The sequence below is a fragment of the Streptomyces sp. NPDC032126 genome (assembly GCF_055580085.1).
Map to the genome: position 1 here is coordinate 56,855 of NZ_JBVIMA010000009.1, position 56,139 is coordinate 112,993.

The window sequence follows — 56,139 nt, forward strand, 5'->3', positions numbered from 1 at the left end:
GGCTAGTAGAGACACGTAACCGACACGGCCGGCTTTGGAGGCGCCGCACACCGCAGTGCACGTACCGGCTTCGGCAGCCTTATGCCGAGAACGATGGAGGACATCATGTCACCGCGGCTCGACGCATCGCACACCAGCAGCGCGACGTCGACACCCTCTCCGGAACATCTGGATCCCATCGAGAGCGATGCCCCAGACGACGTGGACGCCCTTGCCGGGCTCCCGGAGATCCCCCCGTACGACGAGGTCGGACCCGTCGACGCGCGGGCTCTGTCCAAGACCCTCTTCGCGCGGCTGGAATCCCTCGAGGAAGGCACGCACGAGTACTCGTACGTCCGCAACACGCTCGTCGAACTGAACCTGGCCCTGGTCAAGTTCGCCGCCTCCCGCTTCCGCTCCCGCAGCGAGCCGATGGAGGACATCATCCAGGTCGGCACGATCGGCCTGATCAAGGCGATCGACCGCTTCGAGCTCTCCCGTGGCGTGGAGTTCCCCACCTTCGCGATGCCGACCATCGTCGGCGAGATCAAGCGCTTCTTCCGGGACACGTCCTGGTCGGTCCGGGTGCCGCGGCGGCTCCAGGAGCTCCGGCTCGACCTGGCCAAGGCCGGTGACGAACTCGCCCAGAAGCTCGACCGGGCGCCCACCGTCGCGGAACTCGCGGAACGGCTGGGGATCAGCAACGACGAGGTCGTCGAGGGGATGGTCGCGTCCAACGCGTACACCGCGTCCTCGCTGGACGCGCAGCCCGAGGAGGACGACACCGAGGGTGCGCTGGCCGACCGGATCGGATACGAGGACCACGGCCTCGAAGGCATCGAGTACGTCGAGTCGTTGAAGCCGCTCATCGCCGAACTCCCGCCCCGGGACCGGCGGATCCTGTCCCTGCGGTTCGTGGCGGGCATGACCCAGTCGGAGATCGGGGAGGAACTCGGCATCTCGCAGATGCATGTGTCGCGGCTGCTGTCGCGGACGCTGGTGCGGCTCCGCAAGGGGCTGATGGCCGAGGAATAGGCCTCGCGGGGGCGGTTTCCCGGTTTCCCGTCTTCCGGGTTACCCCGGGAAACCTCCCCAGGCGTCCCTCCCGCCACTATGGTCACCCCCACCCCAGACTGACGAGTAGGTCAGCGCCCGGTGAGGAGATCAGTCATGCCCCGTGCCGACGGGAGGGACGGGAGCGGCTGGGCTCCCGACCCCGCCGGTGTCCCCGACACCCGCCTCGCCGAACTGCTCGGCGCGGCCCCCGCGCGCGCGTATCCGGCGCTGCGCGAGCTGCGCGTCCGGCACGAGGCGTCGGCGCTCGCCTACGCGCGCCTGTGCGCGGCGGACGAGCCGGCCGCGCAGCGGCTCGCGGCCCAGGCGTTCTCGCGCGCGGCCCGGGAGGCGGCCCGCGGCAGCGACCCGGGGCTGCCGTGGCGCCATCAACTCCTCCTCCTGATCGGCCGGTTGACCGAGGAGTGGTCCCGGGACGAGCGGGCCGCCACGCTGCACCCGCAGCTGCTGCGGGGACTCCCGTCCGCCGAACCGCCCCTCCTCCCCGCCTTCCGCTCCCTGTCCTCGCGCGCGCAGGGACTGCTCTGGTACGGCGTGGTCGAGCGCGAGCCCGAGGCGCGGACGGCGTCGCTGCTGGGGGTGACCGACGAGGACGTCACCTACGGCACCGGACCGGCCCTGCGGGTCCTGAGCCGCGCGAGCCTGCGGCTGCGCCTCGCCGCCTCGGACGATCCCCGGTGTACGGACTTCCAGCGGCTGATCGAGGAATCGGTTCGCCCGGACACTCCACGCCACAGCCCCGACCTCACCGCCCACACGCGCGCGTGCGCCCACTGCGCCGCGGCCGTGGAGGAACAACAGGCCCTGCGCGACACCCCGCGCGAGGCACTGGCGGAGGGGCTGCTGCCGTGGGCGGGGGCTTCGTACGCGGGCGTGGCGGGCCGGGCGGTGGACCGGGCGGTGGGCGGTGCGGGTGCGGACACGGGTGCGGGTGGGGGTGCGGCGGGGGCTTCGTACGGGGGTGAGGTCGGCCGGGTGATCGGCCGTGCCGGGGACGTGGGGCTGAACGTTTCTCCGTACGGCGGGGGCGAGCCCGAGGTGAGCGACTCCGGCGACGGCGGGCCGGGGATGGGCCGCTTCCACGTCGTCGGTGGCGCCGAGGTCTGGCCTCCCGCTCGGCGGTCCGTGCTGGTGTCCATGGCCCTCGGGGTTGCTCTGGTGCCGCTGCTCGTGGTGCTGCTCGCGCCGGGTGGCGGGACGGATCAGCGGGCGGCCGGTGCGGCGGTCAGCGTTCCGGCGAGCGTGCCCGTGGTGACGGTGACGACCACGGTGTCCGTGACGCCGTCGGTGTCGGCTTCCCCCTCGCCCTCGCCCTCCCCGACCAGCGCCTCCCCGACCCCCAAGCGCAGCACGCGCCCCTCGCCCACCGCGCGCCCGGCACCGGCGCCGAAGCCGGCCCCGAGGCCCACCCCCGCCCCGACGCGCCCGCCCGGTGGGTCGTACGCGCAGGTGGTGAACCTGGGCACCGGCCTCTGCCTGGACGTGGCGGGGTGGTTCGACAACGGCACGGACGTGATCGCGGCACCGTGCTCGTCCGCCCCGACCCAGCGCTGGCGCTACGACGCGGCGCTCGGCGTGCTCCAGTCGTCCGCCGACCCGGAGTACTGCCTGGACAGCAGGGGCTCGGTGGACCGGGGCGTGGGTGTGTGGACCTGCTCGTCGGTGTACGGCCGCAACGGCCGCAATCTGACGTTCATGATCGACTCCGACGGCACGATCCGCCCGGCCATCGCCATCGAAACGGCCCTGACCGACGAGGGCTACGACGACCTGTGGCTCGACCCCCTGGACGGCGACCCGACCCAGCGCTGGCGGGCCGGCGCGGCCTGAACCCGGCCCGTCCGCTCCTCCCCTCCCCTCCTCCCCCGCTCACCTGGTGGAACTCGGCGGACACCGGCGTCTGCCACGGCTACAGTGACCGGCTCCGTGCCGTCCCGCTCGCTCCGAGGAGTTCGATGCCCGTCGCCCGTGCCAGCCGCCTGGCCGATCTCCCCGTCCTGCTCGTGGCCGCCGTCTGGGGCTCCAGCTACCTGGCCGCGAAGGGGGTGACGACCGGGAACACGGTGCTCGCCGTGCTGGTGCTGCGGTTCGCCGTCGCGCTGCCGGTGCTGGTGGTGGCCGGATGGCGGCGGCTGCGCGCGCTGAGCGCCGTACAACTGCGCGGAGCCGGCGTGCTCGGGCTGATCCTCGCCGGGATCTTCCTGCTGGAGACGTACGGCGTCGTCCACACGTCGGCGACGAACGCGGGCCTGATCATCAGCCTGACCATGGTGTTCACCCCGCTCGCGGAGAGCCGGGCGCGCGGGGTGCGGCTGCCCGGCGCCTTCCTGGCGGCGGCCGGTCTCTCGGTGCTCGGGGTGGCGCTGCTGACGCAGGGCACGGGGTTCACCGCGCCGACCACCGGCGATCTGCTCATGCTGGGCGCGGCCGTCGCCCGTACCGTGCACGTGCTCGCCATGGCCCGGATGGAGTCGGCGCGCGGCGCGGACGCGCTGTCGCTGACGACGGTTCAACTGGGCGGCGCCGTGGCCGTGTTCGCGGTGCTGGCGGCGCTGCCGGGGACGGGCGCGGCACCGTGGGCGGCGGCCGCACGCTTCGGCGCCGGGGACTGGCTCGGGCTGTTGTATCTCTCGTTCTTCTGCACGCTGTTCGCGTTCTTCGTGCAGATGTGGGCGGTCCGCCGCACCTCGCCGTCCCGGGTCAGTCTGCTGCTGGGCACCGAGCCGGTGTGGGCGGCGGCCGTCGGGATCGCGCTGGCCGGGGACCGGCCGGGCCCGCTGGGGTACGGGGGCGCGGTGCTGGTGCTCGTCGGCACGGCGTGGGGCCGGTCGGTGGCCGACCGGGAGCGCCGGCCCCACGCGGCGGAGGCGCCTCAGACCACGCGGACGCCCGCGCGCCACACCCCGGACACCAGCGGCACGCCCGGCCGGTAGGCCAGGTGGACGTGGCTGGGGGCGTCGAGGAGAGTGAGGTCGGCGCGGGCGCCGGGGGTGAGCCGGCCGATGTCGGTGCGGCGCAGGGCCGCCGCGCCGCCCGCCGTGGCCGACCAGACCGCCTCGTCGGGGGTCATGCGCATGTCCCGTACGGCGAGGGCGATGCAGAACGGCACCGACGAGGTGAACGACGAGCCCGGGTTGCAGTCCGTGGAGAGGGCCACGGTGACGCCCGCGTCGAGCAGGCGGCGGGCGTCGGGCCACTGGGCGCGGGTGGAGAACTCCGCGCCGGGGAGCAGGGTCGCGACGGTGTCGCCGCTCGCCAGGGCGTCCACGTCGGCGTCGGTGAGGTGGGTGCAGTGGTCGGCGCTGGCCGCGTCCAGTTCGACGGCGAGCTGGACGCCGGGGCCGTAGGAGAGCTGGTTGGCGTGGACGCGGGGGTGCAGGCCCTTCGCCCGGCCGGCGGTGAGGATCGCGCGGGCCTGGTCGCCGTCGAAGGCGCCCTTCTCGCAGAACACGTCGATCCAGCGGGCGTGGGGCGCGCAGGCGTCGAGCATCTCGCCGGTGACCAGGGCGACGTACGCGGCCGGGTCGTCGGCGTAGTCGGGGGACACGATGTGGGCGCCGAGGTAGGTCACCTCGTCGGTGTGGCGGGCGGCGATGCGCAGGGCGCGGGCCTCGTCCTCGACCGTCAGGCCGTAACCGGACTTCGTCTCGAACGTCGTCGTGCCCTGACGCAGGGCCTCGTCCAGGAAACGGGTGAGGTTGCGCTCCAGTTCCGCGTCGGTCGCGGCCCGCGTCGCCGCCACCGTCGTCCGGATGCCGCCCGCGCTGTAGGCCCGGCCCGACATGCGGGCGTTGAACTCCTGGGTGCGGTCGCCCGCGAAGACGAGGTGGGAGTGGGAGTCGACGAAGCCGGGCAGGACCGCGCGGCCGCCCGCGTCGACCCGATTGTCAGTGGCGGGTGCTTTGCTTGATTCACCGGTCCACGCGATGCGGTCGCCGTCGATGACGACGGCCGCGTCCTGGATCAGTCCGAGGGGGGAAGAGTCACCGAGGGAGGGGTCGTTGGTGACCAGGGCGGCGATGTTGGTGATGAGCGTGCTGGCGGTGCTCGCGGAGGTGGCGGGGCTGACGTTCGTCGCGTTGCTCATGGCGTCCTTGCTGGCCTGGTCGGCGGTGGGGTCGGGTTCTCGTGCGGGGGGCGGCCGTGCCGGGGTCAGTCGCGCAGTGCCGCGACGGCGTCCGCGAGAGCGCGCGGCACATCCGGTACGAGGGTGTGCGCCCCGTCCCGTACGACGTGCCGGCCTGCCACGACCGTATGCGACACGTCCGCTGCCGACGCGGCGAATACGGCCGTCTCGGCCCCGAGCCGCGGAAGCGGCCCTGCCGTCCTGACCGAGTCCAGCGCGATCGTCGTGAAGTCGGCGAGCGCGCCGGCCTCCAGGACGCCCGCGCCGTCCCAGCCGAGGGCCGCGTGGCCGTCGGCCGTGGCCGCCCGCAGCAGGGCCGCCGCCGTCCAGTGACCGCGCGTGCGCGTGCGCAGCCGCTCGTTCAGCTCCATCGCGCGGGCCTCTTCGAGCAGGTCGATCACGGCGTGGCTGTCGGAGCCGAGGGAGAGCGGTGAGCCCTCGTTCTGCAGGGCGACGGCCGGTCCGATGCCGTCCGCGAGGTCCCGCTCGGTCGTCGGGCACATGCAGGTGCCGGTGCCGCTGCCGCCGATGAGGGAGATGTCCTCGGCGGTGAGGTGGGTGTTGTGGACGCCGGTGGTGCGCGGCCCGAGGACACCGTGCAGGGCGAGGAGCTGGGTCGGGGTGCAGCCGTGGATCTCCCGGCAGGCGTCGTTCTCGGCGGTCTGCTCGGACAGGTGCACATGGAGCGGGGCCCGCCGCTCCTCGGCCCAGCGGGCCACGGTCGCCAACTGGTCGGCGGGCACGGCCCGTACGGAGTGGATGGCGGCGCCGATCCGCGCGTGATCCCGTTCCTTGAGAAGTGAACAGCGTTCGGCCCAGGTCTCCGCGTCCCCGTCGGAGAAGCGGAGCTGGTGGCGGTTGGGCGCCTGGCCGAAGCCGGAGGAGAGATAGGCGGTGTCGAGGAGGGTGATGCGGATGCCGGCGTCGGCCGCGGCGGCGACGAGCGCCTCGCCCATGGCGTTGGGGTCGGCGTAGGGGGTGCCGCCGGGGGCGTGGTGGACGTAGTGGAACTCGCCTACGGAGGTGATGCCGGCCAGGGCCATCTCGGCGTACACGGCGCGGGCGAGGGCGTGGTAGGTCTCGGGGGTCAGCCGGTCGGCGACGCCGTACATGACCTCTCGCCACGTCCAGAAAGTGCCCGAGCCGACCTGGACGGTGCCGCGCAGGGCGCGGTGGAAGGCGTGGCTGTGGGCGTTCGCCAGGCCCGGCAGGGTCAGTCCGCGCAGGACCTCCGCGCCGGGCGGCGGGGTGTCGACGCCGGTGCGGACGGCGGTGATGCGGCCGTCCCGCACGTCGAGGGCCACGCCCGGCTCGACGTGGGTGTCGAGCCAGGCGTGCTCCAGCCAGTACGTCCGAGTCACGCGCGGACCAGCCCTTCCAGTACGTCGGCGAGTGCGTGCACCCCGGCGAGGCAGTCGTCCTCGGCCGCGAACTCGGCCGGGGAGTGCGAGACGCCGGTGGGGTTGCGTACGAACAGCATGGCGGTCGGGATGCGTCCGGAGAGGATCCCGGCGTCGTGTCCCGCGCCGGTGCCCAGGACGGGGACCGTGAGGGCGGGGTCCTTGTCCTTGCCGAGGATGCGGGCGAGTTCGTCGCGCAGGGCGTGGTCGAACTCGACGACGGGCGTGAAGGACTCGCGGACGACGTCCAGGTCGACGCCGTGGGCGGCCGCGTGCTCCCGGGCCGCCTTCTCGATGCCGGTGACCACGGTGTCGAGAGCCGTCTGGTCGGCGGCGCGGGAGTCGAGCCAGCCGCGCACCAGGGAGGGGACGGCGTTGACGCCGTTCGGTTCGACGCCGATCTTGCCGAAGGTGGCGACGGCGCCCGCGAGCTCGGCCTCGCGGCGGGCGGCGAGCACGGTCTGGGCGTACGGCAGCATCGGGTCCCGGCGGTCCACGAGCCGGGTGGTGCCGGCGTGGTTGGCCTCACCGCGGAAGTCGAACCGCCAGCGGCCGTGCGGCCAGATGGCACTGGCGATGCCGACGGCGTCGCCGGACAGGTCCAGGGCGCGGCCCTGCTCGACGTGGAGTTCGACGAAGGCGCCGATGCGGGCGAGGCGCTCCGGGTCGGGGCCGATGGCGTCGGGGTCGTAGCCGGCGGCTTCCATGGCCTGCGGGAGGGTGATGCCGTCGCCGTCGGTGAGGCGGTGGGCCTGCTCGACGGTGAGCTGTCCGGCGGTGAGCCGGGAGCCGACGCAGGCGAGCCCGAACCGCGCGCCCTCCTCGTCGCCGAAGTTGACGAGGGCGAGGGGCCGCGCGAACGCGGTGCCGCGGGCGCGCAGTTCGTCGAGGGCGGCGAAGGAGGACACGACGCCGAGGGGACCGTCGAAGGCGCCGCCGTCGGGCACGGAGTCGAGGTGCGAGCCGGTGACGACGGCGTCCCCGGCGTGGGGATCTCCGAGCCAGGCCCACTGGTTGCCGTTGCGGTCGACCTCGTAGGTCAGTTCCCGGTCCTCGGCCTGCTGGCGGAACCAGGCCCGGCAGTCGGCGTCGGCGCCGGTCCAGGCGTAGCGGCGGTAGCCGCCGGAGGCGGAGTCACGGCCGATCGGCAGCAACTCCGCCCACATGCTGTGGAAGCTCAACGCTCGTCACCCTCGCGCATGGGCACGCGCACGCCCCGCTCCGCGGCGACCGACTCGGCGATGTCGTACCCGGCGTCGACGTGCCGGATGACGCCCATGCCGGGGTCGTTGGTGAGGACGCGGCGGATCTTCTCGCCGGCGAGCGCGGTGCCGTCGGCGACGGTGACCTGGCCGGCGTGGATGGACCGGCCCATGCCGACGCCACCGCCGTGGTGGAGGGAGACCCAGGAGGCGCCGGAGGCCACGTTGACCATGGCGTTCAGCAGCGGCCAGTCGGCGATGGCGTCGGAGCCGTCGAGCATGGCCTCGGTCTCGCGGTAGGGGGAGGCGACGGAGCCGCAGTCGAGGTGGTCGCGGCCGATGACGATGGGCGCGGCCAGCTCACCGCTCGCGACCATGTCGTTGAACCGCTCGCCGGCCTTGTCGCGCTCGCCGTAGCCCAGCCAGCAGATGCGGGCGGGCAGGCCCTGGAAGTGGACCCGCTCGCCGGCCATCTTGATCCAACGGGCGAGGGACTCGTTCTCCGGGAAGAGGTCGAGGATCGCCTTGTCGGTCTTGGCGATGTCGGCGGGGTCGCCGGAGAGGGCGGCCCAGCGGAAGGGGCCCTTGCCCTCGCAGAAGAGGGGGCGGATGTAGGCGGGGACGAAGCCGGGGAAGGCGAACGCGCGGTCGTAGCCGGCGAGCTGGGCCTCGCCGCGGATGGAGTTGCCGTAGTCGAAGACCTCGGCGCCGGCGTCCATGAAGCCGACCATCGCCTCGACGTGCCGGGCCATGGACTCGCGGGCGCGGGTGGTGAAGCCGGCCGGGTCCTTGGCGGCCGCGTCGGCCATGTCCTCGAAGGCGATGCCGACGGGCAGGTACGCCAGCGGGTCGTGGGCGGAGGTCTGGTCCGTCACGATGTCGATCGGGGCGCCCTCGGCGAGCATCTGCGGGACGAGTTCGGCGGCGTTGCCGAGCAGGCCGATGGAGAGCGGCCGGCGGGCGTCGCGGGCCTCGACGGCGAGCTGGAGGGCGTGGGCGAGGCTGTCGGCCCGCACGTCCAGGTAGCGGTGCTCGATGCGGCGCTCGATGGCGCGCGGGTCGACGTCGATACAGATGGCGACGCCGTCGTTCATCGTCACGGCGAGCGGCTGGGCGCCGCCCATGCCGCCGAGGCCGGCGGTGAGGGTGATGGTCCCGGCGAGGGTGCCGCCGAACTTCTTCGCGGCGACGGCGGCGAAGGTCTCGTAGGTGCCCTGGAGGATGCCCTGGGTGCCGATGTAGATCCAGGAGCCGGCGGTCATCTGGCCGTACATGGTGAGGCCGAGGGCCTCCAGGCGGCGGAACTCCTCCCAGTTGGCCCAGTCGCCGACGAGGTTGGAGTTGGCGATGAGGACGCGCGGGGCCCACTCGTGGGTCTGCATGACGCCGACCGGGCGGCCGGACTGGACCAGCATGGTCTCGTCCTGCTTCAGCCCCTGGAGGGTGCGGACCATGGCGTCGAAGGAGCGCCAGTCGCGGGCCGCCTTGCCGGTGCCGCCGTAGACGACGAGCTTGTCGGGGTGTTCGGCGACCTCGGGGTCGAGGTTGTTCTGCAGCATCCGCAGGGCGGCTTCCTGCTGCCATCCCAGGGCGCTCAGTTCCGTGCCGCGCGGCGATCGGACGGGGCGGGGTCCTGACATGGGGTGCCTCCCAGGGTCTGTTACTGCGGATATTCACATCCTGCGGTTCTGAATAGAACTAGTCAATAGGGCGCGGGGGCGGACACCCGCCCGCACGGGTGTTTGGCTGGATCCATGGGCGCGGGCTCCGACCGGACGGGGAATGCTGTGGTGGGCAACGGCGACCACACGGGGGATCACGTGAACTACCTGCACGAGGGCGACGCCGAGCGTGCGGCGCGGCGGCACGACGCGGTGCGGGCCGCCGTCGAGCAGGGTCTGCTGGGCCCGGACACCCCCCTCGTCGCGCTGCTCGACGTGACCGGCATCCGGCAGGCCGCGGCACAGCTGCGGTCGGCGTTCGACGCGGTCGTCGCACCCGGCACGCCCGTGCTGCACGCCTTCGCGGTGAAGGCGACCCCGCTGGTGCCGGTGCTGCGGCTGCTGCGCGAGGCGGGCCTGGGCGCGGAGGTGGCGAGCCCCGGCGAGCTGGCGCTGGCCCGCGCGGCCGGACTGGAGCCCTCGGCCACGGTCCTCGACTCGCCCGCGAAGACCCCGGTGGAGCTGCGCCAGGCCCTCGCGCTGGGCATCGCCGTCAACGCCGACAACCCGCAGGAGCTGGCCCGCATCGACGCGCTCATGCCGTCCGGCCCGGTCGCCGCCCCGGTGGGCATCCGGGTGAACCCGCAGGTCGGGGCCGGTTCCATCGAGGCGCTGTCGACGGCGCGGGCGACGTCGAAGTTCGGGGTGGCGCTGCGCGACGAGGGGGCGCGCGCCTGGGTGACCCGGGCGTACGCCGAGCGGCCGTGGCTGACCCGGCTGCACGCGCACTCGGGCTCGCAGGGCGTGCCGCTGTCGCTGATGGTGCGAGGGGTGGCGGAGGTCTACGCGCTGGCCGAGGAGATCAACGAGCGCCTCGGTCGCCGGCAGATCGACACCATCGACATCGGCGGCGGGCTGCCGGTGAACTTCGCGTCCGAGGCGACGACACCGACGCACGCGCAGTACGCCCGGCTGCTGGCCGAGGCGGTGCCGGGCCTGATGGACGGACGGTACGGGCTGGTCACCGAGTTCGGGCGGTCGCTGCTGGCCAAGCAGGGCACGGTGGTGGCCCGGGTGGAGTACACCAAGAGCGCCGGCGGGCGGCCGGTGGCGGTCACGCACGCGGGCGTGCAGGTGGCGACCCGGACGGTGTACGCGCCGGGGGCGTGGCCGCTGCGGATCGCCGCCTACGACGGGAAGGGCCGCCCGAAGGAGGGCGCGCCGGTGATCCAGGACGTGGCCGGTCCCGCGTGCTTCGCGGGCGACCTGCTGGCGGAGGGGCGGGCGCTGCCGCCGCTGGAGCCGGGGGACTACGCGGCGGCGCTGGACACGGGCGCGTACTACTTCGCGCACCACTACGGCTACAACTCCCTGCCGCGCCCGGCCATCCACGGCTTCACGCCGGACGGGCGGGGCGGCGTCGCCTTCGCCACGGTGCGCGCGGCGCAGACGCCCGACGAGATCGTGGCCGAGTCCGGAGGGGCGCACGCCGAGGCGCTCACCACCCTGCCGGAGCCCGGGCGCGGTTGACGCACGCCGATGGACCGGGTGTTCAACAGGGGTGTGGACAGGGCCGGTTGAGGCACCTTAGCGGTTCCGCGCATGTTCCACCGGAAAATGCCAGAACACTCACTCGTCGAACACACTCTGCGTAGCGTCCTCCTCACTCAGCAGCGTCTCGGTGGGAGGGGAGCCACGGTGCCCGGAATCGACGAGTGCCTTCTGGAGGCCATGCGGCTGCCCGGCGCCCGGGGAGCCGCCCTGGTCGACTGGACCAGCGGACTGGCCCTCGGCACGGTCGGGGAGTTCCCCGGCGGCGACCACGAGGCGGCCGCCGCCGAGGCCGCCGAACTGGCCCGGCTGGCCGCCGAGCAGCGGTCCCTCGCCCCGGACGACGGCGCCGACGCGGCCGACCCGCCGCTGGAGGACCTGATCATCAGCAACCGGGACAGCTACCACCTGCTGCGGTTCGTGCCCACCTCCTTCGACAGCAGCGTGTTCCTGCACGTGTTCCTGGGCCGGGCAGAGGGCAATCTCGCGCTGGCCCGGATCCGGCTGGGCGAGATGGCCGGACGGCTGGTGCTGGGATGACCGTGACGAGGGCGGCCCCGGCACCCCGGCTGCCGGTACGCGACCGGGCCGCGGCTCGCGGGCGCGCGGACAGCGGGGTCTCCCCCATGCTGACCCGGCTGGCCGCCGAGCGGGCCACCGGCGTCCTGGAGCGCGAGCACGGCACGCTCCACCTCGCCGACGGCCGCGTGGTGCACGCCGAGAGCCCGTTCGCGCCCGGCCTCGACACCCTCCTGCTCGCCCACGGCACGCTGGACGCCGGCACCTGGCGGCATGCGCTGACGGAGGCGGACGGGGGGCCGTACACCGACCCGCACGGGGATCCGTACCCGAACCCGCGCGGGGACACCGGCGAGGAGGGCGGCCCGGGGGACCAGCCGCACCCCGCGACCCGCCGACTGCTCGGCACCGGCCGTATCGCACCCGGCGCCCTGGAGCTGTGCCACCTCGGCGCGCTCTACGACGCCGGGTACTTCGCCCTCGCCCCGAGCAGCACCCCGGGCCGCTTCCGCTACGGCGCCCCGCACCCGCTCGGTGTCCCGCACCCGGTCGCCGTGGCCGACCTGGAGCGCGAGACCCTGCGCCGCCGGGCGCTGCTGCACCGCCTCTGGCCGCAGGCGCTCACCGACACCGCGCCGCTGCTGCGGACCGGGGCGGCCACGGCGCCGGTGCCCACCGCCGGGCGCCGGGCGGTGCTGGCCCTGGTGGACGGCGAGCGCACCGCGTCGGACATCGCCCGGGCGCTGGGCCGGCGGGCCTTCCCCACGCTGGCGGACGTCCGGCGTCTGGCGGCCGCCGGCCTGGTCTCCCCCAAACCCCCGCCGCCCGGCCCCGTCCCCGATCCCGGCCCCGACTCCGGTTCCGTCCCCGACTCCGGTTCCCGTTCCGTACCCGATCCCGGGCGGGACCCGGCCCCGCCCCGGCCGGGCCTGGTCCTGCCCCACGTCAACGACCCCGACATCACCCTGCTGAAGAGGCTCAGGGATGCGCTGGAGGCCCTTTGAGCGGCGACGACCGTACGCCGAGAGGAGAGATCTGATGGCGGACGAGACCGGGATACTCGACGAGCTCCGGCGGCTGCGCGCCCGCGTGCCCCACCTGACCGGAGCGCTCGCGGCGAGCGTGGACGGTCTCGTCCTCGCCCACGACACGCCGGGCGTCGAACCGGAGGGACTGGCCGCGCTCACCGCCGCCGCGCTCGGCGTGGCGGTGCGCACCACCGACGCCACCGGCCAGGGCGAGTTGCGCGAACTGCTGCTGCGCGGCCAGTACGGCTACGTCGCCACCTACGCCGCCGGCGAGCACGCCGTACTGACACTGCTCGCCCAGGACCGCGTCAACGTCGGCCGGCTCCACCTGGAGGGCCGCAGGGCGAGCACGCGCATCGGCGACCTCGTGGAGATCGCCGCACCCGCCCCGACCCCCGCCCCCGCCCCATCCGCGACCCGGCCGGCCGCCAAGCCGCCCTCCCGGGCCAGAGCGGCGAGCCGTACCACCGCACCTACGACCAACACCCGTACCACTACCGATAGTTGAGAGGAAACGCCGTCATGGCCAACACCGAAACCGCGCTCAAGGAAGCACTCGCCTCCATCGAGGGCGCGACCGGAGCCGCGCTCGTCGACTACACCAGCGGCATGGCGCTGGGCACGATCGGCGGCAGCAAGAGCTTCGACCTGACCGTCGCCGCCGCCGGCAACACCGATGTCGTCCGCGCCAAGATGCGCACCATGGAGCACCTGGGGCTCAAGGCCGAGATCGAGGACATCCTGATCACCCTGAGCGACCAGTACCACCTGATCCGGCTGGTCGGCGGCCGCGGCGGCAGCGGGCTCTTCCTGTACCTGGTGCTGGACGCCAAGCGGGCCAACCTGGCCATGGCCCGCCACCAGCTGAAGCGGATCGAGGAGACCCTGGAGGTCTAGAAGAGGGAGACCCTGGAGGTCTAGCACCCGAAAGCCGGCCGCGACGAGATCGAGGCCGGAGCGTCACACCAGCGCGGCGGTGCGGCGGCGGGACCCGCCCGGGGCCGCGTCGCCCGCCGCGAGACCGGTGCCGCGATACGCCTTGACGGCCTTGCCGGCGGGGCGTCCGCCGCGCCGGTCCAGCCAGTCCACCCGCACCCACAACAGGGTGTCGGCGTCCCGTTCGCGCCGCCCGAGCCAGGCGGCCTTCAGCCGCAGCCCGGCCCCGCAGCCGGCGAGCAGCAGGCCCCCGGCCGCGGGCACGGCGAGGGAGGAACCCAGGGCGGCAGCGGCCGCGAGGAGCAGCCACCAGCGGTGGCCGCGCCGCCAGGTGCGGACGGTCACCCGCCGGTCCTGGAGCACGTCGTACTTGCCCGCCCGCGCGGCGCCCCGGGCGAGGGCCGCGAACCTGCGGCGCCCGCGCACCGCCACCACGGCGGCGGCCACGATGAACAGGGCAGCGCCCGCCGGCACCCCGATCCGCCGGCCGGTGACGCCGGGCACCAGCAGCCCGACGCCGGCCGCGAACAGCCCGCTCCACCACAGCGGGGCGGCCCCCGCGCGTACGACGACGGCCACCCGGGCCAGTCCCAGACCTCCGCGTGCCACGTTTCCGCCTCCTTGTCCGGCACACCTTGTCGGGCGGGCAGGTTAGCGGGGAAACGTGAGACGAGTCTGAGAGTTCCGACGGCTCGGAGAAGGCCCGAGACCCGAGGCTCACTCCACGAACAGTCCGCGGGCCGCCGCCCGGGTGTCGAACTCCTCCAGGCGGGCCTGGGCGTCCGGCAGGTCGTCGCACATCGCTTCCAGCAGCACCCGGCCGAGCAGCATCGGGGCGCACGCCGTGTCGAAGGCGAGCCCGGTGCCGACGGCGGCCGGCAGCAGCAGGTCGGACACCTTGGCGACGGGCGCGAACGCGGAGTCGGCGACGGTGACGACGGTCAGCCCGGCCTCCTTGGCGTAGCCGAGGGTGTCCAGCACCTCGCGCGGATGCCGGGGCAGCGCGAAGCAGAGCAGTGCGGTGGCTCCGGCGCGGACGGCCGCGTCGAGGCGGTCGTGGACCATCGAGCCGCCCTCGTGCAGCAGCCGCACGTCCGGGTGGACCTTGGCGGCGAAGTACGCGAAGCCGTAGGCCTGCGAGGCGGCGGCGCGCAGGCCGAGCACCGGCAGCGGGCGGGACGCGGCGAGGACCCGGCCGGCCTGCCGCACCGGGCGCGGGTCGGCGAGGATGTCGGCGAGGTGGCGCAGGTTCTCGATCTCGGCCTCGACGGCCTGCTGGTACTCGTTGAGCGAGCCGGCCTCCGCGGCCTGGTCGGCGGGCGCGACCTCGCGCAGATGACGGCGCAGCGCCGGGTAGCCGTCGAAGCCGAGGGCGACGGCGAAGCGGGTGACGGAGGGCTGGCTGACGCCGGCGAGTTCGGCGAGCTCGACGCTGGACAGGAAGGGCACGTCGGCGGCCCGGCGGACCATGCTGTGCGCGATCCGCCGCTGGGTCGGTGTCAGCCGGTGCCCTTCGAAGAGCGTCTGCAGCCGCGCGGCCGGGCTGTCGGTCATGACCTGCTCCCCCTCTGTTTATTCAGACACCTAGAACTCTGCATGACCTCATGCAGGGCGGGCAAGGGATCGCCGCGGTGTCACCCGCGAGAGGGGGGCTAACCCCAGTGCGGCGGCCGCCCCGGCTCCGTAGCGTGGAGGGCATGACGGGATGGGAGACGACCATGGACGCCGCGCGCGACGCCGACCTGAAGAAGGAACTCGACGCCACCCTGCACGCCCGCAGGGAACTGGGTGAGGAGTACGACTCGGCGCTGGTCGAATCCTTCCTGGAGAAGGTCGACCAGCGCATCGACGGGGCGGTGGAGCGGCGGGTGCGGCGGCAGCTGGCCGAGCAGCAGATGGTGGTGGCCCGCGACTCCCGCTCCCCGAAGGCCACCGATTCCTGGGGCGAGCGCTTCGGCTTCGGCATCGTGTCGCTGGTGCTGGCGATCCCGCTCTCCGCGATCGGCGCGGGCACCGCGCATCTGCCGGGACTGCTGGTCTCCTGGGTCGGCATCGTCGGCGTGAACGCGGTCCAGGCGGTCCGGACGAACCCGGGCGTGTTCCGCCGCCGGGGGAAGCCGTCGAAGGACGGCGACTGGGAGGGCTGACCGGGAAGGGTCCGCACGCGGAGAGGTTGCGCGGGAAGGGTCCGCACGCGAAGAGGTTGCGCGGGGACCGCCGCACCCCCGTTACCGGGGGGCGGGACGACGGCGGTCCCCGCGAGGGACGCGGGCCGGGTCAGGCCGGGCCTCGCGTCCATGGCGTCCTTGGAGGTCCGGGAGCCGCTCCGGAGGTCCTTGGCGCCGTTCGGTGCCGGCTGGGGCGGGGAGCCGCTCCCGCCCTGCCGACATCCACCAATGTGCCGGACCCGTGTTAAGCGTGTGCTGCGTGAACGTGACACCCTCGTACCACTTCCGCGACGCGCCGATCGGTTCAGGTCACCGCACGTTCGCCGCGTTCAGGCCCCGTTCACCGCGGATTCGCCGCTACTTCCCGCTCTTGGCGAGGAAGGACAGCAGGTCCTGACGGCTGACGACGCCCGTCGGCTTGCCCTCGACCAGGACGATCGCCGCGTCGGCCGTGCCGAGCACGGACATCAGGTCGCCGACCGGCTCGCCGGAGCCGACCTGCGGCAGCGGGGCCGACATGTGCTTCTCCAGCGGGTCGTCGAGCGACGCCTTCTTGTTGAAGAGGGCGTCCAGCAGCTCGCGTTCGACGACCGACCCGACGACCTCGGCGGCCATCACGTCGGGGTGACCGGCGCCCGGCTTGACGACGGGCATCTGGGAGACGCCGTACTCGCGCAGCACCTCGATGGCCTGGCCGACGGTCTCCTCGGGGTGCATGTGGACGAGGGACGGGATGGCGCCGTGCTCCTTGTCGTTGAGGACGTCGGCGACGCGCGCGCTCGGGCCCTCGTCCTCCAGGAAGCCGTAGTCCGCCATCCACTCGTCGTTGAAGATCTTCGAGAGGTAGCCGCGGCCGCTGTCGGGCAGCAGGACCACCACGACGTCGTCCGGGCCGAGGCGCTCGGCGACGCGCAGGGCGGCGACGACGGCCATGCCGCAGGAGCCGCCGACGAGCAGGCCCTCCTCCTTGGCGAGGCGGCGCGTCATCTGGAAGGAGTCCTTGTCGGACACGGGGACGATCTCGTCGGCGACCGTACGGTCGTAGGCCGTGGGCCAGAAGTCCTCGCCGACACCCTCGACGAGGTACGGACGCCCGGAGCCGCCGGAGTACACCGAGCCCTCGGGGTCGGCGCCGATGACCTTGACCGCGCCGTCGCTGGCGTCCTTCAGATAGCGGCCGGTGCCGGAGATGGTGCCGCCGGTGCCGACGCCGGCGACGAAGTGGGTGATCTTCCCCTCGGTCTGCTCCCACAGCTCGGGGCCGGTGGAGTGGTAGTGGGAGAGGGGGTTGTTCGGGTTGGAGTACTGGTCCGGCTTCCAGGCGCCCGGGGTCTCACGGACGAGCCGGTCGGAGACGTTGTAGTAGGAGTCCGGGTGCTCCGGGTCCACCGCCGTGGGGCAGACGACGACCTCGGCGCCGTAGGCGCGCAGCACATTGATCTTGTCGGTGCTCACCTTGTCGGGGCACACGAAGATGCACTTGTAGCCCTTCTGCTGGGCCACGATCGCCAGCCCGACGCCGGTGTTGCCGCTGGTCGGCTCGACGATGGTGCCGCCCGGCTTGAGCTCCCCGCTCTGCTCGGCGGCCTCGATCATGCGCAGGGCGATGCGGTCCTTCACGGAGCCGCCCGGGTTGAAGTACTCCACCTTGGCGAGGACGGTCGCCTGGATGCCCTGGGTCACGCTGTTGAGCCTCACCAGCGGGGTGTTGCCGACGAGGCTGATCATCGAGTCGTGGAATCGCACCGTTGTCTCCGGTTGCTTGCAAAAACAGTGGTCGTAGTGGTGCAGCCAGCCTAAGCCGTGGGCGGGGCGTTCACTCCCCGTCGCGATTGGGCGGCGGTGCGTACGGGGCAAGGAGTGGGTGTACGGCTGAGAGGAGGTGGCGACGAGGCATGACGAGCACGTCGAGGGCGAGAGTGGCCCGGCGCATCGCGGCCGGCGCGGCGTACGGCGGCGGCGGTATCGGCCTGGCCGGGGCGGCGGTCGTCGGACTGCTGCTGGCGGAGGCGCGATTGGCCCGGCGCCAGGTGAACGGACACGGGGCGCAGGCGCACGTCCCGCACGCGGACGGGCTGTACGGCAGGGCGTATCGCGCGCCGGGCGCCGAGCCGCTGCGGCTGGTGCTGCTGGGCGACTCGACGGCCGCGGGGCAGGGGGTGCACCGGGCGGCGCAGACCCCGGGGGCGCTGCTGGCCTCGGGGCTGTCGGCGGTGGCGGAGCGCCCGGTGGAGCTGCGCAATGTGGCGCTGCCCGGCGCCCGCTCCGACGACCTGGACCGCCAGGTCGCCCTCGTCGTCGGGGACTCCGATCGGGTGCCCGACATCTGCGTGATCATGATCGGCGCGAACGACGTGACCCACCGGATGCCACCGACCCGCTCGGTGCGCCATCTGGCGTCGGCGGTACGACGGCTGCGCACCGCCGGTGCGGAGGTGGTCGTGGGCACCTGTCCCGACCTGGGGACGATCGAGCCGGTGCAGCAGCCGCTGCGGTGGCTGGCCCGGCGGGCGTCGCGGCAGCTGGCGGCGGCGCAGACGATCGGGGTGGTGGAGCAGGGCGGGCGGACGGTGTCGCTGGGGGACCTGCTGGGCCCGGAGTTCGAGGAGAACCCGCGGGAGCTGTTCGGGCCGGACCAGTACCACCCCTCGGCGGAGGGGTACGCGACGGCCGCGATGGCGGTGCTGCCGACGGTGTGCGCGGCGCTGGGCCTGTGGCCGGCGGAGGAGGAGCGGCCGGACACGAGTCGGCGCGAGGGCTTCCTGCCGGTGGCGCGGGCGGCCGCGGAGGCGGCGGCGGAGGCCGGTACGGAGGTCGCGGCGGCGATGCCGACCGGGCCGCGCGGTCCCTGGGCGCTGCTGAAGAGGCGCCGCAGGAGGCGGGTACCCGAACCGGACGAGGCACCCGTGACGTGACCCGCGACCGGGAAAAGCAAGCGCTTAGAAAGATGCGGCCAGGGTCACACCCCAACCCCCGTGACCTGAACCATACGTACAGGTAACTTCCCAACCAGCCGTGCCCGGAAGACCCCCTATGCCAATGGAGCCGTGATGCCCGAAGCCGTGATCGTCTCGACCGCCCGCTCCCCGATCGGCCGCGCTTTCAAGGGCTCCCTGAAGGACCTGCGCCCGGACGACCTCACCGCCACGATCATCCAGGCCGCCCTGGCCAAGGTCCCCGAGCTGGACCCGAGGGACATCGACGACCTGATGCTCGGCTGCGGTCTGCCCGGCGGCGAGCAGGGCAACAACCTCGGTCGGATCGTCGCCGTACAGATGGGCATGGACCACCTGCCCGGCTGCACGATCACCCGGTACTGCTCCTCGTCCCTCCAGACCAGCCGCATGGCCCTGCACGCCATCAAGGCCGGCGAGGGCGACGTCTTCATCTCGGCCGGCGTCGAGACCGTCTCCCGCTTCACCAAGGGCAACTCCGACAGCCTCCCGGACACCCACAACCCGCTCTTCGCCGAGGCCGAGGCCCGCACCGCCGCCGTCGCCGAGTCGACCGGCTCCACCTGGCACGACCCGCGCGAGGACGGGCTCGTCCCGGACGCCTACATCTCGATGGGGCAGACCGCCGAGAACCTCGCCCGCCTCAAGGGCGTCACCCGCCAGGACATGGACGAGTTCGGCGTCCGCTCCCAGAACCTCGCCGAGGAAGCCATCAAGAACGGCTTCTGGGAGCGCGAGATCACCCCGGTCACCCTCCCCGACGGCACGGTCGTCAGCAAGGACGACGGCCCGCGCGCCGGCGTCACCCTGGAGGGCGTCTCCGGCCTCAAGCCGGTCTTCCGCCCCGACGGTCTGGTCACCGCCGGCAACTGCTGCCCGCTCAACGACGGCGCCGCCGCGCTCGTGATCATGTCGGACACCAAGGCCCGCGAGCTCGGTCTCACCCCGCTCGCCCGCATCGTGTCGACCGGCGTCTCCGGCCTCTCCCCCGAGATCATGGGCCTCGGCCCGGTCGAGGCGTCCCGGCAGGCCCTGCGCCGCGCCGGTCTCACCATCGACGACATCGACCTGGTCGAGATCAACGAGGCGTTCGCCGCCCAGGTGATCCCCTCCTACCGCGAGCTGGGCATCGACCTCGACAAGCTGAACGTCAACGGCGGCGCCATCGCCGTGGGCCACCCCTTCGGCATGACGGGCGCCCGCATCACCGGCACGCTGATCAACTCCCTCCAGTGGCACGACAAGCAGTTCGGCCTGGAGACGATGTGCGTGGGCGGCGGTCAGGGCATGGCGATGGTCATCGAGCGCCTGAGCTGAGTCTCTCCGTAATCGGCGGGCCACTTGTGGTCACGTATTGGCCCGGAATTCGGAATACCCCCGAACTCCGGGCCGATTTGTGATCCAATTTCGCCCAGAGTGTGACCTATCTCGCTCGCGATGGGGAACGCGCAGATCAGAGCGGTTTCATCACCCAACCCCAGGCCCAAAGTCCTGTCCGTTTCGTGACGTTACGCACTGACAGCTGGATAGTCCACCCTTCAAGCTGATGTAGGAAGTCGGGGGTCGACTTTGAACCGGGAGTGAGTCAGTGAGCGCCATGCCGATCGCCCTGCTGGTCACCACGGCCGCCACCGGCGCCGTGGGCGTCGCCGTTCTGCGCACCCTTCTGCAGCTGCGCCGACAGGTCGCCGCCCTGCACGCCGAGTTCGCGGGCGGCCACGCCGCGACGGCCCATGGTCTGGTGCCCGCCGCCCGTACGACCGCGGACGCCGACGAGATACGCGCCGCCGTCGCCGAGGCCCTCGCCGAGGAGCGGGAGCGGGAGCTGGCCGAGGCGCGGGCGTTCTGGGCCGCTCAGGAGGCGCGTGACGCCTCCGACGCGCCCTCCCTGCTGGGTCTGTCCGACAGTGAGCTGTTCCTGCCCCGGCAGGCCGATTTCGTCGGCCTGGAGCCCCTGGAGCCGGTGACGGAGCCGACCTCCGACGCCGACGAGTTCGCCGGGGACTCCCCCGAACTCGCCGCGGCCCGTCGCCGCCACCCCTCCCACCCGGACTTCGTCCCGGTCCAGTCGCCGATCGTGAACGACCACGAACGCACGGTGGCGGCCCTGGAGGAACTCGCCGCGTCCCGCACGGAACTCACCGACGTCCGCCCGGGCCCCCTGGGCACCCTCGACGTCTATGTCTTCGCCGACGGCACGACGCTGTGCATGACCCCGGGCCACCGCGAGACCGCGGAACGCCTCGCGGCCTCCCTCACGGCGGGCGAACCCCCCGTCCTCCTGGGCGGCTCCGGCATCTCGGGCGCCTACACCCTGACCTTCGCGTGCGGCGAGGAGAACGTGTACATCCTGGCGGACCGCGTCATCGCGAGCCTGTAGCGCGAGGCTGCGGACCGGCCACACCGCACCCGCATCCGCCGGCGCCCCTCAGACCCCCGCCCGCTTCTGCGCCTCCTCCACCAACCGCACGGCTTCGGCCACCTGGCCCTCGTCCGACAGCACGAGGGCCAAGTCGTGGACGGCGACGGTGATTTGATCGGCGGCCGCGAACATCCCCGCGTCGGGCATCTCGCGCGGCTCGCACCCCGGCGCCTCGACAACCTGCGCCCACCGGGCCAACTGCCTGGCCAGCGCCAGCGCCTCCGCGGCGGCCCCCCGTTGAAGACGGGACTGCGGCGCCGCCCGCAGCCGATCGGCGAAGTGATCAACGGCGCGGGTGAGAGGAGTCGTATCAACCACGCGGCGAGCGTACCCGCACTGTTGCCAACAGCCGAACGCTCAGGCACGGTGACCTGAAGAACCGGCTTACACCATGCGTTCGGAGGCGCCGGATGTCCCAAGTCTTCTCCGAGGAGACCCACCGCAACCTGCTCGCCCGCATCCCCCACTGCACCGGTCGTGAAGTCTCCGACTGGCTGCGCACCGTCGAAGAAGGCCCCTCTCTCTTCCGCTTCGAGGAGAAGGTCAGCTGGCTGCGCCACGAGTACGACCTCGCGTACGGCCACGCGAAGGCGATCGTCCACGAGTACGACCTGAGGAGGGCGGCGCGCAAACTGCTGTGAGCGCGCGGGGCAAGGACACCCACGGAGAAGGGCCCCGGAACGAACTCCGGGGCCCTTGTGCCGACCCTCACCGGGAGGGGCGGACCGATCAGTCGTCGCCGCTGAAGATGGCGACCAGCCGCAGCATCTCGACGTAGATCCACACCAGGGTCATGGTCAGGCCGAACGCGGCCAGCCAGGACTCCTCGCGCGGGGCGCCGTAGGCGATGCCGTCCTCGATCTGCTTGAAGTCGAGGGTCAGGAAGAACGCGCCGAGCACGATGGCGATGATGCCGACGATCGCGCCGAGCGGGCCGAAGCTGCGCAGTCCGCCGTCGTCGGCGACGCCGAAGGCGACCAGCAGCAGGTTGACCGCCATGACCAGGATGAAGGCCAGGGCGATGGCCATGCCGATGCGGGCGTAGCGCGCGGTGACGCGGACCCAGCCGGCCTTGTAGACGAACAGCGTGGCGGCCGAGACGGCCATGGTGCCGAGCACGGCCTGGAAGGGCGCGCCGGACCAGCGGCTGTTGTACATCTCGCTGATCACGCCGAGGAAGACGCCCTCGAAGGCGGCGTACGAAAGGATCAGCGCCGGCGAGGGCGTGCGCTTGAAGGACTGCACCATCGCCAGGACGAACGCGATGAGCGCGGCGCCGACGGCGAGGCCGTAGCTCGTGGTCGACACCGGGAGCAGGGCCCACGCGAGGACCGCGCCGACGGCGACGGTGCCGAGCGTCATGGCCGAGCGCATGACGACGTCGTCCATCGTCATCCGGCCGGTGGTGACCGGGGCCTGCGGCGGTGCGCCGTGCTGCACGCCCTGCTGGGCGTAGGGGTTCTGCGCGTACGGGTTCTGGGCGTACGGGTTGCCCGCGGGCGCGCCGTACGGGTTGCCCTGGGTGCCGACAGACCCGGCCTGCGGCGCGGTGTTGAAGCCCGCGTAGCCGTTGTCGCGGCTGAAGCCCCGTCGCGAGAAGACCGGGTTGCTGCTCCTCATTTCACTCCTCCATGGCCGCACGTCGCGGACCTTGGCTCAAGAGTAATGGAAAGGCAAAGGATCGGCCCTACTACCTGCGGAGGATCTTTCCCTCACCGTGCTGCGCAACACGCTACGCGTCCGCGTGATTCCCCAGCACCGGAGGGCCTCCTTCCCGGTTCGTCAGAAGGCGAACCCGGTGTATCCCTCCGCCAGATCGGTCTCGGCCGCGCGGGAGGAGGCGATCCGCTCCAGCCGGGCGAGCTGCAGCCGGTCCTCGAAGCCGGTCGCCCCGGGAGCGCGGTGCAGCAGCGTCGTCATGTCGTACGAGAACCGCTCGGCCTGCCAGACGCGGCCCAGGCAGGTCTGCGAGTAGGCGTCGAGCAGCTCGGGCGAGCCCGTCTCCCTCTCGTACGCCAGCGCCCTCGCGAAGGTCACCACGTCCCCGACGGCCAGGTTCAGGCCCTTCGCGCCGGTCGGCGGGACGATGTGCGCGGCGTCGCCGGCGAGGAAGAGGCGGCCGTGGCGCATGGGCTCGTGGACGTACGACCGCATCGGGGTCACCGACTTCTGGGTGATCGGGCCGCGTTCCAGGCGCCAGCCGTCGGCCGTCTCGAAGCGGCGCTCCAGCTCGTCCCAGATCTCCTCGTCGCCCCACGCCTCGGCGTCCGTGCCCTCGGGGACCTGGAGATAGAGGCGGGAGACGGAGGGCGAGCGCATCGACAGGAGGGCGAAGCCGCGGTCGTGGCGGGCGTAGACCAGCTCGTCGTGGGAGGGCGGGACGTCGGCGAGGACCCCGAGCCAGCCGAAGGGGTACGCGCGCTCGAAGACCCGGCTCAGCCCCTCGGGGACGGCCTTGCGGGACACGCCCCAGAAGCCGTCGCAGCCGACGACGTAGTCGCACTCCAGGACGTCCTCGACGCCCTCGTGCCGGAACCGCACCCGGGGGCTGTCGGTCTCCGCGCCCTCGACAGCCAGCGCCTGCGCCCCGAACAGCAGCGGTCCGCCCTCCTTCAGCCGGAGGGCGATGAGGTCCTTGCACACCTCGGTCTGCGCGTACACCATCACGGACCGTCCGCCGGTGAGGGCGGGGAAGTCGACGCGGTGGCGCTTCCTGTCGTAGCGCAGCTCGATGCCGTCGTGGCGCAGGCCCTCGCGGTCCATGCGCTCGCCGGCGCCGGCCGCGCGCAGCACGTCCACGGTGCCCTGCTCCAGGATCCCGGCGCGCTGGCGCCGCTCGACGTAGGCGCGGTCGCGGCTCTCCAGGACGACGGAGTCGATGCCGGCCCGGTCGAGGAGGCGGGCCAGGAGGAGGCCGGCCGGGCCGGCGCCGATGATGCCGACGGTGGTGCGCATCGGGCGATCCCTTCTCGCGTTCGCACAGTGAAGTTTCTTTCACCAAGAGGTGGCGAGTCTCCGCCCGTCGGAGTCGGCTGTCAATGGGTGCGGCGCACTGCCCATAGGTGCGGCGCCCCGTCACTGGGTGTGGCGCATCGGAAAGTGCCCAGAGCCGGACTTGAACCGGCACGCCCACGAAGGGGCAGCGAGGTTTAAGCTCGCCGTGTCTGCATTCCACCATCTGGGCAGGCCAAGGGCTCCGCGTCGCGGTTCAGAGCCTATCGGGACACATCCCTCGAACAGCGGGGGGAGAGCCCGATGTTGTCTTATTTTATTGGCGTCTGAGGGAGCATCAGCCCCGGGAACGCGCCATCCGCACTTGCCAACAGCCTTCCTTGCGGGGGTCGCTCGTGTATACGGAATGACGGAATTTCACCGCCCGAACGAGGGTGCTCCACCGGTTCTTGACACTTTTCGCCCCACGGCGCGGTAGGGGCGCCTGTCATCCCCAGGTATGACACGGCCCCCTCCCGTCCGACCGAAGTCGCCCCCCGGAACCAGAACTGCGGCTGACTCCCCGCCACGCGACGGCCGGGACGATGGTGAGCGAACCCCCGAGAACACGCCGTCGTCCCGACAGGAGCATGCCCCCGTGACCACCAGCCCCCTCGCCGCCGCCCGGACCACCTCGGTGGCCGCCCGCGCCACGGAGCTGTCGAAGATCTATGGACAGGGCGAGACCCAGGTGGTCGCCCTGGACCGGGTCTCCGTCGAGTTCCAGCAGGCCGAGTTCACCGCGATCATGGGGCCCTCGGGCTCCGGCAAGTCGACCCTGATGCACTGCGTGGCCGGGCTCGACACCTTCTCCTCCGGCTCCGTGCGCATCGGCGACACCGAGCTGGGCTCCCTGAAGGACAAGCAGCTCACCAAGTTGCGCCGGGACAAGATCGGCTTCATCTTCCAGGCGTTCAATCTGCTGCCGACGCTGACCGCGCTGGAGAACATCACCCTCCCGATGGACATCGCCGGCCGCAAACCGGACCAGGAGTGGCTGGAATCCGTCATCGGGATGATCGGACTGAAAGACCGGCTCGGCCACCGCCCCTCGCAGCTCTCCGGCGGTCAGCAGCAGCGCGTCGCCGTGGCCCGCGCGCTCGCCTCCCGGCCCGACATCATCTTCGGCGACGAGCCCACCGGAAACCTCGACTCGCGCTCGGGCGCGGAGGTCCTGGGCTTTCTGCGCAACTCCGTGCGGGAGCTGGGGCAGACCGTGGTGATGGTGACCCACGACCCCGTCGCCGCCGCCTACGCGGACCGCGTGATCTTCCTCGCGGACGGACGGATCGTCGACGAGATGTACCGCCCCACGGCCGACAACGTCCTCGACTTCATGCGGCATCTTCCTGGGGGGAACCCCCAGACCCCCGAGTTCGACGCGAAGGGCCGCACCAGCTGATGTTCCGCACCGCCCTGCGCAACGTCCTCGCGCACAAGGCCCGGCTGCTGATGACCGTGCTCGCCGTCATGCTCGGCGTCGCCTTCGTCTCCGGGACCCTGGTGTTCACCAACACCATCTCCGACGCCTACCAGAACAGCTCCGCCAAGGGCTTCGACCAGGTCGACGTCGCCGTACGGCCCAAGTCCCAGGAGGACCGGGGCGACCGCATCGGCAAGACGCCCGAGCTCACCCAGGCCCTGCTCGACCGGAGCGGCAAGGTGCCGGGCGCCGCCTCCACGATCGGGGTCGTCCACGGCTTCACCGCGATCGCCGACAAGGACGGCAAGCTCATCGGCGGCGGCTGGCAGTCCGAGGGCGGCAACTACTGGGGCACCGACGACCCCCGCTACCCGCTGAAGCAGGGCACGGCCCCGCACGGCGCCGGCCAGGTCGCCATCGACTCCGAGACCGCGCGCCGCGCCGGCTACCGGGTCGGCGACACCGTGCGCCTCTCGGTCGACGGGCCCGTCCTGTCCCCCGAGATCACCGGGATCTTCACCACGGACGACGGCAATGTCGCCGCCGGCGGCAGCCTCGCCCTGTTCGACACGGCGACCGCGCAGACGCTGTTCGGCAAGCCCGGCACCTACGACGAGATCGATGTGCGGGCCGCCTCCGGTACCTCCCAGACCGCGCTGAAGTCCGCCCTCGACCGGGCGCTGCCCGGCGGCCTCGTGGAGACCACAACCGGCAAGAAGCTCGCCGACGACCAGGCCGAGGCGATCTCCTCGTCGATGAGCGGTCTGAAGCAGGGCCTGCTGGTCTTCGCGGGCATCGCGCTCTTCGTCGGCACCTTCATCATCGCCAACACCTTCACCATGCTGGTCGCCCAGCGCACCAAGGAGCTGGCCCTGCTGCGCGCGGTCGGCGCCTCCCGCCGCCAGATCACCCGGTCGGTGCTGGTCGAGGCGTTCTTCGTCGGCGCGGTCGCGGGCGTGACCGGGCTGGTCGCGGGCATCGGCATCGGCGCCGGGCTGCGGTCCCTGATGGGCACGCTCGGCGCGACCGTCCCCGACGGCCCGCTGGTCATCTCGCCCGGCACGGTCGTCGCCGCGCTCGCCGTCGGCATCGTCATCACCATGCTGGCCGCCTGGCTGCCCGGCCGGCGCGCCGCGAAGATCCCGCCGGTCGCGGCGATGAGCAGCGTGCACGCGAAGGCGACCACCAAGTCGCTGGTGCTGCGCAACACGCTGGGCGCGCTGTTCTCGGCGGCGGGCATCGCCGTCGTCCTCGCGGCGACGTCGATGTCCGGCTCGGACGGCCAGGCCCCCATGGGGATCGGCGCGGTCCTCCTCATCGTCGGCGTCTTCATCCTCACCCCGCTGCTGTCCCGCCCGCTGATCGCGGCCGCCGCGCCGGTCCTGCGGATCTTCGGCATCTCCGGAAAGCTGGCCCGCCAGAACTCGGTGCGCAACCCGCGCCGCACGGCCGCCACCGCCTCCGCGCTGATGATCGGCCTCACCCTCATCACCGGCATGACCGTGATGGCGGGCAGCCTGCAGACGTCCATCGACAAGATGGCCTCCTCGGCGATCCGCGCCGACTACGTGGTGTCCATGGCGAACGGCAACGCGCTCTCGCCGGACGTCGAGCGCAAGCTGGAGGGCGTCGACGGCGTCACCGCGCTCAGCCCGATGCGGGGCGCGCCCTCCCGGATCGACGGCGAGACCGAGTACCTCACCGGGGTCAACGGCTCCGCGATCGGCGAGCTGACCGACCTGAAGGTCGAGAACGGCTCCTTCACGGTCGGCGGCGACCGGGCCGTCGTCGACGACGACACCGCCAAGGCCCACGGCTGGCGGGCCGGTTCGGTCTTCTCCCTCGCCTACGAGGACGGCCGCAAGCAGCGTCTGACGGTCTCCGGGGTCTACGAGGGCAACGACCTGATCAACGGCATCCTGCTCGACAACGCCACCCTCACCCCGCACCTCGACGACCCGGCCGACATGCGGGTCATGGTCAAGACGTCCGGCGGCGCCTCCGACGGCACCAAGGACCGCCTGGAGAAGGCCCTCGGCGTCAACCCGGCCATCAAGGTGCAGAGCAAGCAGGACCTCTCCGACGACATCGCGAAGATGTTCACGCTGATCCTGAACATGCTCTACGGCCTCCTCGCCATGGCCGTGATCGTGGCGGTGCTCGGTGTCATCAACACCCTCGCGATGTCGGTGTTCGAGCGCTCCCAGGAGATCGGCATGCTGCGGGCGATCGGCCTGGACCGGCGCGGCGTGAAGCGGATGGTCCGGCTGGAGTCCCTGGTGATCTCCCTGTTCGGCGGGGTGCTCGGCATCGGTCTCGGCGTGTTCTTCGGCTGGGCGGCCGGCGAGCTGCTGGGCGCCACGATGCCGACGTACGAGCTGGTTCTGCCGTGGACCCGGATGGCGGTCTTCCTGCTGCTGGCCGGCACGGTCGGCGTCCTGGCGGCCCTGTGGCCGGCGCGGCGCGCGGCGCGGCTGAACACGCTCCAGGCCATCAAGGCGGAGTAGGCGGCCCACGCGCGCGTGAGGGGCCCGAGTCACCGGTGACTCGGGCCCCTCACGCCGTCGCGGTCAGTTCCAGGTGCGGGTGCGCAGCGGCAGTCCCGACTCCCCCGACGCGGGGGTCCGTACGGCGAGGACCTGGTTGACGCCGATGCGGTTGCGTTCGAAGGCGACGGCGGAGGCGGCCATGTACAGCCGCCAGACCCGGGCCCGGCCGGGGCTGGAGAGCACCACCGCCCGGTCCCAGTCGGCCTCCAGCCGGGCGACCCAGCGACGCAGGGTGAGGGCGTAGTGCTCGCGGAGGGACTCCACGTCGCGCACCTCGAAGCCGGCCCGCTCCAGCTGGGTGACGGTGGTGCCGAGGGGGGCGAGTTCGCCGTCCGGGAAGACGTAGGCGTCGATGAACTCGTCGACGTTGTACGACGTCTCGTCGCGCTGCGGGCGGCGGGCGATCTGGTGGTTGAGCAGCCGTCCGCCGGGGGCCAGCAGCCGGTGGAGGTCCCGCGCGTACTCCAGGTACCGTTCGCTGCCCACGTGTTCGGCCATGCCGATGGAGGAAATGGCGTCGTAGGGCCCGTCGGTGACGTCGCGGTAGTCCTGGACGCGGATCTCGATCCGGTCGGTGAGCCCCTCCTCGGCGACGCGTTTGCGGGCGTAGGCGGCCTGTTCGTGGGAGAGCGTGATGCCGACGACGCGCACGCCGTGCTCGCGGGCGGCGTGCACGGCCAGCGAGCCCCAGCCGCAGCCGACGTCGAGGAGCCGCTGACCCGCTCTCAGATCGAGTTTGCGGCAGACGAGTTCGAGCTTGTCGCGCTGGGCGGTCTCCAGGGTGCTGTCCGGATCGGGCCAGTAGGCGCAGGAGTACACCATGGAGGGCCCGAGGACGAGGGCGTAGAAGTCGTTGCCGACGTCGTAGTGGTGGCTGATGGCGCGGCGGTCGGTGCGGCGGGTGTGGAGGTGGCCGCGGCGACGGACCTCCTCGGGGGGCGGGGCGGGCGGCAGCGGCGGCCCGGCGAGCCGGAACAGCCCTCGGACGGCGGCCCGCGCGCGCGGATCGCGCAGCGTCCGGGCGAGCGTACGGGAGTCCTCGCCGCGCTCCCAGATCAGTCCGGAGAGCCGGTCGAGCGCGATGTAGAGGTCGCCCTCGATCTCCAGGTCCCCGGCCACCCAGGCGCGGGCCAGGCCCAGTTCGCCGGGCTTGAACAGCAGTCGGCGCAAGGCCCGCCGGTTGCGGACGACCAGGGTGGGGGCGTCGGGCGGGCCCGCCTGCGAACCGTCCCAGGCGCGTACGCGGACCGGGAGCGGGACTCCCAGCAGTTCTTCGAGCAGGCCCAGCAGCCGCGACGCGGCGTCAGCCATGGCGCGCACCTCCGTGACGGTGAACGATCCCGGTGTCCAGTGACCACGTAGACACCAGGATGCCCCCGACATCGTCCCCTGAGGGGTGACGACCCGTCGGAAGCCGGGAGGAAACGCCGAAGGACCTCCCGCACCACGGATGGCGGGAGGTCCTTCGGTCGGCTGCTCAGTGACCGGTACCGGTCAGGAAGCCTTCACCTCGGTCTTCTTCGGCTCGGCCGCCGGCACGGGCTTCGCGGCCTCGTAGAACTCCTCGCGCGGGGTCTCCAGGGCGCCGAGGGCGACCACCTCGCGCTTGAGGAACATGCCGAGCGTCCAGTCGGCGAAGACGCGGATCTTGCGGTTCCAGGTCGGCATCGCGAGGCCGTGGTAGCCGCGGTGCATGTACCAGGCGAGACGGCCCTTGAGCTTGATCTTCATCTTGCCCATGACGATCATCGCGACGCCCTTGTGCAGGCCGAGGCCCGCGACCGCGCCCTTGTTGGCGTGGCTGTACTCCTTCTGCGGGAAGCCCCGCATGCCGGAGACCACGTTGTCGCCGAGGACCTTGGCCTGGCGCAGCGCGTGCTGGGCGTTCGGCGGGCACCAGGCGTTCTCGTTGCCCGCCTTGCGGCCGACGAGGTCCGGGACCTGGGCGTTGTCGCCGGCGGCCCAGATGTAGTCCGTGCCCTGGACCTGGAGCGTGGCCTGGGTGTCCACGTGGCCGCGCGGGCCGAGCGGAAGGCCGTAGCGGGACAGGACCGGGTTCGGCTTGACGCCGGCGGTCCACACGATGGTGTTGGAGTCGACCTCCAGGCCGTTCTTCAGCACCACGTGGCCGTCGACGCAGGACTCCATCGAGGTGGAGAGGTAGATCTCCACGCCGCGGCTCTCCAGGTGCTCCTTGCCGTACTGGCCGAGCTTGGGGCCGACCTCGGGAAGGATCTTGTCGGCGGCGTCGACGAGGATGAAGCGCATGTCCTCGCGGGACACGTTCTTGTAGTACTTGGCCGCGTCGCGGGCCAGGTCCTCGACCTCACCGATGGTCTCCGCGCCGGCGAAGCCGCCGCCGATGAAGACGAAGGTGAGCGCCTTGCGGCGGATCTCCTCGTCGGTGGTGGAGTCGGCCTTGTCGAGCTGCTCCAGCACGTGGTTGCGCAGGCCGATGGCCTCCTCGATGCCCTTCATACCGATGCCCTGCTCGGCGAGGCCGGGGATCGGGAAGGTGCGGGAGACCGCGCCGAGCGCGATCACCAGGTAGTCGAAGGGCAGCTCGTACGCCTCGCCGACCAGCGGGGCGATCGTGGCGACCTTGCGGTCCTGGTCGATGGTGGTGACCCGACCGGTGAGGACCTCCGCCTTGGGCAGCACGCGCCGCAGCGGGACGACGACGTGGCGCGGGGAGATGTTGCCGGCGGCGGTTTCGGGGAGGAAGGGCTGGTAGGTCATGTACGACCGGGGGTCGACGACCGTGACGGTCGCCTCGCCGTAGCGCATCTTCTTGAGGATGCGCCGAGCTGCGTACAGGCCTACGTACCCACCGCCTACTACGAGGATCCTGGGACGCTCCGTGGTGCTCATGCCATCGAGTATCCACCCGCCCCAGGGGGGTGGCTCGTGCGCCCCTTCACAAGCTTCGACAGGGTGTGTGCTATCCTCCGCGACCCGCGTGATCCAGATCATGGTGCGGGGTGGGAACCGGCGTCCGGTCCGACCCGTTGTCAATGCCGCGTGAGCTGCCTCTCCGGGCCTCGGCGGGCCCTGTGAGGGGGTCCCGGATCACCTCCGTGACACCTGCACGCAAGGCCACTGTAGCCCTGTTTTGAACACGTTCATACGGGTGCTGACCCCCCGGAAGGGCCAACCGGCCCCTCTCCGGCCCTCCTGCGGGCCCTTTTCCTTGTGAAGAACTTCACGAAGTTTTCCGACGGGACGTCATCAGGGGGCCCCGAAAGGCCCCCTGGAGTAGCTCAAACGTTATCCGTACTGCTCAGCGGAGTGCTACCCGCCAGTAACAAAAGAGACCTACGCCACCGACCACGCGATGCCGTCGAGGATGTCGTGCTCGCTCACGACCACCTCCCGGGCGCCGATCCGCTCCATGACGGACAGCAGGACGAGCGCGCCCGCCGCGATCACGTCCACCCGGCCCGGATGCATCGAGCCGATCGCCGCGCGCTCCGCGTGCGTGGAGCCCAGCAGCCACTCGGTGATCTCCCGGACCCGCTCCACGGACACCCGGGAGTGGTGGATCGCCGCGGAGTCGTACGCCGGCAGCTCCTGGGCGATCGCCGAGACGGTCGTGACGGACCCCGCGAGGCCCACCAGGGTGCGCGCCTCGTGCAGCGGAACGCTCCGCTCGGCGAGGTCGAGCGCGGCCGCGATGTCGGCGCGCATCGCCGCGATCTGCTCCGCGGAGGGCGGGTCGGTGACGGCGCCGTCCACGACCAGGTGCCGCTCCGTCATCCGCACACAGCCGACGTCCACGGACCGGGCCGCCCGCACATGCTCCTCGCCGACGACGAACTCGGTGGAGCCGCCGCCGATGTCCACGACGAGGTACGGCGGGGTGAGGTGCCCGCGGCCCGCGAGCTCCTTGGTCGCCCCGGTGAAGGAGAACTCCGCCTCCTGGTCGCCGCTGATGACCTCGGGCTCGACGCCCAGGATGTCCAGCACCCCGCGCACGAACTCGTCGCGGTTCTCGGCGTCCCGGGAGGCGGAGGTGGCGACGAAGCGCAGCCGCTCGGCGCCGTACTCCTTGATGACGGCCGCGTACTCACGGCAGGCGGCGAAGGTGCGCTCCAGCGCCTCGGGCGCGAGCCGGCCGGTCCGGTCGACGCCCTGTCCGAGCCGCACGATCGTCATGCGCCGGTCCAGGTCGACGAGCTCCCCGGTGGCGGGGTCCGCGTCGGCGACGAGCAGCCGGATGGAGTTGGTGCCGCAGTCGATGGCGGCGACGCGGGTCACTTCTCGTCCTCCTTCACGGACGTCACGTCCCCGTCCTTCTCGGCCTTCTCGGCCTTCTCGTCCTTCTCGGCCTTCTCGTCCTTGCCCGACGTCACACAGGTGCCCTTGGCCCACCACTCGGGGAGCATCGCGAGCGCCTCGTCGCCCAGGGGGTTCACGCCCGGCCCGGCGGCCAGCGAGTGCGCGACCAGGACGTGCAGGCACTTGACCCGGTCGGGCATGCCGCCCGCGCTCGGGAAGCCCGTCAGCTCCTCGATCTCGTCCCGCCGCCGGATGTAGTCCTCGTGCGCGGCCCGGTACCCGGCGGCCAGCTCCGGGTCGGTCTTCAGCCGCTCGGTCATCTCCTTCATCACGCCGTTCGCCTCCAGCGTGCCGATCGCGGAGTTCGCCTTGGGGCACGTCAGGTAGTACAGCGTCGGGAAGGGGGTGCCGTCCGGCAGCCGCGGCGCGGTCTCGACGACGTCCGGCTGCCCGCAGGGGCACCGGTGGGCGATGGCGCGCAGCCCGCGCGGCGGCCGCCCGAGCTGCTGCTTGAACGCCTCCACGTCGGCGTCGGTGGGCTCGGTGCGGGGCGTGGTCGGCGGGGGCGTTTCCATCGTTCCTGAGGGTGTCTTTCTGCTATCGGTCATCGGTCGGAGGCGTCGGACTGGTCGACCCCGTCCCAGACGTTGGAGTACCAGGGGCGGTCGGCCGCCCCCAGGTCGGCGCGGGCCTGCTTCGCCGCCTCGGGGTCGATGACGACGTAACCCGTCTCGCCCGGCAGCACATAGTGCAGCCGCAACCGGATCTGCTGCTCGGCGTAGGCGTCGTCCTGCCAGCGCGCCTTGAGGTCGCGCAGGTCCTCCACCCGCTGCCGCGCCTGCTCCCGCTCCCGTTGCAGATCGGCGATCTCGGCGCGCTGGGAGACGTACTGGCGCATCGGGTAGGCCAGGGCGACGATCAGCGAGCACAGCACCAGCGCCAGCAGCGCGGCCCGGCCGGTGAGCCGGGAGCGGCGGGCCTGCCGGCGGGTCTGGGAGCGGTAGACACGGGCCGCGGTCTGCTCGCCGAGCAGCCGGATCCTGGTCGCGGTGGAGAAACGGTCCCGGTCCTTGACGGCCATCTCTCACTCCCGTTCTCACACGCGCGTACGTCCCCGCACACGGTACGGGACCGAGTACGGGGACGTACGGACGACGCCTCTTTGTGCGGCTACGGCTCAGCCCTGTACGGCTACGGCTCAGCCCTTGAAGCGCGGGAACGCGCTGCGGCCGGCGTACACCGCGGCGTCGTCGAGGATCTCCTCGATGCGCAGCAGCTGGTTGTACTTGGCGACGCGCTCGGAGCGGGCCGGGGCGCCGGTCTTGATCTGGCCGCAGTTGGTGGCGACGGCCAGGTCGGCGATGGTGACGTCCTCGGTCTCGCCGGAGCGGTGCGACATCATGCACTTGAAGCCGCTGCGCTGGGCCAGCTCGACGGCGTCCAGGGTCTCGGTGAGCGAGCCGATCTGGTTCACCTTCACGAGCAGGGCGTTGGCGGTGCCCTCCTCGATGCCGCGGGCCAGGCGCTCCGGGTTGGTGACGAACAGGTCGTCGCCGACCAGCTGGACCTTGTCGCCGAGCTTGTCGGTGATGACCTTCCAGCCGGCCCAGTCGTCCTCGAACAGCGGGTCCTCGATGGAGACGAGCGGGTAGGCCGCGACGAGCTCCTCGTAGTACTCCGTCATCTCGGCGGCGGAGCGCTCCTTGCCCTCGAAGAGGTACTTGCCGTCCTTGTAGAACTCGGAGGCGGCGACGTCGAGCGCGAGGGCGATCTGCTCGCCGGGCGCGTAGCCGGCTTCCTTGATCGCTTCGAGGATGAGGTCGAGGGCCTCACGGTTGGAGCCGAGGTTCGGGGCGAAGCCGCCCTCGTCACCGAGGCCGGTGGACAGGCCGCGGCCCTTCAGCACCTTCTTGAGGGTGTGGTAGACCTCGGTGCCCCAGCGCAGCGCCTCGGAGAAGGACTCCGCGCCGATCGGGGCGATCATGAACTCCTGGATGTCCACGTTGGAGTCGGCGTGCGAGCCGCCGTTCAGGATGTTCATCATCGGCACCGGCAGCAGGTGCGCGTTCGGGCCGCCCAGGTAGCGGAAGAGCGGGAGGTCGCTGGCCTCGGAGGCGGCGTGGGCGACGGCGAGGGAGACGCCGAGGATGGCGTTGGCGCCGAGCGAGCCCTTGTTGTCGGTGGCGTCCAGGTCGAACATGGCCTGGTCGATCAGGCGCTGCTCGGTGGCGTCGTAGCCGACGAGCTCCGGGCCGATCTGCTCGATGACGGCGAGGACGGCCTTCTCGACACCCTTGCCCTGGTAGCGGTTCGGGTCACCGTCGCGGAGCTCGATGGCCTCGAAGGCACCGGTGGAGGCGCCGGACGGGACGGCGGCACGACCCGTGCTGCCGTCGTCGAGGCCGACCTCGACCTCGACCGTGGGGTTGCCTCGGGAGTCCAGGATTTCCCGGGCTACGACGACGTCGATGGACGGCACGAGCATCTCCTTCTGGGATGTGACGCTGAGAGAGTGCGGGGCCCGAGGGCCTTGCGACTAGAGCCTAACCGCCCGAGGGGCGTCGGCAGCCGACCGACCGCCCTGTGGACGCACTGACGGTACACATTGTTCCTGCCCGGAACAAAGGGGGAGTGCTCAACAGGCACACGGGAGTGGTCGACCGGCACAAAGGAAAGTGGCCACCAGGCAAAGAGAAACCCCGCCCCGGTGCGTACGGGGGGAGACGCACCGGGGCGGGGAGCCCGTGGGGACGGGGGGTCGCCCTCATGGGTCCTCACGGGGGAAGACCCGGACCTGAGGGCGGTGTGGTCCGACGGGACCCGGGGGTCACTTCAGGTGCAGCTGCTGGCCCGGGTAGATGAGGTCGGCGTCCTGGACGATGTCCTTGTTCAGCTTGAACAGGTGCTGCCAGCCACCCTTGACCTTGTGCTTCTGGGCGATGGTGCTGAGGGTGTCGCCCTTGACGACCTTGTACTCGCCGTCGCCCTTCTTGACCTTCTTGCCGGTGGGCGTGGTGACCGTCTTGCTCGACTTCGGGGTCGTGGCGGCCGGGCGCTCGGTGGAGCGGGAGGCGCTCTGCTCGGTCGAGCGGGTGGTGGTCGTGGTGTTCGACGCGGTGCCGGAGCCGCCGGTGTACGTGGCGCTCGACAGGCCCGTGCCGCAGACCGGCCAGGCACCCTTGCCCTGGGAGGCGAGGACCTTCTCGGCGATCTCGATCTGCTGCGCCTTGGTGGCCTGGTTGGCCTGCGGGGCGTACGCGGTGCCGCCGTACGCGGCCCAGGTGGAGGCCGAGAACTGCAGACCGCCGTAGTAACCGTTGCCGGTGTTGATGGACCAGTTGCCACCGGACTCGCACTGGGCGACCGCGTCCCACTCGGAGGCCGTGGCGGCGGAGGCGCTGCCGGCCGCCATCAGCGGGGCGGCGACGGCGGCGGTGGTGACGCCGGCGATGGCGATGGCGCGGGTGGCCTTGGACGGACGACGGTGCTTGCCCTTGCCGGAAAACAGCATGGATCGATCCCCTCACCGACGCCTGCGAGGTGAGCTGTCGGGTTCGGGCCGGTTGAGTTGCCCGGTCGCACACCCTGCGGTGCGCGACTTCACCCCAAGCCGGTCCAGCGTGAACTGCTGGGCCCGGCACTTACCTTGGGTCCCCCGCTCCTGCCTACGGCGCTTGACGCGACGACTGTTCCCGGGCGGCCGCTGGCAGGATTCGGCGTTGCGGCAGCCGGGGCTCGGGTTGCCGAGCGGTCACGACCGTAGACACGCGCTCCGCGGAATTTCAAAGACGATCAGGGCTTCTGAGACTCATCCCACACTTTCACCAAACCGGACATTCCGGAGTGAAGTGGGACGCTAACTCCCCTGATTCCGCGCGGTGTTTCCGCCCTATTTGCCCGCGACGGACAGGGTCTGACCGGGCATGATGGCGCTGGGGTCGGCACCGATGACGCCCTTGTTCTGCTCATAGAGGGCATTCCATCCGCCGCTGACGCCAAGGGAGTCGGCGATGGAGGCGAGCGTGTCCCCGACGCGCACCGTGTACGAGCCGGCCGCCTCCTGGGCGCGGGCGCCGGCCTCGGCGCTCTCGTCGGCACTGGCCCCGCGATGCTTGCCGGTGCCGATGGCGCCGGTGTCCACGAGGCTCCAAGAGCCCGCTTCCTGGCCCGACTTGTCCGAGTTCTCCGCTTCCGGGCTCGCTGTGGGCGAGCTGTCCGGCGCCTGCGCGCCACCCTTTCCGGTGGACGCTCCGGGCGTACCGGCGGTGCCGGTCGCGGCGGACGAAGAGGGCGAGGGGGACGCGCTGTTCGCGCCGGCGGCCGGGTCGGTGGAGGCACCGGTCGAGGAACCGGACGAGGGGGAGGAAGTGGAGGAACCGGACTTGCCGGACGAACCCTTGGACAGATCGGACAGTCCGGAGGAAATGGACGAGTCGGACGAACCATCGGCCACGCCGGTGTCCACGTCGAGCGCGCCATTGGCCTGGGTGAGCCCGGACGTCAGCCCGCAGGTGCCCCACGCGCCGATCCCCTCGGCGGCGAGGACCTTCTGCGCCACGGCGATCTGCTGGTTGCGGCTGGCCTGGTCGGCGCTCGGCGCGTAGTCGAGGCCGCCGTACCGCTCCCAGTCGTCCTGAGTGAGGCTCAGCCCGCCGTACTCGCCCTTGGCCGTATCGGTGGCGCTCCAGGAGCCGCCGGTCTCGCACTCGGCCACCTTGTCCCAGACCGTGCCCTCCGCCGCGTTCGCACCGGCGGCGCCGAGGAGCGGAATGGCGATGGCGGATCCGGTCACTCCGGCCGCGACGAGGAGCGCCGGAGCCTGACGGGGGCGACGGTGACGACCGTTCCCGGAGAGCATGCGGAAGCCTTTCTCACGACAATCCTGACCGCGCGACGGGCACGACAGGCACGATGAACCGGCGCGGCCCGCCCGTCACACTGACGAGTGAACGTAGCGGCATACGATCACTTGTCACAAGTTCATGCCGCGTAGATCACGTGAAGATCACAGAGTTGAACGCGCGTCATCTTCGCGTGGGCGGACAGGTGCTGGGTGGGGCGCATTTCCGGTCAGGTCCCCGCAGGTGTGAACTTCACGGGCAGAGTGCGCAGTCCGCGCATGATGAGCCCGCCCCGCCACCTCAACTCCTCCGGATCCGCCGCCAGTTCGAGATCGGGGAGTCGGGTGAGGAGGGTGGCCAGCGCGGTCTGGCCCTCCAGGCGGGCGAGCGGGGCGCCCAGGCAGTAGTGGATGCCGTGGCCGTACCCGAGGTGCTGGTTGTCTCGGCGGGAGAAGTCGAGGGTGTCGGGGTCGGAGAAGCGGGCCGGGTCGCGGTCGGCCGCCGCCAGGACGACGAGCACGGGATCGCCGGGGGCGATGTCCTGCCCGCCGAGGGTGATGGGCTCGGTGGCGAAACGCCAGGTGGCCAGCTCGACGGGGCCGTCGTAGCGCAGGAGTTCCTCCACTCCCGTCTCCAGGAGGGCGCTCTCCTCGCGCGCGAGGGAGGCCTGGAGCCGGGCGCGCTGCTCGGGGTGGGTGAGCAGGGCGTAGGTGCCGTTGCCGATGAGGTTGACGGTCGTCTCGAAGCCGGCGAAGAGAAGGATGAAGGCCATCGCGGCCGCCTCGTTCTCCGTGAGGTGCTCGCCGTGGTCGGAGGCGCGGATCAGGCCCGAGATGAGGTCCTCGCCGGGTGCGGGCTCGGCGGGGAGCTCCTCGCGCTTGCGGTGGATCAGGTCGGACAGATACCCCCGCATCTTCTTCACCGACCGCGCGACCCCGCCCCGGGGCCCTCCCCCGTGCCGGATCATCATCCCCGCCCAGTCCCGGAAGTCGTCCTGGTCCTCGCGGGGGACGCCGAGCAGGTCGCAGATGGCGTAGATGGGCAGCGGGAAGGCGAACTCATGGATGAGGTCGGCGCTGCCCTTCTGCGCGAACCCGTCGATGAGACGGTCGGTCAGCTCCTGCACCCGCGGGGCGAACTCGGCGACCCGGCGGGGCGTGAACGCCTTGCTCACCAGCCGCCTCAGCCGGGTGTGGTCCGGCGGATCGATGTTCAGCAGATGCGTCATCAGCTCGGCCTTGCGCTCCCCCGGGATCCCTGTCCTGCCCCTGGCGTGGGCGGGCTCGTCGTGATGCTCGGGATTCTTGGAGAGCCGCTGGTCCGCGAGGGCCTGCTTGGCGTCCGCGTACCGGGTGACCAGCCAGGCCTCCACACCACTGGGCAGAGTGGTCCGCCGCACGGGCTCGTGCTCCCGCAGCCAGGCGTAGGCGGGGTAGGGGTCGGCCGCGAACTCCCAGGTGAAGAGGTCGGGGGCGGGTGGGGTTGAGGGTGTGGGGGCGGCGGGGGTGGAGCTGGAGGCAGGGCCGCCGGGAGTGGGGGCGGGGGTGGGGGTGGGGGGCGTGGGCTGGTCGGTCACTCCTCGACGGTATCCGGGGTCCCGGCGAGGAACTTCTTCGCACCCGGGTGCCCGAGGTCGGCGGCCCGTTCCGTACTAACCCCGCGCGCCCTCGGCTGCCCGTATCGCGTCCCGGTAGGTACGGGCCGCCGCTCTCAGGGCCGCCTCCGGGTCGACGCCCTCCGACTCGGCGCGGGTCGCCAGCGCCAGCAGCTCGTAGCCGATGCCGTCCGCTGCCGGGAGCGGCACGTCCAGGCCGGCCGTGCGGACGCGGGAGGCCAGCTTCGCGGCGAGGGCCAGGCCCGGCTGGTGGAGGGGGATGCCGTCCGTCACCGACTCGCGGCGCTTCTCCACGGCCTTCGTGCGCAGCCAGTGCTCCTTGACCTCCTCGGGGGTGGTGGCCGTCGCGTCACCGAAGACGTGGGGGTGGCGGTGGATGAGCTTGGCGACGATCGTGCCGGCCACGTCGTCGATGGAGAACGGCGCGTCCTCGTCCTCCTCGGCTATGCGCGCGTGGAAGACGACCTGGAGCAGGACGTCCCCCAGTTCCTCGCGCAGCTCGTCCCGGTCCCCCTCCTCGATCGCCTCGACGAGTTCGTACGCCTCCTCGATGCCGTACTTGGCCAGGCCCTTGTGGGTCTGCTGGGACGACCAGGGGCACTCGGCGCGGATGCGGTCCATGACCTGGACGAGGTCGAGGAGGCGAGCGCCGGGGAGGTCGTAGGAGGCGGGGAGCAGTTCCAGCTCGGGCATGGCCACCCGGCCGGAGCCGGCGAGGCGCGCCAGGCCGTCGGTGAGGGCCGGTTCTCCCTCGCCGGTGGCGACGACGACCACCGTGCGCCCGCCGGAGCAGGCGGCGACCAGTTCCTCGGCGGTCGGGGACGCGTCCTCCACCCGTATCCCCGCTTCGCGCAGATAGGGCAGCTGCGGGTGCGTGCCGTCGGCGCACAGCACGCGGTCGGCCGCGCCCAGTGCCTGCCAGGCGGGCCAGGACAGCAGGCCCGGGGCGACACGGTGGCTGGTGGTGAGCAGGACGACTCGGCCGGGGGCGGAGTCCGTGGCGCCGGGAGCGGCGTCCGGAGAGTCGGGGGCGGAGTCCGGGGAGGCGGATGCGGTCACATCGTTCACGCTTCGAACGTAACGCACACCGGCGATCGGCCCTCGCGGTTATCCACAGGCGGGCCGCGCGGTCATATTTTCACCACGCCCCCGCCTTCCTGAGGCGTCCCCTGGCCCCCTGAGGCCCCCTGAGGCGTCCTGAAGGCGTCTGTCAGGCCGTCCGGTCGGTCTTCGTCGCCGTGACCTCCCGCACCCACGGCGTCTTGGCGTCCACCCGGCCGACCTTCTGCACGTCCCAGCTGCCGTAGCGCGGGTTGAGGTCGACGCCGAGGTCCTTCGACGCCTTGGACAGAGCGCTCCAGAAGGCGGGCTGGTTGGTGTCGGTGCCGAGCCGCTGCGCGAGCTTCTGGGCCTGGAGCTGGAGGCGGAGGTTCTCGTCGAGGCGCTGCGGCGGGACGCCGTACTGCTGGAGCCACGCCGCTTCCAGTCCCTTCGCGCCGCCCGCCTGCGCCTCCAGGCCGGCCCTCATGTCCTGGACCTCCTTGCGGCTGACGGTGACGCCCGCGTCCTCGGCGGCCCGCTGGAGCACCTGGTCGAGGACCATGCCGTGCAGGGTGTCCCGGGTGAGGCTGCCGGTCTGGGCGACGGCCTGCGCGTACTGGGTGTCGTCGGTGACGGCCGCGCGCTGGGCGTCCCGCACCTCGCTCACCCGGCTCTCCAGCTGCGAGACGGTGATCCGCTCGTCGCCGACGACGGCCGCCGCACCTGGGTGGGCGTCGTTGGCGCAAGCGGTCAGGAGAGGGGCCGCCGCGATCGCGGCGGACAGCAGGAGCGCGGTGCGACGACGGCGGTGCAAGGGAACCTCCCGAGGAGATTGTGCGACGGTGCACAAAGTCTTGCGGTGATCGATGGTAGGCAGTGGTACGCCTGGGGCCAAGCCATTCGACCAACGATTCACCACGACTTCGGGCACCGCCGCGCTCTCGGGCGGACCGGACTCACCCGACGATGGCGACCGGGGCGTCCCAGGCGTCGCGGTCCACGGTGATCGTGTACCCGCCGCGGGTCTCCTTGCTGTTCACCTGGTACTGGTGGCCGCGGCTGTGGTTCGTGAACTGCGTGGCGCCCCACGGCCAGTCGGCGGTGGTCGTGTACTGCTTGTCCCACAGCGCGTACCAGAGGTTGCCCGGCAGGTCCGTCTTGTCGGTCGCGGTCGCGATCGCCTTGGCGCTGGAGCTGCTGAAACCGTAGAAGCCGCCGCGGTAGACCTTGGCGCGCAGCGTCTTCGTGAAGGAGCGCACGTACGTGAGCACGGCGTCGTTGCACGCCTTGTTCGTGATGTCGTACGGCTCCATGTCGAGGTAGATCGGACTGCCGGCCTTCATGCCGAGCGCCGACGCCTTGGCGACCGCGTCCGTGGCGTCGGTGACGCCGAGGGAGGCGGCCGTGGAGGCGGTGAGCTTCTCCGGGTTGGAGCCGGTCTGGCAGGGCGGCTGGGCGCCGACGTAGATCGGGACGAGCTTCCAGCCGACCGCGTTGACGGACTTCACCCAGGACGCGGTGAGGTTGGGCTGGGCGCAGCCGCGGTTCTTGCCGCCGATGTAGACGGCGGCGCCGCCGTAGTAGCCGTCGGTCTTCCACGCCTTCATCGCGGCGAGCGAGGGCGCGGTGCAGGCGTCGAAGGCACGGCCGGTGAAGGTCCTCTGGGCGGGCCAGGTGGTGGCCGCCATGGACTGCTGCGCGGCGATCCCGCCGCCGGCGACGACGGCGGCCCCGGCCACGGCCCAGGCGATGTACCGACGCTTCTTGGACTGCCGGTGCTCGGCCATCCCCACCCCTTGTTCACCATGACAGCGCGGTGCGCGCGTGGAGCGTGCCCGCGTCGACGACGAGATGCGTGTTCCGGAGCGGCGCGTTCGGCGTTCCCTGGCGTTCCTGGCGTCCGGAGCGGTTCGCACCGTATCCGACAGGTCGCTCCCCTCGGACATCCGCCCTCCCCGATCATCACAAGAATCACTCAAGCCACGGCAAAGCTTCGGGTCGGGGCGGATGCCTTGACCGGCGTATGGACGATCCGAGATCGCTACGTGACCGATCTGTCCGTACGGTCTCCGCGCCCCCCTCATCTCGTCCTCACCTCGTCCTCACCTCGTCCTTTCTCCGTTCCACGTCTCCGTTCCACGCAAGGATTTCGATGCGTCTCCCGTCCCGCGCGCGTACCGCGCTCGCCGTCGCGACCCTCCCCCTGGCCCTCGCGGCCTGCTCCTCCGGCACCGCCGACTCGTCCGCCTCAGCGCCCTCCGGGGCGAACCAGGCGAAGAAGGACCCCGACGCCGGTCTGCTGACGGGTACGCAGCTGAAGGGGGCGCTGGCACCGGCGTCGTACTTCCCGGCCGGGTTCACGGCCGTCTCCGACGGCACGGTGGACAGCGGCGGCGCCCTCCAGGAGCCGTCCGGCAAGAACGCGGCGAAGCCCGACTGCGCCAAGCTGGAGGGCACGGCCTGGATCGCCGTCACCGGCCTTGCGGGCGGGGTGTCGTTCGCGCAGGACGAGTACATGAACGCGGATCAGAGCGAGGAGGTCGCCCAGGAGATCGACGTCTTCCGGGGCACGGCCGCCCCGTCCGTCATGCGGGACCTGCGCACCGTCGCCACCACGTGCGCGCAGTTCACGGACACCGACGCCCACGCCAAGGTGAAGGTCACCGGCGAGGACACCGCCGGGCTCGGCGACGAGGCGTACACCATGACGCTGAGGAGCGGCGCCTGGGAGAGCGGCACGACCCTGATGGCCGCGCGGGTCGGCAACGCCGTGGTCAGCGTGATCTCCACGGTGAGCACGGACGACGGCGCGCCCGCCGCGCGGAAGGTGACGACGCGGGTCGTGGCGGCGCTGAAGGGAAAGACGGACCGGACGTCCTAAGGGCAGTCCTCGCCCCCGCTACCCCCCATCCCGAATCACTGATTCCCTAGTCCCGGAGTCCCCCATGGCCCTCAACTCCCGTCGCGCCAGACAGCTTCTGGAAGCCACCGCACCGGTGCTGCTCCCGGGAGAGCAGGTGCAGTTCACCAGCCTGGCCGGCGTCGGCTCGGTCTCCGTCCGCAGGCAGGCGGTCACCGCGGCCGTGGTCGGCGTCCTGAGCGCGGGCACGGTGATGGCGGCGGTCACGCCACGCCCCCTGTACGTGGTCGTGACCGACCAGCGCATCCTCTTCTTCGACGGCAACCGGGGCGGGAAGCCCGGCCGTCTCGAACTGGACCTGCCGCGTGCTTACGTCTTCACCAGCGGCCTGAAGAAGGCCTTCCTGGGACTCCAGTACGCCACGCACCTGATGGTCGCCGGCCAGGAAGGGGCGCTCAAGGTGACGTTCCCGGTCCAGCACCGCGGCGACGGCCCGCGGTTCGCCTCGCTGCTGCCGGTGGGCAACTGACCCGCGCGCGTCGAGGAACGCGGAGCCTAACCCCGCACCTGCCCGAGCCACTGCAGGGTTCTGCGGACCTCCGCCGCCAGCGGGTGGCCGGGGCCCTGGAGGCGCTCCACGTCGTGGAGGAGGCGGATCAGGGTGTCGTGGGCGGCCGGGCGGTCGCCCAGGGCGAGGAGCAGTTGGCCGATGCGCCGGCGCACGTCGTGCGCGAGACCGGGGTCGCCGGCCACGTACTGGTTCTCGTAGTACGGCAGGAGCGCGCGGTACTCGGCGAGCGCCGCCGCCGGTTCGCCGAGCTGCTCCAGGCACTGGGCCACGTCGTAGCGGAAACGCAGGGACTGCGGGTCGGCCTGGCCGGCCTCGGCGGCGCGTTCGTCGGCGAGCCGGCGCAGTTCGGGCAGCGCGCGCCGGTACTGGCCGTCGTCCATGAGCGTGGCCGCGTACTGCTTGCGCAGGGTCCGTACGACCGGGGAGTGCTCGCCGTGCTGTTCGGCGGCGGCCGGGAGGATCGCGCTGAGGATGTCGACGGCCTGGGTGATGCGGCCCACCCCGAGGAGGCGCTTGACCTCGTCCACGGCGTCCGCGACGTCCGGCTTGCCCGCCGTGCCCGGCACGGGCGTGGCGGGGGCGGGCTGGGGCGCGGGCGTGCGCGCGCGGTCCGGCCAGGGGGCGTGCGGGCGCAAGAAGGGGCGCGTGGGGTCGAGGGGCGCCCCTGTGGGCGTCCCGCGCGGCGGCAGGAGCAGCGCCAGGTCCTCGTAGACCTCCTGCGCGGAGGCGGGCCGGTGCTGCGGATCCTTGGCGAGCAGGCGCAGGACCAGCGTTTCGAGTCCTTCGGGGACCTCGGGACGGACCCGGCGCACGGGCACGGGGGGCTCGTAGAGGTGGCGGTGCAGCACGCCGAGCGCCGTGGAGCCCGCGAACGGCACGTCACCGCTGAGCAGTTCGTGCAGCAGCACCCCGAGCGCGTACAGGTCCGTGTACGGGCCGACCGCGCCGCCCATCGCCTGCTCGGGCGCCATGTAGGCGGGCGAGCCGATGGGGGAACCGGTGTGGGTCAGCCGCGTCGTGTCGCTGTCCATGACGGACGCGACGCCCAGGTCGAGGACGGTGACCGTGCCGTCCTGCTTCACCATCACATTGCGCGGCTTGAGGTCGCGGTGGACGATCGGCACGGCGTGCACGGCGCTCAGCACGGCGCACAGCTGCGCGGCGACCGCGACCGCCCACTGCCACGGGTACGGGTCGTGCTCGGCGAGATGGTCGGAGAGGTCGGCCCCGTCGACGTACTGCATGACGAGGAACAGCTCCTCGCCCTCACTGCCCGCGTCGTGCACCGTGACCAGGCCGGGGTGGTCGACCTGCGCGGTCACCCGGCACTCGCGCAGGAAGCGCCGGCGCAGTTCGTCGGCCTCCGCGCCGGCCACCTTGTCGGGGCGCAGCAACTTGACCGCCACGCGCCGGTCGAGCCGGCGGTCGTAGGCCGTCCAGACCTGGCCCATGCCGCCCTGCCCGATAAGCGTGGACAGTTCGTACCGTCCGGCGACGACGCGTCCTGTCGCCACGGTCACCTTCCGCCCTCGTGGCCGCCGTCGGGCCGGCCTTCGTGCTGGCGCAGATAGTCGCTGAGCTCGTCGAGTTCGGCGCGCACCTGGTCGATGCGGGCGGGCGCGGGGCGCTGCGGCGGCGGCACGTGGCCGGGAGGCGGCGGGGTCCGGTCCAGCGGCGGCCGCGGGATCGGCGTGTGCGGGCCGGGCACGGGCGGCACCGGCGTCTGCTGTCCAGGCCCGAGCGTGGTGGCGTACGGCGACGGCGCCGGCGTGTGCGGCGTCGGCGGGCTGGGCTGCGGATAGCCGTAGGGCGCCTGGACGGTGGTGGTCGCCTGGGGCGGCGCGTAGCCGGTGAGCGGCTGCGGCGGCAACTGCTGCTGCCGGCGGCCCAGCTGGACGTCCACGGTCACGAAGTAGGCGGCGCTGAAGGCGCCCAGGATGAGCACCACGGCCAGCGCCATGTCGCCCCGGTGGTCGGACTCCGGCACCGAACCGACCACCGCCAGCCCGGCGATGGACAACGGCAGGCTCACCCAGGCCGCCGTCCAGTCGTACCACCGGCCGCGCAGGTGGGCGACCCGGAACAGCGGCACGCACGCGAGCAGACCGCACGAGAGGAAACCGGCGGCGGCGAACAGCACGCGCAAAGTGATGACGGTTCCCGCGCTGCGCGGGGGCGGCATCGTGCCGTGGCCGTACATGACTGCTCCTGGACCGGGGTTGGCTGAGATCGGCGTGAGGGTTCGAGCGTATAGGCCGACAAGGACAACGGGTCCCGGGTTGTACCGAACTGTTGTCGCACTGATCACTTCACGCGCTCCGCAGGTGAGCGGAACGGGACGGTCCGGGCGCGGAAGGGGCTCGGTCCGGGCGCGGAAGGGGCTCAGTCCGGTGTGATCGCGCCGTCCGTCAGGCCGTCGTACATCCCGCGCACGAGCTGCTCCCCGAACCGGCTCGCGCGCCGTAGCGCCCGCTCGAACTCGTCGAGTGCGCGGAAACGCGCGCCGTAGCGCCGTTGTTCGTCGAGCGGGAGCCGGGGCAGTTGGAGCCGGCGCACGTCGAGGCGCGTGGCCGTGGACGCGTAGCTGCTGGCCTGCCGGTTGTTGGCGGTGCCGCGCAGGAACCCGGCGAGGAACCACGCGTCGAGCGCCGCGGGCTCCGGGCGCAGAAGCACGAGGTTGCGCCCCAGGGCGGCGCCCCCCGTCGCGTCGTCGATCACGCGCGCCACCGCGCCCCCGCCGAGCACCGGCACGACCACGTCGCCCGGCTGCGTGAGCACGGCCTCCTCGTCGCTCTCGGGGAGCGTCCCCGAGGGGGCGGTTCCGGCCAGCACGTCGTGGTCGGTGAGCACGGGCACGCGCGCGTGGCCGCCGTTGCCGCCGGTGCGCATGGTCAGCGCGCCCCCGCGCGCGAGCTCGCCGATCGTGGTGAGCGGCCAGCGCGCGAGCCGTGCGGCGACGGCGGGCGGGGGCGTGAGGTCGGCCGTCAGGCGCAGGGTCTCGCCCAAGCGCTCCCGTACGGCCATGAGCGCCTCCGCGCCGTCGGCGACCGCCGGGGGCGGCAGATGACGGGCGGGGGCGAGGTCGACGTCGTCGTCGAGGAGGTCGATGACGGGCAGGGTCCGGGCCAGGCCGGGCCGTTCGTCGAGGGTGCCCGCCCGGTCGGCGGTGCGCCAGGCGTCGAGAACCGCGCCCCGCACGGCCTCCCAGTCGGGCCCGCCGCGCCCCTCACCGGCGAACCGCCCCGCGTCCACCAGCAGCACCTCCGGCCGCGCGGGCGCCTGGTCGGGCCGGCGCAGCACCCACAGATGGAGCGGGATGTTGTACGGCGGCGCCGCGCCCACCGGCAGGGCGATCACGGCGCGCAGGGCGCCGCGGCGCAGCAGGTCGGCGCGGATCCGGCGCCCGGAGCGGCGGGAGGCCGAGGCCGGCGGCATGAGGACGACCGCGGTGCCCCCGTCCCGCAGCCGCGCGAGCGCGTGCTGCACCCAGGCCAGCTCGGACTCGGTGCGCGCCGGGAAGCCGTACTCCCAGCGGGCGTCGTAGGCGAGTTCGTCATGGCCCCAGTTGCGCTCGTTGAACGGGGGGTGGCACAGGACGGCATCGGCGCGCAGGCCGGGGCGGGCGTCGGCGCGCAGGGTGTCACCGGCGGCGCCGTGCACGCCGGCGGGCGTGGACAGCGCGAGCCGGAGCACGGTCAGCGCGGCGAGCTCCGGGGAGCTGTCCTGCGCGTACAGCTCCTGGTCGGGGCGCGGGGCGACGGCTCGCAGGAGAGCGCCGGTGCCGCAGGCCGGGTCGAGGACCGTGCGGGCGGGGCCGGCCAGGTCGGCCATGAGGCGGGCGAGTTCGGTGGGGGTGAGCGTGTACTGGCGCGGGTTGGCGTCCAGGTGCCGTCCGATCAGGAACTCGAACGCCTTGCGCGCCCCGAGCTCGGCCGCCAGCTCGGCGACGCCGCGCAGAAGGGGGGCGGAGGGGAGGAGTTGGGCGGCGGTGGGGGGCTGGAGGGCGGGGGTGGTGTGAGCGGCGGGGTGCGCGCCGGTGTGGAGATCGGGACGTGCGCCGGGCGGGCTGTGAACGTCGTCCGCCCCGCTCGTGCTGTGAACCTCGCCCGGGGTGTTCACAGCGTCGGTGTCCCGTACCGCTCCCCCGAGCCTCGGCGCGAGCACGTCCCGCAGCGCCGACGGGAGCGACGCCGCGAGCTGTTCGTCCGTTCCCGCGCTCCTCTCCAGCCAGACCGTCGGCCGGTCATGGATGAGCAGTAGGACGCAGCCGGCGTGGATGAGCCCGGTGACCGGGCCATCGGGGTGACCGGCGAGTTGCTGCCAGACGCGTTCACGCAACGGGACCTCGGCGAGTTTGCCCTGGTCACGGAGCCATGCCTCGACCTCGGCGAGCGCGAAGGAGGGGCTGGTCTCGGTGCCCCCGACCGGCTTGGGGAAGTCGGCGTGACGGCGGCGCCAGTTGCTCACGGCGGCTCGGCCGACACCGGCGAGCCGAGCGATCCCGGCGGCGGTCACCTCCGTCGCGTTGTCCTGCACCCGCCCGCTCCCCTCGTGCCGTACGGCCCCCGTACCCAACGTGTGACGCCGAGCATACCGGCGAACCCGGGATCGACCCCTTCACGAGCGTGTACACACCTCAAACCGTGAATCGTGTTGACTCGGTTCACAGTCTCTGCTCTTATTGACCCAGCGAACGAGCGACCGCCGGACGGCGGTCGCGACGCACGGGGAGGGAAGGCGCCCGCCCCGCCTCACCGCGCCACCCCGTACACCTCATCTCCACCCACATCCCCATCGAGGAACCGCCATGCGCCGTACCGCACTTGCCGCTCTCTGCCTCGCCGCCGCGGCCACCACCGCACTCACCGCCTGCCAGTCCGACAAGGACTCCGCGGACAGCACCTCGCGGGCCGGCACCACCGACTCGGGTACGTCGGCCAAGGGGACGGCCGAGAAGAAGGAGCCGTTCGCCGGCCTGAGCGGCGGGCAGATCGCGGACAAGGCCATGACGGCCACCAAGGGCGCCTCGTCGCTGCGTCTGAAGGGCGATGTCCCGGACGACGAGAGCGGCGGCATCATCTCCGTCGACATGGCCCTGAACAAGAAGGGCGAATGCGCGGGCACGCTCGGCATGAACGGCCAGGGCAAGGCCGATCTCATCAAGACCGGCGACACGGTCTACATGAAGTACGACGAGGCCTTCCTGCGCGCCCAGAGCAAGGGCTCCTCACCGGACGAGGCCGACGCCGTCGTCAACATGCTCGCCGGCAAGTGGACCAAGACGGCCGCCACCGGCAAGGACGCCATGGACATCTCCGGCTTCTGCGACCTGGACAAGGTGCTCGACGGCACCGATGAGGGCAGGTCGGCCGCCACCCGGGGCACGACGACCACCGTCGACGGCCGACCCGCGATCACCGTCACCGAGAAGGACGGCAAGGACACCTACGTCCTGTACATCGCCACCGAGGGCCAGCCCTACCTGCTGCGCGTCGACGCCAAGACCGCCAAGGACCCCGGCACCCTCACCTTCACCGACTTCGAGAAGCCGGTCCCCGCGCAGAAGCCGAGCGGCAAGATCGTCGACCTCGACAAGCTGGGCGGCTGAGACTGGGCCGCCCGCACCGCCCAGCCCCACCACTCGGCCACACCGCTCAGCCACACCGCCCCGCTCACAGCGGGTGCCGCATCCACACATTGGGCTCGACGTACACCGCGTAGTCCCGCTCCGGTTCGCACCGCACGGGTACCAGCGCACCGGGGACCTCCACATCGCCCCGGGTGTCGAACGGCAGCCCGGTCCAGCGGCGCCAGTCGTCGAGCGGGGCGGAGACGGTCATGGACGCGGGCGCGATCCGCTCGATCGTCGCTCCGGCGCGGGCGTGCACCCGCAGCCACGGGTCGTACGGCAGCCCGTCGTCCCGGACCCGGCGGGAGTACTCCTCGATGGGAGTGTGCGGTTCGCGGTGCTTGGCGTTCGGCCGCACCGGCGCGACGACCTCACGGAATCCCCTCGCCCGCGCGTTGTCGCGCATCGCCGTGAGCATCCGGCCGGACAGCCCGAGCCCCTGGGCGTGCGGGGCGACGACGATCGACACCGCGCTGACCGTGTCGGGGCTCACCCCGCGCCGCAGATCCGCGAAGGCCCACAGCAGCATCTCGTCCCAGCCGCGGGCGGGCAGCGCGCCCCGCCCCTCGGCGTGCAGCCGGACCGGCACGCTGTAGGCGTGCGCGAGCACCTCGCCCCGATCGTCCTGCGCGAACATCACATACTCGGGGAGTTCGAGCGGGATGCGCGGGTAGTGCGCGGTGCCCACGGGGTCGTGGGTGGTGAACTCCGCCCAGGTGTCGGGCATGCCGAGGATCCGCTCCAGCATGTCGGGACGGTCGGCCAGGGTCGCGATGGTCAGGTCCATGCCGTCACGGTAGGGCGGGCGGACCCGGGCGGGAAACACGTTTTCCGTGGTCAGCCCGCGTGGAAGCGCTCCGGCGCCTTAGTCGGGTTGCCGCCGGTGGGGAGTTTCTGGCCGGGGCAGGCGGACAGCACCTTCTCCATCGCGGACTTCTCGGCGGCCGTCACCCACAGCGCGTACTTCTTCTTCACGGCCACCTGGGCGGCGACATACGAGCACCGGTACGTCTTGTTCGGCGGCAGCCAGGTCGCCGCGTCGCCGTCGCCCTTGGACCGGTTGGTGCTCGCGTCCACGGCGAGGAGGTTCAGCGGGTCGTTGGCGAGCGCTATGCGCTTGCTGTCGTCCCAGTACTTGGCGCCCTTCTGCCAGGCGTCGGACAGGGCCACGACGTGGTCGATGTCGACCTGGCTGCGCCCGCGCCGGTAGGTGACGTCCTGACCGGAATAGGGGTCCGACTCCAGTACGCCGTACGACACCTTGCAGGTGCCGCCGCCGGTGAACTTCACCTCCTCCAGGTCGCGTTTGAGTATGTCGTCGCGGGTGTCGCAGTCGTTGGAGTCCGTGTCGGCCCACGGCGTACCGAACGCGTCGCGCTCATAACCCGTCTTGGGCGCCCGACCCTTCACCGGCAGCGATCGTGCCGCCGCGAGGGCCGCTCCCCCGCCGGAGGCGGTGCCACCCGGTCCGGTGGTGCCCGATCCCGTGGACACGTCCGTGCACCCCGCGGTCACGGCGCACATCAGCACCACGGCGACCGCCGCCCCGCCCCTCAGCCGCCTCACGCCAGTCCTCCCCCTTTTCGCCCGACCCGTGTCCGGTGTCCGGTGCCCGCCCCGCACAGGGGCGTCTTCCCCCGGCGGATGCGCCTATACCGTAACGAGGGGGCGCACGGTGGCTGTCGGGAGGTACGGACCACAACCCCTCTCCGGTGGGCATTCTTCTCGACTCCGACATATCGTCAGTGGTGAGTCACCTCCGGAAGGAGCTCTGGATGGGCATCTTCGACAGGTTCAAGAGCAACCGCCACATGCAGGACAAGGCCAAGGACATGTCCGACACGGCGGAACGCAAGGTCAACGAGAAGACCGGCGGCAAGTACGAGGACCAGGTCGACACCGCTCAGCGGAAGGTCGAGGGCCAGATGGGCATGGACCGCGACCAGCCCGACAAGCCGTAGGGCGGACCGCCGGCATCACCAGCCCCGGAGGAACGGGTCCGGCGGGGACGCGTGGAGCCGACCGCGCCCCACCGGGCCTCTTCCCTTCCCTGGAAGCTCACCTCAAGCCTTCCGTCTCGCACACCCACCGGAAGCCGTCCGCGCATCGCCGCGCGGGCGGCTTCAGCCGCTCAGACCTTCCCCATCCCCGGCGTCGTCAGACCTTGCCTATCCCCAGCGTCGACTCCGAGGGCAGCAGGCCTGAGCCGATCGCCGCGACCCAGTAGTCGCCGAGGAGATGAGCCAGGCGGTCCGTGGCGTCACCGCCGAGGGCCTGCCAGGGGCCGACGGCCAGGCGGTCGGTGAGCTCCTCGACGGTGCGGCGCAGATCGCGGCCCGCCTCCGTCGCCGTACCGTCCCGCCCGTCCACCAGACCCCGGGCCGCCAGCCGGTCCCGGGCGGCCGACCACTCCTCCGGGCTCCAGCCCCTGCTCTCGAAGCGCTCCACGGAGGCCGCGCCGACCGCGGCGAACGACACCAGCGCCTCCGTCGGGTCGAGGCCGGCCGTCAGCAGGGCGGCCAGGTGGCCGTCTCCTCGGTGCTCGCGCAGGATCGTGGCCGCCTGCCACAGCTGCAGGTGGGGTTCCCGCGGCCACTCCAGCGCGGCGTTGGCCGCGGCCATCGGGCGTCCCGCCGGGTTCGCCGCCTCGGCCGCGCGGCGAGCGAGGGCCGCCGCCTCCGCCAGCTCGGGACTGTCCACACGGTCGCCGAGGAGCCGGCGGTACACACGATCCATGCCCCGCAGTCGCGCCGCCAGCACCGCTTCCGGGCGCGCCGTCGCCCACGCCCGGTCCATGTAGGTGTCGACCATGGCCGGACTGAAGCTGTAGAACGCCGAGGTCACGACCGTGGCGTCGACCGGACCCAAGGGCGCGGCGCGCAGCGGGAAGTAGCTCCACCAGCGCTCCTGCGTGTCATAGCCGAGAGCGCCCAGCTCTTCGAAGACCTCCGGCGCGTAGTACACCAGCGCGTGCAGCGGTTCCAGCAGGTGCCACAGCTGCCGCGCCCGGCCGGGTTCCACCTGCTCCGCTTCCTCCACCTGCACAGACATGCGTCTCCCCCTCGTCCCGTGCAACCATCGCCACAACTTGACACTGACAAGATTGCCCGACCCTCCCGAACTTGTCAATGCCTAGATCGGGCGTACGCTGCTGTCCATGACCCCCGCACAATCCGCCCCCCACCGCCCGTACCACCACGGCGATCTGCGCCGCGCGATCCTCACCGCCGCGCTCGACGTCATCGCCGCCGACGGGCCCTCGGCGCTCAGCCTGCGCGACCTCGCCCGTCGCGCCGGTGTCTCCCATGCCGCGCCCGCGCACCACTTCAAGGACCGCACGGGACTGCTCACCGCCATCGCCGCCGAGGGCCACGGCCTGCTCGCGGAAGCGCTCGCGCAGGTGACAGACCTGCGGGAAGCGGGCGTTCGCTACGTGCGCTTCGCACGCCAGCACCCCGCGCACTTCCAGGTGATGTTCACCCCTCAACTCCTGCGCGCCGACGACCTGGAACTGACGACCGCCCGCGCCCTCTCCGCCGCCGCTCTCACCGACGCCATCGCCGCCCAGGCCTCCGACGCCGACCCCCGCCTCACCCGCGTCGCCGCCTGGTCCCTCGCCCACGGCTTCGCCACGCTGCTCCTCGGCCACAACCTCGACACCCTGATCGGCGACGACGATCCGGAGGACGTCTTCCGGGCGCTGCCGATGCTGCTGCTCCCCAGTGACTGACCGGCTCGACCGAACGGGAGGGCCGCCCGCTTGACCTTGACACCGGCGTCAGGGTCCGAGCATCGCCGCATGAGCGAAACGAACAGCCCCCGAACCGCCGGAACCGGGCACGCCACCCCCGGAATCCCGCGCGTCGCCCTCGTCACCGGTGCCGGCACCGGCATCGGCCGTGCCACCGCCCACGCCTTCGCCGCCGAGGGCGCGCACGTGATCGCCGTCGGACGCCGGCCGGAGCCCCTCGCCGAGACGGCCTCCCACGACACGGCGCGCATCACCCCGCTCGCCGTCGACATCACCGCCGACGACGGCCCGGCGGTCGTCGTCCGTACGGCGTTGGAGCGGCACGGCCGCGTCGACGTGCTGGTCAACAACGCCGCCGTCGTCACCGCCGACTCCCTGCGCACCTACACGCGCGCGTCCGTCGAGCCGCAGCTCGCCACCAACCTCCTCGCCCCCGTCCTGCTCACCCAGGCCGCGCTTCCGGCGCTGGAGGAGAGCCACGGCGTCGTCGTGAACGTGACGACGGCCATCGGACAGCGCGGCTGGCCCGGCAACTCCCTCTACGCCGCCGGGAAAGCGGCTCTCGAAGTGCTCACCCGCAGCTGGGCGGTGGAGCTGGCGCCGCTGGGCATCCGGGTCAACGCGGTGGCGCCCGGCGCGATCCAGACGCCGATCGGCGACCACGCCGGCTACACCCCCGAGCAACGCGCCGCGATCCGCGCGTGGCAGCTCGCGCACACCCCGCTCGGCCGGGTGGGCCGACCCGAGGAGGTCGCCTGGGCCATCACCCGACTCGCCTCGCCCGACGCCTCGTTCGTCACGGGCGCGGTGCTGCCGGTGGACGGAGGAGCGGTCGTCGCATGAGACTCGCCCGCATGGACACGCCACAGTCGGCCGGGCCGCCGCTGCGCATCGGCCGGCTCTCCGCCCTCACCGGCGCCTCCCCGCGCGCCCTGCGCCACTACGAGCAGGCGGGGCTCATCACCTCCGAACGGACCGCCAACGGCTACCGCTGCTACGACCCGGCCGTCGCCGTCCGCGTCCGCAACATCCGGAAGCTCGTCGACGCCGGGCTCACCCTGGACGACGTACGCCTGTTCCTGCCGTGCCTCGACGGTGACGTCACATCGTCCCCGCCGACCGGCCGGACCCTGGAGGTCGCGCTGCGGCGCCTCGCGGTCATGGACGAGCGGATCGCCGCCCAGATCGCGGTCCGCGACCGCCTGGCAGCGGTCCTGCGCGAGGCCACCGGGGGACGCGTCCGACCGGTGGCCTGAGCGCACACGCGCGCGACCGGACGCGTCCGACCGGTGGTCCGAACGCACCCGAGCGCGACGGCCGTACGGACCAGCGCCCTACGACCCCAGCACCGACGCCAGGAACTCGCCCACCCAGCCCAGCAGATCCCGTCCGACCAGCGGCTTCCCGCCCACCTTGGCCGTCTTCGGGCGCGGTACGAGGATCTGGTGGACGGTCGGCTTGATGACCGAGCCCGGGTACAGGCGCTTCAGGCGCAGTTCCTGCGACTCCCTCAACTCGACCGGCGCGAAACGGATGTTGGTGCCCTGGAGGACGATCTCGCCGACGCCACACGCGCGTGCCAGCATCCGCAGGCCGGCCACCAGCAGCAGGTTCTCCACGGGCTCGGGCAACTTGCCGTAGCGGTCGGTCAGTTCCTCCCGCACCGCCCTGATGTCCTCCTCCGTGTTGGCGGAGGCGATCGCGCGGTACGCCTGGAGGCGCAGGCGCTCGCCGGGCGCGTAGTCGTGCGGGACGTGCGCGTCGACGGGCAGCTCGATCTTGACTTCGAGCGGCGGCTCCTCCTCGATCTCGCCGGTCTCCAGCTGGCGCCGGTAGTCCGCGACCGCCTCGCCGACCATGCGCACGTACAGGTCGAAGCCGACGCCCGCGATATGGCCGGACTGCTCGCCGCCGAGGAGGTTTCCGGCGCCGCGGATCTCCAGGTCCTTCATCGCCACGTACATGCCCGCGCCCATCTCCGTGTGCTGGGCGATGGTGGCGAGACGCTCGTGGGCGGTCTCCGTCAGCGGCTTCTCCGGCGGGTACAGGAAGTACGCGTAGCCGCGCTCGCGGCCACGGCCCACGCGGCCGCGCAGCTGGTGCAGCTGGGACAGGCCGAAGGTGTCGCCGCGCTCCACGATCAGCGTGTTCGCGTTGGAGATGTCGATGCCCGACTCGACGATCGTCGTCGAGACGAGCACGTCGAACTTCTTCTCCCAGAAGTCGACGACGACCTGCTCCAGAGCCGACTCCGACATCTGGCCGTGGGCCGTCGCGATCCGTGCCTCGGGGACGATCTCGCGCAGGCGCGCGGCGGCCCGGTCGATCGACTCGACCCGGTTGTGGATGTAGAAGACCTGGCCCTCGCGCAGCAGTTCGCGGCGGACGGCGGCGCCGATCTGCTTCTCCTCGTAGGGCCCGACGAAGGTCAGCACCGGGTGGCGCTCCTCCGGCGGGGTGGTGATCGTCGACATCTCGCGGATGCCGGTGACCGCCATCTCCAGGGTGCGCGGGATCGGGGTCGCGGACATCGTCAGCACGTCGACGTTGGCGCGCAGCTTCTTCAGCTGCTCCTTGTGCTCGACGCCGAAGCGCTGCTCCTCGTCGACGATGACCAGGCCGAGGTCCTTGAACTTCGTCTCCGACGAGAACAGGCGGTGGGTGCCGATGACGACGTCCACCGAGCCCTCCCGCAGGCCCTCCAGGACGGCCTTCGCCTCCGTGTCGGTCTGGAAGCGGGACAGCGCCTTCACGCTCACCGGGAACTGCGCGTACCGCTCGGAGAACGTGCCGAAGTGCTGCTGGACCAGCAGTGTCGTCGGGACGAGGACCGCGACCTGCTTGCCGTCCTGGACCGCCTTGAAGGCGGCGCGGACCGCGATCTCCGTCTTGCCGTAGCCGACGTCGCCGCAGATCAGACGGTCCATCGGGACCGACTTCTCCATGTCGTCCTTGACCTCGGCGATGGTGGTCAGCTGGTCGGGGGTCTCCGCGTACGGGAACGCGTCCTCCAGCTCGCGCTGCCAGGGCGTGTCGGGCGCGAAGGTGTGGCCGGGGGCCGCCATGCGCGCGCTGTACAGCTTGATCAGGTCGGCGGCGATCTCCTTGACCGCCTTCTTCGCGCGTGCCTTCGTCTTCGTCCAGTCCGCGCCGCCGAGGCGGTGCAGGGTGGGCGCCTCGCCGCCGACGTACTTGGTGATCTGTTCCAGCTGGTCGGTGGGGATGTACAGGCGGTCGCCGGGCTGGCCGCGCTTGGCGGGGGCGTACTCGACGACGAGGTACTCGCGCGTGGCGCCCTGGACGGTGCGCTGCACCATCTCGATGTAGCGGCCGACGCCGTGCTGCTCGTGGACGATGTAGTCGCCCGCCTCCAGGGTGAGCGGGTCGATGGTCTTGCGGCGGCGGGCCGGCATGCGGGCGCCGTCCCGGCCGGCCGCCTTCTGGCCGGACAGGTCGGTCTCGGTGAGGACGGCGAGCTTCAGCGCCGGGTCGACGAAACCGTGGTCGATCGAGCCGCACGCCACGTGCACGACCGACGGGCTCAGCTCGGTCAGGTCGGCGTCCAGGCGG

Annotated in this window: 51 protein-coding genes, 1 tRNA gene and 1 riboswitch (1 of these 53 running past the window's edge); of the genes, 22 read left to right on the forward strand and 30 right to left on the reverse strand. The window is 72.1% G+C overall.

What is annotated here, in order from left to right; all coding sequences use genetic code 11:
- The first annotated feature begins 93 nt into the window (after positions 1-93).
- From ACZ5NW_RS29655 to ACZ5NW_RS29665, 3 genes are all read left to right on the forward strand, one after another.
- Positions 94-1,014, forward strand: coding sequence for an RNA polymerase sigma factor SigF (locus ACZ5NW_RS29655; RefSeq protein WP_468747028.1), 921 nt, complete (start codon positions 94-96; stop codon positions 1,012-1,014).
- Between the two features lie 135 nt (positions 1,015-1,149).
- On the forward strand, positions 1,150-2,883 hold the full coding sequence (locus tag ACZ5NW_RS29660) for an RICIN domain-containing protein (protein ID WP_468747029.1): 1,734 nt from the start codon (positions 1,150-1,152) through the stop codon (positions 2,881-2,883).
- Positions 2,884-3,008: 125 nt separating this feature from the next.
- Positions 3,009-3,986 carry a DMT family transporter gene (locus ACZ5NW_RS29665; protein ID WP_468747030.1) on the forward strand — a complete coding sequence of 326 codons (978 nt, stop codon included), beginning with the start codon at positions 3,009-3,011 and terminating at the stop codon, positions 3,984-3,986.
- On the opposite strand, the gene hutI is transcribed toward ACZ5NW_RS29665, so the two are convergent.
- From hutI to hutU, 4 genes are read right to left on the reverse strand one after another with little or no spacing between them, the layout of a single operon-like run.
- Positions 3,926-5,209, reverse strand: coding sequence for an imidazolonepropionase (hutI, locus tag ACZ5NW_RS29670; RefSeq protein ID WP_468747342.1), 1,284 nt, complete (start codon positions 5,207-5,209; stop codon positions 3,926-3,928). The genes ACZ5NW_RS29665 and hutI overlap by 61 nt on opposite strands.
- The gene (locus ACZ5NW_RS29675) at positions 5,206-6,540 is read right to left on the reverse strand and encodes a formimidoylglutamate deiminase (protein ID WP_468747031.1); all 1,335 of its coding nucleotides are present in this window, start codon (positions 6,538-6,540) and stop codon (positions 5,206-5,208) included. The genes hutI and ACZ5NW_RS29675 overlap by 4 nt, the downstream gene beginning before the upstream one ends.
- Positions 6,537-7,760 (reverse strand): allantoate amidohydrolase, encoded by a 1,224-nt coding sequence (locus ACZ5NW_RS29680; RefSeq protein ID WP_468747032.1) that lies wholly within the window; start codon positions 7,758-7,760, stop codon positions 6,537-6,539. The genes ACZ5NW_RS29675 and ACZ5NW_RS29680 overlap by 4 nt, the downstream gene beginning before the upstream one ends.
- Positions 7,757-9,421 carry a urocanate hydratase gene (gene hutU / locus ACZ5NW_RS29685; protein WP_468747033.1) on the reverse strand — a complete coding sequence of 555 codons (1,665 nt, stop codon included), beginning with the start codon at positions 9,419-9,421 and terminating at the stop codon, positions 7,757-7,759. Before hutU ends, ACZ5NW_RS29680 begins: the two co-directional genes overlap by 4 nt.
- 114 nt (positions 9,422-9,535) lie before the next feature.
- Between hutU and ACZ5NW_RS29690 the strand changes: the two genes are divergently transcribed.
- From ACZ5NW_RS29690 to ACZ5NW_RS29710, 5 genes are all read left to right on the forward strand, one after another.
- On the forward strand, positions 9,536-10,972 hold the full coding sequence (locus ACZ5NW_RS29690; protein ID WP_468747034.1) for a type III PLP-dependent enzyme domain-containing protein: 1,437 nt from the start codon (positions 9,536-9,538) through the stop codon (positions 10,970-10,972).
- A 168-nt stretch (positions 10,973-11,140) separates the two neighbouring features.
- Positions 11,141-11,533 carry a hypothetical protein gene (locus tag ACZ5NW_RS29695; protein WP_468747035.1) on the forward strand — a complete coding sequence of 131 codons (393 nt, stop codon included), beginning with the start codon at positions 11,141-11,143 and terminating at the stop codon, positions 11,531-11,533.
- Complete coding sequence (locus ACZ5NW_RS29700; RefSeq protein ID WP_468747036.1) at positions 11,530-12,516, forward strand: transcriptional regulator; 987 nt, start codon at positions 11,530-11,532, stop codon at positions 12,514-12,516. The genes ACZ5NW_RS29695 and ACZ5NW_RS29700 overlap by 4 nt, the downstream gene beginning before the upstream one ends.
- A 34-nt stretch (positions 12,517-12,550) precedes the next feature.
- Entirely contained in the window at positions 12,551-13,048 is a 498-nt protein-coding gene (locus ACZ5NW_RS29705; protein WP_468747037.1) for a roadblock/LC7 domain-containing protein, read from the forward strand.
- Positions 13,049-13,062: 14 nt separating this feature from the next.
- The gene (locus ACZ5NW_RS29710; RefSeq protein WP_468747038.1) at positions 13,063-13,437 is read left to right on the forward strand and encodes a roadblock/LC7 domain-containing protein; all 375 of its coding nucleotides are present in this window, start codon (positions 13,063-13,065) and stop codon (positions 13,435-13,437) included.
- Positions 13,438-13,500: 63 nt separating this feature from the next.
- Here the strand turns inward: ACZ5NW_RS29710 and ACZ5NW_RS29715 are convergent, their stop codons facing one another.
- A complete protein-coding gene (locus tag ACZ5NW_RS29715) occupies positions 13,501-14,085 on the reverse strand; it encodes a hypothetical protein (RefSeq protein ID WP_468747039.1) in 585 nt (194 codons plus the stop codon).
- 108 nt (positions 14,086-14,193) lie between these two features.
- Positions 14,194-15,030 carry a MurR/RpiR family transcriptional regulator gene (locus ACZ5NW_RS29720; RefSeq protein WP_468747040.1) on the reverse strand — a complete coding sequence of 279 codons (837 nt, stop codon included), beginning with the start codon at positions 15,028-15,030 and terminating at the stop codon, positions 14,194-14,196.
- Positions 15,031-15,173: 143 nt separating this feature from the next.
- Here ACZ5NW_RS29720 and ACZ5NW_RS29725 point away from each other — a divergent pair, with 143 nt between their 5' ends.
- On the forward strand, positions 15,174-15,623 hold the full coding sequence (locus ACZ5NW_RS29725) for a hypothetical protein (RefSeq protein ID WP_468747041.1): 450 nt from the start codon (positions 15,174-15,176) through the stop codon (positions 15,621-15,623).
- A gap of 378 nt (positions 15,624-16,001) precedes the next feature.
- On the opposite strand, the gene ACZ5NW_RS29730 is transcribed toward ACZ5NW_RS29725, so the two are convergent.
- Positions 16,002-17,390 carry a cystathionine beta-synthase gene (locus ACZ5NW_RS29730; RefSeq protein ID WP_468747042.1) on the reverse strand — a complete coding sequence of 463 codons (1,389 nt, stop codon included), beginning with the start codon at positions 17,388-17,390 and terminating at the stop codon, positions 16,002-16,004.
- Positions 17,391-17,539: 149 nt separating this feature from the next.
- Here ACZ5NW_RS29730 and ACZ5NW_RS29735 point away from each other — a divergent pair, with 149 nt between their 5' ends.
- The 3 genes from ACZ5NW_RS29735 (at position 17,540) to ACZ5NW_RS29745 (ending at position 20,978) form a co-directional block, all read left to right on the forward strand.
- Positions 17,540-18,559, forward strand: coding sequence for an SGNH/GDSL hydrolase family protein (locus ACZ5NW_RS29735; protein WP_468747043.1), 1,020 nt, complete (start codon positions 17,540-17,542; stop codon positions 18,557-18,559).
- A 135-nt stretch (positions 18,560-18,694) separates the two neighbouring features.
- On the forward strand, positions 18,695-19,915 hold the full coding sequence (locus ACZ5NW_RS29740; protein WP_468747044.1) for an acetyl-CoA C-acetyltransferase: 1,221 nt from the start codon (positions 18,695-18,697) through the stop codon (positions 19,913-19,915).
- Positions 19,916-20,186: 271 nt separating this feature from the next.
- Positions 20,187-20,978 (forward strand): hypothetical protein, encoded by a 792-nt coding sequence (locus ACZ5NW_RS29745; RefSeq protein WP_468747045.1) that lies wholly within the window; start codon positions 20,187-20,189, stop codon positions 20,976-20,978.
- Between the two features lie 48 nt (positions 20,979-21,026).
- Here the strand turns inward: ACZ5NW_RS29745 and ACZ5NW_RS29750 are convergent, their stop codons facing one another.
- Complete coding sequence (locus ACZ5NW_RS29750; protein WP_468747046.1) at positions 21,027-21,338, reverse strand: hypothetical protein; 312 nt, start codon at positions 21,336-21,338, stop codon at positions 21,027-21,029.
- A 92-nt stretch (positions 21,339-21,430) separates the two neighbouring features.
- Here ACZ5NW_RS29750 and ACZ5NW_RS29755 point away from each other — a divergent pair, with 92 nt between their 5' ends.
- Positions 21,431-21,661, forward strand: a complete 231-nt coding sequence (locus ACZ5NW_RS29755) for a DUF4287 domain-containing protein (protein ID WP_468747047.1) — start codon at positions 21,431-21,433, stop codon at positions 21,659-21,661.
- A gap of 88 nt (positions 21,662-21,749) precedes the next feature.
- Here ACZ5NW_RS29755 and ACZ5NW_RS29760 read toward each other — a convergent pair whose 3' ends face one another.
- From ACZ5NW_RS29760 to ACZ5NW_RS29770, 3 genes are all read right to left on the reverse strand, one after another.
- Positions 21,750-22,640: a Bax inhibitor-1/YccA family protein gene (locus ACZ5NW_RS29760; protein ID WP_468747048.1), complete on the reverse strand. Its 891-nt coding sequence runs from the start codon at positions 22,638-22,640 to the stop codon at positions 21,750-21,752.
- A 162-nt stretch (positions 22,641-22,802) separates the two neighbouring features.
- On the reverse strand, positions 22,803-23,975 hold the full coding sequence (locus ACZ5NW_RS29765; protein WP_468747049.1) for a 4-hydroxybenzoate 3-monooxygenase: 1,173 nt from the start codon (positions 23,973-23,975) through the stop codon (positions 22,803-22,805).
- Positions 23,976-24,120: 145 nt separating this feature from the next.
- Positions 24,121-24,204, reverse strand: a tRNA-Leu gene (locus tag ACZ5NW_RS29770).
- A 405-nt stretch (positions 24,205-24,609) separates the two neighbouring features.
- Here ACZ5NW_RS29770 and ACZ5NW_RS29775 point away from each other — a divergent pair.
- Positions 24,610-25,413: an ABC transporter ATP-binding protein gene (locus tag ACZ5NW_RS29775; protein WP_468747050.1), complete on the forward strand. Its 804-nt coding sequence runs from the start codon at positions 24,610-24,612 to the stop codon at positions 25,411-25,413.
- On the forward strand, positions 25,413-27,941 hold the full coding sequence (locus ACZ5NW_RS29780; protein WP_468747051.1) for an ABC transporter permease: 2,529 nt from the start codon (positions 25,413-25,415) through the stop codon (positions 27,939-27,941). Before ACZ5NW_RS29775 ends, ACZ5NW_RS29780 begins: the two co-directional genes overlap by 1 nt.
- A gap of 63 nt (positions 27,942-28,004) precedes the next feature.
- Here ACZ5NW_RS29780 and ACZ5NW_RS29785 read toward each other — a convergent pair whose 3' ends face one another.
- The 12 genes from ACZ5NW_RS29785 to ACZ5NW_RS29840 all read right to left on the reverse strand — a co-directional run bounded on the left by ACZ5NW_RS29785 (position 28,005) and on the right by ACZ5NW_RS29840 (position 41,545).
- The gene (locus ACZ5NW_RS29785) at positions 28,005-29,294 is read right to left on the reverse strand and encodes a class I SAM-dependent methyltransferase (RefSeq protein WP_468747052.1); all 1,290 of its coding nucleotides are present in this window, start codon (positions 29,292-29,294) and stop codon (positions 28,005-28,007) included.
- A 183-nt stretch (positions 29,295-29,477) separates the two neighbouring features.
- Positions 29,478-30,854 carry an NAD(P)/FAD-dependent oxidoreductase gene (locus ACZ5NW_RS29790; RefSeq protein WP_468747053.1) on the reverse strand — a complete coding sequence of 459 codons (1,377 nt, stop codon included), beginning with the start codon at positions 30,852-30,854 and terminating at the stop codon, positions 29,478-29,480.
- Positions 30,855-31,298: 444 nt separating this feature from the next.
- Positions 31,299-32,240 (reverse strand): Ppx/GppA phosphatase family protein, encoded by a 942-nt coding sequence (locus ACZ5NW_RS29795; RefSeq protein WP_468747054.1) that lies wholly within the window; start codon positions 32,238-32,240, stop codon positions 31,299-31,301.
- Complete coding sequence (locus ACZ5NW_RS29800; protein WP_468747055.1) at positions 32,237-32,836, reverse strand: DUF501 domain-containing protein; 600 nt, start codon at positions 32,834-32,836, stop codon at positions 32,237-32,239. The genes ACZ5NW_RS29795 and ACZ5NW_RS29800 overlap by 4 nt, the downstream gene beginning before the upstream one ends.
- 29 nt (positions 32,837-32,865) lie before the next feature.
- Positions 32,866-33,342 (reverse strand): FtsB family cell division protein, encoded by a 477-nt coding sequence (locus tag ACZ5NW_RS29805; protein ID WP_468747056.1) that lies wholly within the window; start codon positions 33,340-33,342, stop codon positions 32,866-32,868.
- Positions 33,343-33,459: 117 nt separating this feature from the next.
- A complete protein-coding gene (gene eno / locus ACZ5NW_RS29810; RefSeq protein ID WP_468747057.1) occupies positions 33,460-34,746 on the reverse strand; it encodes a phosphopyruvate hydratase in 1,287 nt (428 codons plus the stop codon).
- A 342-nt stretch (positions 34,747-35,088) separates the two neighbouring features.
- Entirely contained in the window at positions 35,089-35,772 is a 684-nt protein-coding gene (locus ACZ5NW_RS29815) for a transglycosylase family protein (protein ID WP_468747058.1), read from the reverse strand.
- Positions 35,773-35,776: 4 nt separating this feature from the next.
- Positions 35,777-35,944: riboswitch (cyclic di-AMP (ydaO/yuaA leader) on the reverse strand.
- Positions 35,945-36,150: 206 nt separating this feature from the next.
- On the reverse strand, positions 36,151-37,119 hold the full coding sequence (locus ACZ5NW_RS29820; protein WP_468747059.1) for a LysM peptidoglycan-binding domain-containing protein: 969 nt from the start codon (positions 37,117-37,119) through the stop codon (positions 36,151-36,153).
- Positions 37,120-37,331: 212 nt separating this feature from the next.
- The gene (locus ACZ5NW_RS29825) at positions 37,332-38,678 is read right to left on the reverse strand and encodes a cytochrome P450 family protein (RefSeq protein ID WP_468747060.1); all 1,347 of its coding nucleotides are present in this window, start codon (positions 38,676-38,678) and stop codon (positions 37,332-37,334) included.
- Positions 38,679-38,753: 75 nt separating this feature from the next.
- Positions 38,754-39,785, reverse strand: a complete 1,032-nt coding sequence (locus tag ACZ5NW_RS29830) for a nucleoside triphosphate pyrophosphohydrolase (RefSeq protein WP_468747061.1) — start codon at positions 39,783-39,785, stop codon at positions 38,754-38,756.
- Positions 39,786-39,927: 142 nt separating this feature from the next.
- Positions 39,928-40,572, reverse strand: coding sequence for a SurA N-terminal domain-containing protein (locus ACZ5NW_RS29835; RefSeq protein ID WP_468747062.1), 645 nt, complete (start codon positions 40,570-40,572; stop codon positions 39,928-39,930).
- A 142-nt stretch (positions 40,573-40,714) separates the two neighbouring features.
- Positions 40,715-41,545 (reverse strand): glycoside hydrolase domain-containing protein, encoded by an 831-nt coding sequence (locus ACZ5NW_RS29840; protein WP_468747063.1) that lies wholly within the window; start codon positions 41,543-41,545, stop codon positions 40,715-40,717.
- 365 nt (positions 41,546-41,910) lie between these two features.
- On the opposite strand from ACZ5NW_RS29840, the gene ACZ5NW_RS29845 reads away from it, so the two are divergent.
- Positions 41,911-42,639 carry a hypothetical protein gene (locus ACZ5NW_RS29845; RefSeq protein ID WP_468747064.1) on the forward strand — a complete coding sequence of 243 codons (729 nt, stop codon included), beginning with the start codon at positions 41,911-41,913 and terminating at the stop codon, positions 42,637-42,639.
- A gap of 64 nt (positions 42,640-42,703) precedes the next feature.
- The gene (locus tag ACZ5NW_RS29850) at positions 42,704-43,147 is read left to right on the forward strand and encodes a hypothetical protein (protein WP_468747065.1); all 444 of its coding nucleotides are present in this window, start codon (positions 42,704-42,706) and stop codon (positions 43,145-43,147) included.
- Between the two features lie 26 nt (positions 43,148-43,173).
- On the opposite strand, the gene ACZ5NW_RS29855 is transcribed toward ACZ5NW_RS29850, so the two are convergent.
- The 3 genes from ACZ5NW_RS29855 to ACZ5NW_RS29865 form a co-directional block, all read right to left on the reverse strand.
- Positions 43,174-44,667: a protein kinase domain-containing protein gene (locus tag ACZ5NW_RS29855; RefSeq protein WP_468747343.1), complete on the reverse strand. Its 1,494-nt coding sequence runs from the start codon at positions 44,665-44,667 to the stop codon at positions 43,174-43,176.
- Positions 44,668-44,705: 38 nt separating this feature from the next.
- Positions 44,706-45,389: a hypothetical protein gene (locus ACZ5NW_RS29860; protein WP_468747066.1), complete on the reverse strand. Its 684-nt coding sequence runs from the start codon at positions 45,387-45,389 to the stop codon at positions 44,706-44,708.
- A 182-nt stretch (positions 45,390-45,571) separates the two neighbouring features.
- Positions 45,572-47,725, reverse strand: coding sequence for an N-6 DNA methylase (locus ACZ5NW_RS29865; RefSeq protein ID WP_468747067.1), 2,154 nt, complete (start codon positions 47,723-47,725; stop codon positions 45,572-45,574).
- A 271-nt stretch (positions 47,726-47,996) separates the two neighbouring features.
- Between ACZ5NW_RS29865 and ACZ5NW_RS29870 the strand changes: the two genes are divergently transcribed.
- On the forward strand, positions 47,997-48,797 hold the full coding sequence (locus tag ACZ5NW_RS29870; protein WP_468747068.1) for a hypothetical protein: 801 nt from the start codon (positions 47,997-47,999) through the stop codon (positions 48,795-48,797).
- A 64-nt stretch (positions 48,798-48,861) separates the two neighbouring features.
- Here the strand turns inward: ACZ5NW_RS29870 and ACZ5NW_RS29875 are convergent, their stop codons facing one another.
- Both ACZ5NW_RS29875 and ACZ5NW_RS29880 read right to left on the reverse strand, forming a co-directional pair.
- Positions 48,862-49,605: an N-acetyltransferase gene (locus tag ACZ5NW_RS29875; protein ID WP_468747069.1), complete on the reverse strand. Its 744-nt coding sequence runs from the start codon at positions 49,603-49,605 to the stop codon at positions 48,862-48,864.
- A 50-nt stretch (positions 49,606-49,655) separates the two neighbouring features.
- Complete coding sequence (locus tag ACZ5NW_RS29880; RefSeq protein WP_468747070.1) at positions 49,656-50,384, reverse strand: HNH endonuclease family protein; 729 nt, start codon at positions 50,382-50,384, stop codon at positions 49,656-49,658.
- Positions 50,385-50,593: 209 nt separating this feature from the next.
- Between ACZ5NW_RS29880 and ACZ5NW_RS29885 the strand changes: the two genes are divergently transcribed.
- Complete coding sequence (locus tag ACZ5NW_RS29885; RefSeq protein ID WP_468747071.1) at positions 50,594-50,779, forward strand: antitoxin; 186 nt, start codon at positions 50,594-50,596, stop codon at positions 50,777-50,779.
- A 196-nt stretch (positions 50,780-50,975) separates the two neighbouring features.
- Here ACZ5NW_RS29885 and ACZ5NW_RS29890 read toward each other — a convergent pair whose 3' ends face one another.
- Entirely contained in the window at positions 50,976-51,869 is an 894-nt protein-coding gene (locus ACZ5NW_RS29890; RefSeq protein ID WP_468747072.1) for an SCO6745 family protein, read from the reverse strand.
- A 106-nt stretch (positions 51,870-51,975) separates the two neighbouring features.
- Between ACZ5NW_RS29890 and ACZ5NW_RS29895 the strand changes: the two genes are divergently transcribed.
- The 3 genes from ACZ5NW_RS29895 (at position 51,976) to ACZ5NW_RS29905 (ending at position 53,825) form a co-directional block, all read left to right on the forward strand.
- Positions 51,976-52,548 carry a TetR/AcrR family transcriptional regulator gene (locus ACZ5NW_RS29895; RefSeq protein ID WP_468747073.1) on the forward strand — a complete coding sequence of 191 codons (573 nt, stop codon included), beginning with the start codon at positions 51,976-51,978 and terminating at the stop codon, positions 52,546-52,548.
- Positions 52,549-52,617: 69 nt separating this feature from the next.
- Complete coding sequence (locus tag ACZ5NW_RS29900) at positions 52,618-53,412, forward strand: SDR family NAD(P)-dependent oxidoreductase (protein ID WP_468747074.1); 795 nt, start codon at positions 52,618-52,620, stop codon at positions 53,410-53,412.
- Positions 53,413-53,453: 41 nt separating this feature from the next.
- Positions 53,454-53,825, forward strand: coding sequence for a MerR family transcriptional regulator (locus ACZ5NW_RS29905; protein ID WP_468747344.1), 372 nt, complete (start codon positions 53,454-53,456; stop codon positions 53,823-53,825).
- Between the two features lie 78 nt (positions 53,826-53,903).
- Here ACZ5NW_RS29905 and mfd read toward each other — a convergent pair whose 3' ends face one another.
- A protein-coding gene (gene mfd / locus ACZ5NW_RS29910; RefSeq protein WP_468747075.1) for a transcription-repair coupling factor crosses the window boundary here: on the reverse strand, positions 53,904-56,139 show its 3' portion. 1,298 nt of this gene lie beyond the right edge of the window; only the last 2,236 of its 3,534 coding nucleotides appear in the window; its start codon lies off the right edge, out of view; the stop codon is at positions 53,904-53,906.

Excerpts from the sequence above, each read along its gene's own strand:
- ACZ5NW_RS29815 (WP_468747058.1), bottom strand. The coding sequence starts at position 35,772 with ATGCTGTTTTCCGGCAAGGGCAAGCACCGTCGTCCGTCCAAGGCCACC.
- ACZ5NW_RS29725 (WP_468747041.1), top strand. The coding sequence starts at position 15,174 with ATGACGGGATGGGAGACGACCATGGACGCCGCGCGCGACGCCGACCTG.
- ACZ5NW_RS29860 (WP_468747066.1), bottom strand. The coding sequence starts at position 45,389 with ATGTACGGCCACGGCACGATGCCGCCCCCGCGCAGCGCGGGAACCGTC.
- ACZ5NW_RS29720 (WP_468747040.1), bottom strand. The coding sequence starts at position 15,030 with ATGACCGACAGCCCGGCCGCGCGGCTGCAGACGCTCTTCGAAGGGCAC.
- ACZ5NW_RS29885 (WP_468747071.1), top strand. The coding sequence starts at position 50,594 with ATGGGCATCTTCGACAGGTTCAAGAGCAACCGCCACATGCAGGACAAG.
- ACZ5NW_RS29875 (WP_468747069.1), bottom strand. The coding sequence starts at position 49,605 with ATGGACCTGACCATCGCGACCCTGGCCGACCGTCCCGACATGCTGGAG.
- ACZ5NW_RS29785 (WP_468747052.1), bottom strand. The coding sequence starts at position 29,294 with ATGGCTGACGCCGCGTCGCGGCTGCTGGGCCTGCTCGAAGAACTGCTG.
- ACZ5NW_RS29755 (WP_468747047.1), top strand. The coding sequence starts at position 21,431 with ATGTCCCAAGTCTTCTCCGAGGAGACCCACCGCAACCTGCTCGCCCGC.
- ACZ5NW_RS29710 (WP_468747038.1), top strand. The coding sequence starts at position 13,063 with ATGGCCAACACCGAAACCGCGCTCAAGGAAGCACTCGCCTCCATCGAG.
- ACZ5NW_RS29895 (WP_468747073.1), top strand. The coding sequence starts at position 51,976 with ATGACCCCCGCACAATCCGCCCCCCACCGCCCGTACCACCACGGCGAT.
- ACZ5NW_RS29665 (WP_468747030.1), top strand. The coding sequence starts at position 3,009 with ATGCCCGTCGCCCGTGCCAGCCGCCTGGCCGATCTCCCCGTCCTGCTC.
- ACZ5NW_RS29655 (WP_468747028.1), top strand. The coding sequence starts at position 94 with ATGGAGGACATCATGTCACCGCGGCTCGACGCATCGCACACCAGCAGC.
- ACZ5NW_RS29700 (WP_468747036.1), top strand. The coding sequence starts at position 11,530 with ATGACCGTGACGAGGGCGGCCCCGGCACCCCGGCTGCCGGTACGCGAC.
- ACZ5NW_RS29805 (WP_468747056.1), bottom strand. The coding sequence starts at position 33,342 with ATGGCCGTCAAGGACCGGGACCGTTTCTCCACCGCGACCAGGATCCGG.
- ACZ5NW_RS29735 (WP_468747043.1), top strand. The coding sequence starts at position 17,540 with ATGACGAGCACGTCGAGGGCGAGAGTGGCCCGGCGCATCGCGGCCGGC.
- ACZ5NW_RS29890 (WP_468747072.1), bottom strand. The coding sequence starts at position 51,869 with ATGTCTGTGCAGGTGGAGGAAGCGGAGCAGGTGGAACCCGGCCGGGCG.
- ACZ5NW_RS29765 (WP_468747049.1), bottom strand. The coding sequence starts at position 23,975 with ATGCGCACCACCGTCGGCATCATCGGCGCCGGCCCGGCCGGCCTCCTC.
- ACZ5NW_RS29900 (WP_468747074.1), top strand. The coding sequence starts at position 52,618 with ATGAGCGAAACGAACAGCCCCCGAACCGCCGGAACCGGGCACGCCACC.
- eno (WP_468747057.1), bottom strand. The coding sequence starts at position 34,746 with ATGCTCGTGCCGTCCATCGACGTCGTCGTAGCCCGGGAAATCCTGGAC.
- ACZ5NW_RS29845 (WP_468747064.1), top strand. The coding sequence starts at position 41,911 with ATGCGTCTCCCGTCCCGCGCGCGTACCGCGCTCGCCGTCGCGACCCTC.
- ACZ5NW_RS29690 (WP_468747034.1), top strand. The coding sequence starts at position 9,536 with ATGGGCGCGGGCTCCGACCGGACGGGGAATGCTGTGGTGGGCAACGGC.
- ACZ5NW_RS29790 (WP_468747053.1), bottom strand. The coding sequence starts at position 30,854 with ATGAGCACCACGGAGCGTCCCAGGATCCTCGTAGTAGGCGGTGGGTAC.
- ACZ5NW_RS29705 (WP_468747037.1), top strand. The coding sequence starts at position 12,551 with ATGGCGGACGAGACCGGGATACTCGACGAGCTCCGGCGGCTGCGCGCC.
- ACZ5NW_RS29800 (WP_468747055.1), bottom strand. The coding sequence starts at position 32,836 with ATGGAAACGCCCCCGCCGACCACGCCCCGCACCGAGCCCACCGACGCC.
- ACZ5NW_RS29840 (WP_468747063.1), bottom strand. The coding sequence starts at position 41,545 with ATGGCCGAGCACCGGCAGTCCAAGAAGCGTCGGTACATCGCCTGGGCC.
- ACZ5NW_RS29870 (WP_468747068.1), top strand. The coding sequence starts at position 47,997 with ATGCGCCGTACCGCACTTGCCGCTCTCTGCCTCGCCGCCGCGGCCACC.
- ACZ5NW_RS29820 (WP_468747059.1), bottom strand. The coding sequence starts at position 37,119 with ATGCTCTCCGGGAACGGTCGTCACCGTCGCCCCCGTCAGGCTCCGGCG.
- ACZ5NW_RS29660 (WP_468747029.1), top strand. The coding sequence starts at position 1,150 with ATGCCCCGTGCCGACGGGAGGGACGGGAGCGGCTGGGCTCCCGACCCC.
- ACZ5NW_RS29780 (WP_468747051.1), top strand. The coding sequence starts at position 25,413 with ATGTTCCGCACCGCCCTGCGCAACGTCCTCGCGCACAAGGCCCGGCTG.
- hutU (WP_468747033.1), bottom strand. The coding sequence starts at position 9,421 with ATGTCAGGACCCCGCCCCGTCCGATCGCCGCGCGGCACGGAACTGAGC.
- ACZ5NW_RS29760 (WP_468747048.1), bottom strand. The coding sequence starts at position 22,640 with ATGAGGAGCAGCAACCCGGTCTTCTCGCGACGGGGCTTCAGCCGCGAC.
- ACZ5NW_RS29850 (WP_468747065.1), top strand. The coding sequence starts at position 42,704 with ATGGCCCTCAACTCCCGTCGCGCCAGACAGCTTCTGGAAGCCACCGCA.
- ACZ5NW_RS29740 (WP_468747044.1), top strand. The coding sequence starts at position 18,695 with ATGCCCGAAGCCGTGATCGTCTCGACCGCCCGCTCCCCGATCGGCCGC.